A 55,128-nucleotide genomic window follows, 5' to 3' on the forward strand; every position below is an offset into this window, starting at 1 on the left:
CAAACGCACGCGTCAGGGACGCCTTGCGACAGCAAAATCAAATTGCGCCCATCCCGGCATAAACTGACTTGGTGAGGAGGCGAGGGAGGCACCCAGCAGCGGCCTCGAAGGGCGCGGCGCGCGCCAGTCATCTGCCACAAACTGGGGAGATTGTTGACCCAATCCGAACGATTCATTCGTTTCCCTTTTGTACTCTTCCCCTCTTCCCTTTCGCGCTGACTCTCTCCATATTCGCGCCATGGCCAAATCTCCGAAGAAATCCCCCGCCCCGAATGGCTTCGAGGAAGCCCCGCAGTCGTCCTTCGAAGGCGCTCCCCTCTCCGGCTCCGTCGCCGATTGGGTGAAGCAGCTGGAGGCGGATGCCGAAGCGGCGGGCGTCGAAAGCCAGCGCGAAATTGCCTCGAAAGCCGGCAAGCACCGCAAGAAGGTGGAGAACGAGGCGCGCAAGCATTCGGAAGCCGTCAGCGTCAACAAGAAGGCGACGGTGAGCAAAACAGCGCGCGGCGTTTCGATCGGCGGCTCCTCCGATCCGAAGACGCGCGCCGCCGCCGGCCTGAATCCGGTGGCGGGTCTCGATATTTCGCTCGAGGATGCCGGCAGGCTTGCGCCCGGCGGCGTCACCGCCACGGTCGAGGCGCTGTCGAAGCTGATCGAGAGCGGCAATCCGCTGCACAAGAACGGCAAGATCTGGACGCCGCACCGCCCTGCCCGCCCGGACAAATCCGAAGGCGGCATCACCATCCGCATGGATTCCGAATACAAGCCGGCCGGCGACCAGCCGACCGCCATTCGCGATCTCGTCGAGGGGCTGGAGAATGGCGACCGCAGCCAGGTGCTGCTCGGCGTCACCGGTTCGGGCAAGACCTTCACCATGGCCAAGGTGATCGAGGAAACCCAGCGCCCGGCCGTCATCCTGGCGCCGAACAAGACGCTGGCCGCCCAGCTCTATTCCGAATTCAAGAATTTCTTCCCCGACAATGCGGTGGAATATTTCGTTTCCTACTACGATTATTACCAGCCGGAAGCCTATGTGCCGCGCTCCGACACCTATATCGAGAAGGAAAGCTCCATCAACGAGCAGATCGACCGCATGCGCCACTCGGCGACGCGCTCGCTGCTCGAACGCGACGACTGCATCATCGTCGCCTCGGTTTCCTGCATCTACGGTATCGGTTCGGTCGAGACCTATACGGCCATGACCTTCCAGATGAATGTCGGCGACCGGCTGGACCAGCGCCAGCTGCTGGCCGATCTCGTCGCCCAGCAATATAAGCGCCGCGACATGGATTTCACGCGCGGCTCCTTCCGCGTGCGCGGCGATACGATCGAGATCTTCCCTGCCCACCTGGAGGATGCCGCCTGGCGCATCTCCATGTTCGGCGACGAGATCGACGCCATCACCGAGTTCGACCCGCTGACCGGCCAGAAGACCGGCGACCTGAAATCGGTGAAGATCTACGCCAATTCGCACTATGTCACCCCGCGCCCGACGCTGAACGGCGCCATCAAGGCGATCAAGGAGGAGCTGAGGCTGCGCCTGGCCGAACTGGAGAAGGCCGGCCGCCTGCTGGAGGCCCAGCGCCTGGAGCAGCGCACCCGCTATGATATCGAAATGCTCGAAGCCACCGGCTCCTGCCAGGGCATCGAGAACTATTCGCGCTATCTCACCGGTCGCGACCCCGGCGATCCGCCGCCGACGCTGTTCGAATATATCCCCGACAACGCCATCGTCTTCATCGACGAAAGCCATGTCACCGTGCCGCAGATCGGCGGCATGTATCGCGGCGACTTCCGCCGCAAGGCGACGCTGGCCGAATACGGCTTCCGCCTGCCCTCCTGCATGGACAACCGGCCGCTGCGCTTCGAGGAATGGGACGCCATGCGCCCCGACACCATCGCTGTTTCGGCCACCCCCGGCGGCTGGGAAATGGAACAATCCGGCGGCGTCTTCGCCGAACAGGTGATCCGCCCCACCGGCCTGATCGACCCGCCGGTCGAGGTCCGCTCGGCCCGTACCCAGGTCGACGACGTGCTCGGCGAAATCCGCGAAACCGCGGCCAAGGGCTACCGCACGCTCTGCACCGTGCTGACCAAGCGCATGGCCGAAGACCTGACGGAATATCTGCATGAACAGGGCGTGCGCGTGCGCTACATGCACTCCGACATCGACACGCTGGAGCGCATCGAGATCATCCGCGACCTGCGCCTCGGCGCCTTCGACGTGCTCGTCGGTATCAATTTGCTGCGCGAAGGCCTCGACATTCCCGAATGCGGCTTCGTCGCCATCCTCGATGCCGACAAGGAAGGCTTCCTGCGCTCCGAGACCTCGCTGATCCAGACGATCGGCCGCGCCGCACGTAACGTCGACGGCAAGGTCATCCTCTATGCCGACAACGTCACCGGCTCGATGAAGCGGGCGATGGAGGAGACCGGACGCCGCCGCGAAAAGCAGATGGCCTATAACCTCGAAAACGGCATCACCCCGGAATCCGTCAAGGCCAAGATCTCCGACATCCTCGACAGCGTCTACGAACGCGACCACGTCCGCGCCGACATCTCGGGCGTCTCTGGCAAAGGCTTCGCCGATGGCGGCAACCTCGTCGGCAACAACCTGCAGGCCCATCTCAACGCGCTGGAAAAGAGCATGCGCGACGCCGCCGCCGACCTCGACTTCGAAAAAGCCGCCCGCCTCCGCGACGAAATCAAACGCCTCAAGGCCGTGGAACTCGCCGCCATGGACGACCCGATGGCGCGGGAAGAGTCGAAGGCGATGGAAGGTTCAGGCAGAAAGAAGACCGGCGCGGCAACCACAACCGGCCCCCTCCCCCTTGTGGGGAGGGTTGGGGAGGGGAATGCCACAACCTCAGCACCCTCCTACTTCTCCAAACCCACCCTCGACGACATGGGCCCAGGCACCGACACGGCCACCCCCCTCTTCCGCAAGCCGGACCTCGACGAAATGGGCCGCCACGTCGCCACCCCCGCCGACAAGAGCCTCTTCCGCCGCAACACCCTCGACGAAATGACCGTCGGCCGCACGGAAAAGCCGGTGACCGGACATGTGCCGGAGAAGCCGGATGCCGCAAAGAGCACGAAGCGGTTTTCACCATTGCTGGAAGGCCAGCCGGAACAGGATGATGGGGTCAGGCCGGTGGTGCGCGGCAGGGTTGGCGCCGGGAGCTATGAGGAGCCGGGCGAGCAGAAGCGCAAGGGCCGGACGAAGGGGAAGACTGGGCGGCCGGGGCGATAACTATTTAGTAGATAGGAACAAAACATGGGCAGTTCTATACTTGAGAAATTTCTAAGTAGAAATAGCGTTAGCCCAACTAATCATTTGCCACTAGTGCACAGCGCAGAAGCATTCATTCTTAAAAAAAGCCTCAGCGAGGGCGTATTGAAGACAGCAAAATGCAGCGTTTTCAAGAATGAAGATCTACTATATTTTTTTGTGGGAAGGCCTGCCTACAAAAAGGATGCCGTTGAAGAAGGCGAGTATTGGGAGCTTCCTAGCTGCATCGTATTTGAGTTCGGTATTACGGACTCCGTACGAGTATTCCCCTTTGATTCTGGTGCTTTCTCAGCTGGGCGCTATCCCCAGTATATCAATATGATGAGCATTCAAGATTTTGAGATAAACCCTAGTGAGCTAAATATAAAACGAGCGATAGGAGCGTTCTTCAAAACAAATAAGGATTATTATCGCTTAAATCCGATTTCTCCACAATCGTTTGCTAACGTTCACGACGTAGACGCGACCGAAGAAGAGATATTAGCGCTACACAAGCTAATACAAGATCGATCAAAGCGATTTGACGATAGAAGATTCTCGATAGAGATGCAGTTTCCCAGAGAATTCTCGTTTTCGGAACGAAAACCAATATTCGCAATATTTCCTGAAAATTATATTCAAAGCGAAAAGTTTATGTCTTGGATAGATAAACACGATATCATTCTTGAAACATATCCGTACTATCCGTTGCGGCGGGATTATTATTATTCAGCAATATATGAGAAATTAGAAAAATACTATAGGGAAAGCGGGATCTATGAAATTTAAAATCGATATCCTAATAGATTTATGTCCAGGCGCTGCTGGACTGCTGATCCCTGTATTTAAAATAGAAGGATCAAATCTTCCATTTGTTCAAGAAATGGATGAATCTTTTGAAGTCTACGACATGCAACCGTATATTGCCGTAGAAAATTATGAGTATTGCTTGCCGCCTCAAGTAGCCGCGACAGATATCGGCGAAAAGGGTATAATTGCGTTCAGATCGTTTGACGACGCGATATTCGTTGGGGACGTTAGCGATGTCCTAGCATTCCGAGACAGCAACCGACTTGAGCTACCAGAGGTCCCCATGCTCGACCTTCAACTAGCGCGCATTTGTGCCGAGCCAGTAAGCTTGATGCATTCAAAATGGAAAGCTGTCGGCTCGCGGCATCTTGGCGAGTCGAGGACACAGTCATGGAGTGACGGTGAATTTTCACTTTTTCAGAAAAACCGCCTCATTTGGGAAAACATAAATACGATAAGAGATAACCCAAAAGATACATTTATTGAAAATTTGAATTCTCACAGCTTCGAGTATTTATTTCGCTGGTTGGTTGGAAATACATTAAGCCAACATTGGGCTAAAGTATGGATTAGAGCATTTAAATTAAGCCCATTTGACGAAAGGATACACGCGATTGCAGAGCCTTGGCTTCGTAATGAGATGGCTCAAAATTCGTTTATAAAGGATATAAAGCTAATTTTATTTTGCTACCTAGATGATCTCACCAAATACGATCCAGATCGAAATGACTTCAAAGAAATACTAACTGAATATTTAATTAGCAGGTCAGATGATTTACATGAAATATTGCTTCCAAGTTCATTACCTTATCTAATATTTAAAAACATTGATACAGAGCAGGAAGAAAACGATGGTTTCCTTGCGTTTCTTTATTTTTTTCTTAAAGAGAGATTGTCTGGAGACAGACGATACGAACAAACACTTAAAAATATCGAAAGCTATTGGTCGGAATAACATTGCCTGACAACTTATGGCGGCGCGCTGCATGCGAAGCCGCGCTAGCCAAAGCGCGGGGAAGTAACCGCCGCCCACTGGGTCGCACTCGCGCCCCGCGACTTTACCTCCGTCCTCTCTGGCAGCCTCGGTCAATCGACGCGTACCACGACAGCACGCTCGTGGGCTTCGTGAACATTGTAGGGATGGCGGCGCTCATGCCTTTATCGTTGAAATCTGACCTCGGCCCAAGGGCCATTGAAAAAGGCCTTGCCTGCTATACAACCCTCCCCTCCCCAGCCACCAGCGCAAAATAAATCCGCTCCACCCGACAAGCCGCACTCCTCGCGCTCGCCTCATAGCCCGCCGCCGGCCAGCCGCGACGCGGGCTGCCGTCGGCTGATATCAGCCAGTACCAGCGCTCGTCGGAGCCGGTGAAATCGATCTTGAAGATCCGCCCCATGCAGGTTTCGCCGTCGAAGCCGATGAAATCGTCGCCCGGCTTTTCCTTCCAGGCGTGGCGCCATTTGCCCCTAGGCCTCTCGCCGTTGGCGATCACCTCCCAGCTCTTCCAGCCATTATAATCCGATTGCGCCGTCAGCGAGCCGTCATAGGGCTTCCGGTCGAACGCCATGCAGCCTTCGAGACAGACGGCGACGGCCTCGCAGACATCACGCCACGCCTTGTCGTCGCGCCATGTCAGCCTGTAGGCGAGTTCGTCGGACACGTTGCGCAAGGCCTCGGCGACGGCGATAGCGACACCTTCCCTGGTCGCCGGCCGGCCCTTTGTCTTGATGTCGAGATAGGTGCAGAGGAAATCCGCGGCGTCATGCGCGATGACGTTGACGACATGCGGTTGCCGGCGCTTGCCGATCTCATAGCCGCCGAAATCCCGGATCCGGCGCTGCGATTGCTTACGAAAGCTGGTGTTGAGGAACGACCGTAACAGCGTTCCGGCATCGTCTTGCATGCGTGTCCTCTCCTCGTGAGGATGTGTTTGCCGCATGGTTTCGTGAATGGCTCCCGCCCGAGCCGATGACATCAGAGCAATTCCGGACGCGGAACGCCACGTGCTTTGCCGGAACTGTTCTAGATCAGCGTCGGCTCCGGATCGTCCTCGACTTCGTCGAGAATCTCCGGCCCGTCATTCCGCGGCGAGCCGACGCCCTGGCCGATCTTCCACATCGTCATCAGCTCGGCCGGGAACCGCTTCATCAGATCGCCGGGATCGGGTTCGGGCGACAGCCACCTTTCATAATCCTCGCGATGCAGGATGACGGGCATGCGGTCGTGAATCGCAGCCATCATCTCGTTCGGCTCGCAGGTGAGGATCGCGAAGTTGCGGATCGATACGCCGTTCTCGTCCTTCCAGGTCTCCCAGATGCCGGCGAGCGCAAAGGGAGCGCCATCCTTCATAGCGATCGCATAAGGCTGCTTGTTCTTGCCGGTGCCGAGAATATCCTTCCATTCGAAGAAGCCGTTGATCGGCACCAGGCACCGGCGCGAACGATAGGCCGCACGGAACATGCCGTTGGAAGCGACGCTCTCGCAGCGGACATTGACCGGCGGCGGCCGCCCGCCGGGCTTCGCCCAGGAGGGCATCAGCCCCCAGCGGGCAGAGACGAAGATGGGACCTGATGTATCCGGCTCGCGCACGATGTCCCTGACGATAATGGGATAATCCTGCGACGGCGCGCCGTTCCACCGGGGAAAGCGATTTCCAAGTCCGTCGATATCCCCGCCTCTGACGGCAAAGGGGAAATTGCTGATCAGTTCCTCAAGAGACGTCTTGACGAATATGCGTCCGCACATGCCGTTTTCTCCGCCGGCGAATATTAGGTGTTCCCATTATGTTCACGGCCGGAAACGTGTCAACGAAGCCTCAGTTGCGCCCCTGCGGCAATGCCCGCCAACCATCGGCAGAGCGAGGAACCGTCGAGTTTGAGTGTTTTGCTCGGTGATCTGGAGTATGCGGCGACCACCGCGCTTCTTCCCTCCTGTGCTCGTCACAGGAATCCAGCAGCCGCGCGTCTGCGCGGCGAATGACTCATTGCGTTGCCACAACGGGAAGAGTCGGCTCTGCCCTGATCGACCGAAACGCGCCGCCTGCGCTCGCCACGGCCGCCCGCAACTGATCCACGTGGCCAAGCAGCACGGCGTCGATTTTCTCTCCGGCAGGATCGTCGAACGCCACGGCGGCCGGCTCGTTGCCATTGCGGAATGAGCTACGCTGCCGCACGATCGGAAAGCCTCCATCCCGCTGAATGAAGGGAACGCCCATGCCAGAACTCCGGATCGATCCCTTCCCCTCCGCTGCCGAACTCAGCACCCTCTGGTCCGCCGCCTGGGACGCCCCCGCCCCGCGCGACTTCACGCCCATCCTCTCCCGCAGCCTCGCCCATATCGGCGCCTACCACGGCGACAGGCTCGTCGGCTTCGTCAACGTCGCCTGGGATGGCGGCATCCATGCCTTCCTCCTCGATACATCGGTCCATCCCGACATGCGCAGGCAAGGCATCGCCACGCGGCTGGTCCGGGAAGCGACAAGGGTTGCGCAGGAGCGCGGCGCCGAGTGGCTGCATGTCGATTTCGAGCCGCATCTCACCGGCTTCTACCGCGCCTGCGGTTTCAAACCCACGGAAGCGGGCCTCATCAAACTGGCCTAAGCCCCAGGCACGCCCCCGAAAATGCCGCTGCACCTCGGCGCCTGTTTCAGCTATGATTCCTTACTCATCGGAGGAGAGCCGCATGCGTCTGCCCACATTCATTCTCGCCTTTGCCGTCTCGGCGCTCGCAGCCCTGCCCGCATCGGCCGAGACCTACAAGACGCCGAAGGCGCTACTCAAGGCGCTCTACAGTTACAACACCGACAACAGCGATGCCGAGGCGCCCTCGCCCTATTCGATCTTCTTCTCCGACCATCTGAACGAGCTCCTCCAGGCCGATCTCGACAACACGCCGGAGGGCGATGCCGGCGCCATCGATTTCGATCCGGTCATCGCGGGCCAGGACGGCACGGCGAGCGACGTCAGGATCGGCCAGCCGATCCTGCTGGACGACAGGGCCGAGGTGGAGGTGGAGTTCGAAAACGGCGAAGAGGTGACGCTCTTCTACACCCTGGTCAAGGAACATGGCGGCTGGAAGGTCGACGACATCGCCAACCAGAAGGGGGATAATCCGTGGAGCCTCGGCGCCTTGCTGGGGGATGGGCAGTAGGCGGGAAGCCTTGGGCTCGCCCGCGACGAGAACAGGGCGGATACCTGCGCTAGCGGTAGAATAAATGCCGCAGGCGCCAAAAGAGATCCCTCTTGGTGAGGAGGTCCAAGGGCCGTCTCGAACCACGAGGGCGGGAGCGCAAAATCAATGCCCGGCCACCGAATCCGCCCCTCATCCCGTTTCGGCACGGAATCCCGCTATGGCACAGCTATGCAAGGAACCGCTAACTTTTCCTCAAGTATCTGAATCTTCGGCATTTCCTGACATCGATGCAGACATGCCAAAATAATCCCGCTTGCTTTTTGCCCGAAAAGCTGGCACCAATTCGCCTACTCGGGCATTTGCATGCCGGTGACTGGACTGATGTGGTAATCCCTTCCGTTTGGAAGGCGGCGCGGGACTACCCGCCTACGTAGACGTTCTTTCCCCGTACGTGACTTCTCCGACTGACCCTTCGCCCCAATCGATCGGGGCGAAAGCTAAAGCCGTCCGCTTCCTCTCGGGGGCGCGGATACTACACAGACTAAGGGAAAAGGACGATCCCAATGGCCACCAAGGGCACCGTAAAATTCTTCAACCAGGACAAGGGTTTTGGTTTCATCACGCCGGACGGCGGCGCAAAGGACGTTTTCGTCCACATTTCTGCGCTGCAGGCTTCTGGCATCCAGTCGCTGCGCGAAGGCCAGCAGGTTACCTTCGACACCGAGCCGGACCGCATGGGCAAGGGCCCGAAGGCCGTCAACATCTCGGCTTCGTAAGTCAGATTTCCGCTTCGGCGGTATGGACGGCGCTCCGCAAGGGGCGCCGTTTCTGTTTGCGGCTGGAGCGTCATTTGTCGATCGCACCGCCGGATGTTATATGCGCGCTTGATGAATGATCCCGTCGCGTGCGGCAGTGGCTTTGCATTGCGGCGCCCCTTTGTGGCGCCCAGAGAACACGAATAATGGAACGTCGATGACGCAGAAGAGCCCGATTTTTGCGGTCGCCCCGATGATCGACTGGACGGATCGGCATTGCCGCTATTTCCACCGCCAGATCAGCCGGCAGGCGCTGCTCTATACCGAGATGGTGGTGGCCGATGCGATCATCCACGGTCCGCGCGACCGGCTGCTCGGCCATGACGCCGTGGAGCATCCGCTGGCGCTGCAGCTCGGCGGGTCGGACCCGGCAAAGCTTGCCGAGGCGGTGACGATCGCCGAACCCTACGGCTATGACGAGATCAACCTCAATGTCGGCTGCCCCTCCGACCGGGTGCAGTCCGGCACCTTCGGCGCCTGCCTGATGCTGACGCCGGAAACGGTGGCTGAATGCATCGCGGCGATGAAGAGGGTGGCGACCGTGCCGGTGACGGTGAAATGCCGGATCGGCGTCGACGAACAGGAGCCGGAGCAGGCGCTGCCGGAGCTGATCACCCACGTTCTCGATGCCGGCGCCGACGCCATCTGGATCCATGCGCGCAAGGCCTGGCTGAAGGGCCTGAGCCCGAAGGAGAACCGCGAGATCCCGCCACTCGACTACGAGATCGTCTACCGGATGAAACAGCGCTGGCCCGATGTCTTCATCGGCATCAATGGCGGCATCCGCACGCTGGACGAAGCCGCAGCCCATCTCGACTATGTCGACGGCGTCATGCTGGGCCGCGCCGCCTATCAGAATGCCGCGATCCTTGCCGAGGTCGACCAGCGCTTCTTCGGCGCGCCGGCCGCCGAGTCGGACTGGGACGCGCTGCGTGATCGTATGATGGCCTATGCCGAGCGCCACATCGCGGCCGGCGGCCGGCTGCAGCATGTGGCCCGCCACATGGTCGGCCTCTTCACCGGCCTGCCCGGCGCCAGGCGCTACCGCCAGATCCTCTCGACCGACGCGGCGAAAAGCGGCGCCGGGCCGGAGGTGCTGGCCGCAGCCTTTGCGGCTGTGGATTTCTCGGGGACGGAGCAGGAGGCGGTCAGCGCCTGACGGTGCGTGACGTCCTTGTCACGACGTCCGCGCCATTGGCAGCAAATTCTTCTTCTCGATCCGGCCCGCCACCGAAAACACCAGGATTTCCGTCTCCCTGCCGATCCGGCTGCCATCCATCAACCGGACGATATCGTCGACGCCGCCGACCGGGCTGCCGTCGATGGCGAGGATATAATCGCCCTCCTGCAGTCCGCCCTTTGCCGCCGGCCCCTCCGGCTCGACCCGCCGGACGCGAACGGAGGTCGTCTGCACCGTGCCCGCCGCCAGCGCCACCCGGCGCGGCAGCACGATGGTGTCGCCTGCAATGCCGATGAAGGCACGCCTCACCTGCCCGTAGCGGAGAACCTCCGATACCACGAAATTGGCGGTATTCGATGCCACGGCGAAGGCGATGCTCTGCGCGCCCTGGATGACGGCGGTATTGACGCCGATGACCTCGCCGCCTGACGACACCAGCGGCCCGCCTGAATTGCCGGGATTGAGTGCCGCGTCGGTCTGGATGACATCGTCCATCAGCCGGCCGCTGGCTGCCCGCATCGACCGGCCGAGCGCCGAGACGATGCCGGCGGTCACCGTCCATTCGAAACCGAGCGGGTTTCCGATCGCGATGGCGATATGGCCTCTGCGCAGGCGCTGGGAATCGCCGAGCTTCGCCCAGGCGCCGGTGCCGGTATTGGCGCGAATGAGGGCGATATCGGTATCGACATCCCGGCCGAGCACCCGGCCCTCGGTGACGAAGCCATCCGGCGTGGTGATGCGCACGGCCTTGGCGTCGTCGACGACATGGCTGTTGGTGATAATCAGTCCGTCCGGCGAAATAGCAAAGCCCGATCCGTGTCCCTGTCGGCCACCCACCCTCTCGATGCGGCTGACCGCCGGCCCGACGATGTCGACTGCTGCTGCGATCGATTGCGAATAGGCATCGATCAGCGCCCCGTCATTCTGAGGCACTATCTCCTTGTCCATGTAACCCATGATCTGGTCCTCAGGCGGCAAAACGGCCGTCCCGCCGCCGGCGAAGCGGCCGCGGTTGCGACGGTTCGCCATGGTGATGATGTGTAGTGGATTAGATGGTTGGGCGATGAACCGCGTTCAAGGGCGCGCGGCAGCGCCGTCTGCCGCGCGTCCTGTAACGCATCGACCAGGAATGGTCTGGCCTCATTATAAAATTCTGTTATGTCAATTGAATATAAAGACTAGCTTGATGATCACATCTGCATATTCCAGCCTGGCCGCGCGCAGCGGTGCCTATCGCCTTGCCAATTTTGCCGGCAACCGCACAAACTTCTGACCACATTAGCCCAACCCAACCCCCATCGAGGAGCCCAGACATGAGCACAGTCACCACCAAGGACGGCGTCGAGATCTTCTACAAGGATTGGGGGCCGAAGACCGCCCAGCCGATCATGTTCCATCACGGCTGGCCGCTCTGCTCCGATGACTGGGATGCCCAGATGCTGTTCTTTCTCGATAAGGGTTACCGGGTCGTCGCCCATGACCGGCGCGGCCACGGCCGCTCCACACAGGTGGGCGATGGCCACGATATGGATCATTACGCCGCCGATGCCGCAGCCGTCGTCGAGCATCTCGATCTCAGGAACGCCGTCCATATCGGCCATTCCACCGGCGGCGGCGAAGCGACCCATTATGTCGCCCGCCACGGCCAGCCGCAGGGTCGCGTCGCCAAGCTCGTCATCATCGGCGCCGTGCCGCCCATCATGGTGAAAACGGATGCCAATCCCGGCGGCCTGCCGATCGAGGTCTTCGACGACCTGCGCAGACAGCTCGCCGCCAACCGCGCGCAATTCTACCATGACCTTCCGGCCGGCCCGTTCTACAGCTTCAACCGGCCGGGTGCGAAAGTATCGGAGCCGGTCATCAACAATTGGTGGCGCCAGGGCATGATCGGCGGCGCCAAGGCGCATTACGACGGCATCAAGGCCTTTTCGGAAACCGATTTCACCGAAGATCTGAAGATCATCACCGTGCCGACCTTCGTCATGCACGGCGACGACGACCAGATCGTGCCGATCGCCGACTCCGCCCTGCTCTCGTCCAAGCTGCTGCAGAACGCCACGCTGAAGGTCTACGAGAAATTCCCGCACGGCATGTGCACCACCCATGCCGACATCATCAATCCCGACATCCTCGCCTTCATCAAGGGGTGATCCGTGATGTTGCCGGGCGCCCACGAGGGGCGCCCGGCTGTCGATCGAGCCAGTTACGCATTTTCCCATGAAACCGTTTTCGCCGATTTGCGTTTAGCGGCCATGACAAGAGAACGTGAACCCTCATCAAAGGCTTATCGGCAGGATCGTTTCGAAAACACCGAGCGTGCCGCCAAGGAAACCATCGAGGCGGAGCAGCGGGCTCGCCGGGAGAAAACCAAGCGGCTGAAAGAGCTGCGACTGTCGCAGCAAAGCGGCAAGGACCCCGCAACGAAGTAGATCTCCAGTTCCCGCTTTCTGGCCCGCAGCTTCCCGCGTGTCACGAATTGTTTTTGTAATTCGGACTTTCGCCCATCTTGCAGCGCCAGGATCGCGAAATTATCTTTTTTTACGATAGCGATTCACGGCATCGAAAAAGGGCAGATGCGATGTCAGACAAGCTGGTCAGCACGCGTGACGAACCGCTCACATCCGAAGACCTCGATGTGTGCCGGCGTGTCCATGAAGCCCTCTGCAGCGGGCTCAATATCGACAGATCGGGCGCGGAAGCCAACCGCCTTGGCGCCCTGATCATCGAGCTTTACCGGCAAGGCGTGCATGACGAGAGCCAGCTTCGATTGCTGGCCGGCGGAAAATGAGGTTGTCAGCGCGCCATCCGGCTGCGCTCAAATTCGACATTTGCTCCAATCCCCCGCAGCGACGCGGCCCCGCATCGCACCCGGTGGAGATGCTCCACCTCACCCCGATACGTTAGTCGATACGCACATACATCGGCCCTCCCATCCCAAAATGAACCGATTGCCTTTCCCTGCGTTATCCCTTCGATACATCCGTTTACCCAAGGTGAGTGAAATGAACAGATTCGCAATCATTGCCCTGTCGATCGCGACGGCCTTTTCCGGGATGCCGGCGTCGGCAGGTCCGGCTTTCGTACCAAGTCCGGCGCAATCGGCGGCACAGCCGGCCCTCGGAGGCGGTGATGCCCGGATCATCACGGTCGGCTGCAACAACTTCACCAATTGCCCGGGCCAGTTCCGCAGCAATGATGACGACTGGTATCGCAAACGCCACCATTATCGTGATCGCAGCTACTACCGGGACCGCGACTACCGAGACGATCGTTATGGCTGGGATCGTCGCTATGGCCGCCGGTATCACCACCATGACAATACCGGCGCCATCATTGGCGGCCTGGCCGCCGGCGCCCTCCTCGGCGGCATCATCGCCTCGCAGCAGAACGCCTATTCTTCACGTGGCTACGGCTCGCATGCCGACTATTGCTACAGCCGCTATCGGTCCTATCGCGCCTATGACAATACCTACCAGCCGAACTACGGCCCACGCCGACAGTGCCGTTGAACCGATCCGCCTCTGCGCACAAGCCTCGCATCAAGATGCGGGGCTTTTTTGATGCCGCGCGGGCAATGCCTGCATAAGCCCATGCCCCCAAACAACCGGCTTCGCTTCCCACGCGGTCGCAATCCAGCCGCGGGGAACCTCTTACTGAATTGCCCCGGCCGGCACTTCAGGAGGCCTCGTTGTCTTCAGTGCAATGGCCGAGAAGGCCTGAAGATAGGCCCGCACTTTGGAACGGTTCTCTGCCATCTCGACGGCCTGAACCACCTCGGCCGGCTCCAGTTTCATCAGAGGAAGCCGGAGGAAGATATCGCCGGCGAACCGGTCGGTGATCGTGGCAAGGACGGTGCGAAGACCAGCCAGCATGTCATCGCCGCGATGCGATGCGTGCAGCAGAGCGATCGGCTTATGGACGATCTCATCTCCCGAGACGAGCCAGTCGATCGCATTCTTGAGGCCGCCGGGGATGGATCGCACATATTCCGGACTGGCAATGATCACCCCGTCGCTGCGAGCGATCAGAGCGATGAAATCCCGCACCGCCTCCGGCAGAGATTCCCCTTCGAGATCCGGCGAGAAAACCGGCAAACTTCCCACGCCGTCGAAGACCGCAATCTCGATTTCATCTGATGCAACGGCGCTGACGGCCCGCAGCATTGCTGTATTGGTGGAATTGCGCCGGGCGCTGCCGGAGATTGCGAGAATCTTCATGGCTCTAACAGCGATCGATTGGCCATGGCTGTCAACGCCAAAGGCCGCGGCGCCGCGCATCTTTTCGATGCGAAAAGCACGCTGTCGCAGTTTGAATTGCGCGATTGAGTGACGACCGAAAGCGACTTTTGCTTGCACCGGCCGAGCCCGGCGTTAGCCTGCGTTTCAATCCCCACAACTGCCGAATCGGCGGGAATACATATGACGGCTTTGATCGAGGCACGGAGCGTCAGCAAACGCTTCCGGCAGCACAAGAGATTTCCGGGTTTTCTGGGCGCTCTGAAGACGCTGGTGACGAGCGAATACACGGAAGTTCAGGCGGTTTCCGACATCGATTTCGACATCGCGGCCGGCGAAGCCGTCGGTTATCTCGGCCCCAATGGCGCCGGCAAGTCGACGATGATCAAGATGATGACCGGCATCCTGGTGCCGAGCGCCGGCGCGCTGACGGTGCTCGGCCGGACGCCGCATCTTAAGCGGATGGACAATGCGCGCGAGATCGGTGTTGTATTCGGCCAGCGCAGCCAGCTCTGGTGGGACCTGCCGCTGGTCGACAGCTTCACCTTGCACCAGCGCATCTATGACATCCCCGTTGCCCGTTATGCAGACAATCTGCGGCGCTTCAGCGAGCTGCTCGATCTCGCGCCCTTTCTCGACCGCGCGGTGCGTCAGCTCAGCCTCGGCCAGCGCATGCGCGCCGAGATCGTCATGTCGCTGCTGCACGACCCGAAGATCCTGTTTCTCGACGAACCCACGATCGGGCTCGACGTGGTCGCCAAGGATGCGGTGCGGCGCTTTCTTGCCGAAATCAACCGCGAACGCGGCGTCACCATCATCCTCACCACCCACGACCTGCAGGACATCGAGACCATCTGCCCGAGGCTGATCATGGTCGATCACTCGAGGCTGATCTTCGACGGCGAATTGAGGAGCCTGCGGGCGGCATTGGGCTCGGCCCGGCGGCTGACGCTGGAATTTGCCAGCGACCCCGGGCCTTTGCCGCTGAGCACGGCCTCGCTCGTCAGCGACGAGGGCTTGCGCAAGAACTATCTGATCGAGCGCGAGGACGTATCGCTGGTCAAAATCTTGTCGGAGGTCGGCAGCGGGCGCGATCTCAAGGACGTGGCACTGCACGAGCCCGACATCGAAGAGGTCATCCGTACCTTCTATCAGCGTCGCAACGCCGACCAGCGCCGCAATGCCGAGGCTCGAGCCTCATGAGCGCCTATTTCGCCTTTGCGCGCAGCGCCTTCCACTCGCAACTCGCCTACCGCAACGAAGTCTGGGCCAACATCTTCGGCAAACTGGTGCAGGTCTTTGCGCGCGTCGCCATCTGGCAGGCGGCCTATGCCGGTGTCGGCGCGCTCGTTGTCGACGGGGTCTCGCTGCAGCAGATGGTGACCTATGCTCTGCTCGGCGGCGCGGTGATGGGCGCGACCCGCCCTGAAAGGATCATCGGCGAGATCGGCCGGTCGCTGAAATCAGGCGATGTCGCGATCTGGCTGCTCAAGCCCCTGTCCTATCCGCTCTATCTCTTTGCCAACGAATGCGGCAGCTTTTTCTATCGCCTGGCAAGCCAGGTCATTCCGACCGTCGCCTTCACCGCCTTGTTCTACGGCATGCTGCCGCCGGCGAGCCTGTTTCATGGCCTGATGTTCATCGCCTTCTGGGCGCTGTCCTTCACGCTGCTGTTCCTGATGTCGGCGCTCCTCGGCCTGGTGGCCTTCTGGTTGATGACCAGCTTCTCGCTGGACTGGATCCTGGGCGCCCTGCTGCAATTATTCTCGGGCCTTTTGGTGCCCTTCTGGTTTTTCCCCGAATCTCTGGCGACGATTGCCCGCCACCTGCCCTTTGCCTGGATCGTCTATTACCCCAATGCCGTCTATCTCGGCAGGCTTTCCATGGTGGAGATCTGGCTCCATCTCGGCCTCGGCCTCGGCTGGGCCGCCCTGTTCCTGGCCGGCGTCCTTCTTCTGTGGCGCTGCGCCTCCGGCCGCATCACCGTGCAGGGAGGCTGATCGTGCTCATTCATCATCTGCGGGTCCTGCCGCTGCTGGTCAGGATGTATATCCGCTCACAGATGGAATATCGCGGCGCTTTCTGGCTCGATCGTTTTGCGCAGATCCTCTCCTATGGCAGCGTCTTCGCCACCATCGGCATCCTGCTTGCCCGCTTCGACACGCTCGGCGGCTGGACTTGGCCCGAGCTCGCGCTCTTGTTCAGCTTCCAGCTGCTGGCCTATTCGCTCGGCGCAGCGATGAGCTTCGTGCAACTGCGCGATCTGGAAGAACTGGTGCGGCTCGGCACCTTCGATACGCTGCTGGTCAAACCATTCAGCCCCTGGGCCTATCTGATCTTTTCCGGCCTGAATATCAGCTATACCGGTCACGTCATCCTGGCCGTGGCGCTGATGGGCTGGGCCGTCCTTTCCGTCGACTTCGCCTGGTCGGTCTGGTCCGTGTCGTTCCTCACGGCCACACTCATCAGCGCGGCGCTGCTGACGGGTGCGCTCATCACCATGATCGGCGCCACGGCGCTGATCTGGGTGCGTTCCAACCACCTGTTCTCGATCTTCTTCGGCTTTTGGGAATTGAACCGCTACCCCCTCAACATCTTCCCCGGCGGCATTCAGATCACCCTCATCACCGCGGTTCCGCTGGCCCTGACCAGCTCGGTGCCGGTCGGCGCCCTGCTCGGCAAACCCATCCTGATCCTCGGGGACTGGGCCGGGCCTGTAGCTCTCGCCGCCGGCCCGATCTGGCTACTGATCGCCATGGCTTATTGGCGATACGCCACCGGCAAATATCAGGGCGCCGGCGGCTGATCGGGCAAACCGGTCAGGATACCTGCGACGACGATCTGGCGCGAACCTCCAGGAACGCCGCCGTCAGCTTTGCCAGCACCGCCGATGTGCACGTCCCGTTGGCTCCGCCGATCGGATCGACGATATGGATCTGCCGAAGGTCCTCCATGAATTCGTCCCAGAGCGGCGGCCCGCCCTCTTCGAGAAGTTCGGCGCGGATGCTGAGCTCCTCGCTGACAGGCAGATGGCGCCGGCCCCAGGCGCCGATCATCGCGAAGACCGGAACGAGCTGGATCGCCGGCTCCGTCAGGCTGTAGATGGCTTTCTGGCTGTGGCTCGGATCATCGCGTTTGCTGATGAACCCCAGCGAGAGCAGGCGCTTCAGCCTGGCGGCCAGAATATTGGAGGCGATCCCCTCCTCCGAATGGGTCAGAAGCTCACGGAAATGGCGGCGGTTGCCGAACATGATGTCCCGGATGATGATGAGGCTCCACCTGTCGCCCATCACCTCCATCGTCAGGTTGATCGGGCAGCCCGACCGCAGTTCAATGTCCACGAATTCTCTCCAATAAAAACTAGTTGCAATATAGGATCACTTATGCGACAACGCAACTAGTTTCAAAATGAAATCAGATGGAGGAAAGCATGTCCAAGGTGCGTGTTGCAGCGTTTTCCCTTTCCGTGGATGGCTTCGGCGCCGGGCCGGAGCAGAGCATGAACGATCCGCTGGGAAAGCGGGGGCCGGAAATGTTCCAATGGTTCTTCCACACCCGCACCTTCCGGGCAATGATGGGAAAGGACGACGGCTCGTCAGGTGTCGACGAGGATTACGCCGCCCGCGGCATGGCCAATTTCGGCGCCTTCATCCTCGGACGGAACATGTTCGGTCCTATCCGCGGCGACTGGCCCGACGAGAACTGGAAGGGCTGGTGGGGGCCGAACCCGCCCTATCACGCGCCGACGTTCATCCTCACGCACTACCCGCGCGAACCGATCGTCATGGAAGGTGGCACGACCTTCCACTTCGTCACCGGCGGCATTCATGAGGCGCTGGACAAGGCGAAGGCGGCCGCAGGCGACAAAGACGTCAAGATCGGCGGCGGCGTCAGCACCGTCCGCCAATATCTGCAGGCCGGCCTGATCGACGAATTGCATTTCGCCATCTCGCCCGTCGTGCTCGGCAAGGGCGAAGCGATGTTTGCAGGCATCGACTTGCCGGCCCTCGGCTTCCGCGTCGTCGAACATGTGGCGACAGAACACGCCACGCATATCGTGCTGGCGAAATAACCGGCCGCCGATCGGGATCGCCATTCACGCCAGCGCATGCTCCCGTCCGAGCAGGTTGACATTGTGTTGGCTCAATGCCGATCGGCAAGTGCAGACCGCCAAGGATTTGGTGCCTGGAGGCCGGCCATCCCCGGACATCGGGCGGCGCAAACCGTGTCAAAATAGCTGTAGCGTTGGCAAGGAATGAGCGTAGAGTGAGCCCATCGGTATCGGCACGACCGCTTGAGAGACCATAGGTGCTCTTGCCGCTTCACGGGGGACGCCGTGCTCTTATCGCTCATCTCACTCAACGACGATGAAATAGCAATCGTCACCAATGCCGTGCGGCAATGGTGCTGCGAGAAGAAGCGCGACATCGACAGCGTCGAAGGGCGCCGCGCCATCACCATTGCTGTCGACCTCATCCAGATGAACACGGAACACGACAAGCTTTTTGCCGAGCTATCGAAGCAGTTGGACCACCAGTAGAACGCCGCCCGCGACCTGTTTCTCGATGACGAGGGGCGCCGGCTGACGCTTGCCATAGGGATCCAGCGCGGCGCGTCGGCGCCGTGAATGGCTCTGGCCAAGCCAAGGAAATCACCCTGCTCGAGGCGACAGACACCCACCCAATCGACGTCGGCTGCGCAAAGCCGCCTGCCCTGTTTAAAGGCGTTTTCGAAGAAGGTGTCCGGGTACGGATCGTCGTTGAACCGCTCGATCTCGTTCCAGCCGGTTCCGCGATAAAGCTTGTGCGCCTCGGCCAGCGCGCTCTTCGTATCCAGGCGCAGGAGCTTGACGGATAGTTCGCGGGCGATGTCTTCGGCGGCCGTCATCAGGCGTTTGGCGAGCCCGAGGCCGCGAGCGGATGGGGCGACCCACAGTCTTTTGATCTCCGCAACCTCGCCTCGGCGCGCCGGCCACCTTGCGCATCCCCGCTCCCTCACCTATGGCAATGCAACTTACCTCGCGCAAGGTTATCCGATGCTCGGCATTATCCTCCACGCCCTGATCGTCGTCATCCTGACGCTGCTCACCCAGATCGGCGGCCTCGCTTATCTCGTTGCGCTGGCGGCGTCGCGCGCCTGGGGCATCCGGCGCTTTCTGGCGAAGCTCACGATCTTCCTGCTTTGTTATGTCGGCGCGTCGTTGGCAGCAGGCCTCGCCGCACCAAAGTTCGGGCGGGTTCCTCTCTCCTGCATGGCGAGCACGACAGACAGGCTCGTGGTCCGCTCCCCGATCTATTGCCTGTTGAACCGCAATTACGTTAGGCCCGAGGTGCGCGACCTGGCAAAGGCGCTTGCCGCCCACATGGACGAGGAATTTCCCGGAACCGTCACCACCGCTCTGGACGCGAATTTTCCCTTCGTAAACGGCTTTCCGCTGCTGCCGCATCTGTCGCATGCCGATGGCAAGAAGCTCGACTTCGCCTATTATTACAAGGATGCGGACGGCACCTTCCTGAATGGCGTCACCCGCTCCCCGATCGGCTATTTCGCCTTCGAGGAGCCGGCGCCCGGCGATGAATTGCCATGCCAAGGGCGCCACGACTGGCTCACCACCCGCTGGGATTTCGATGCGCTGCAGCCCTTGTTCCCCGCCTATCGGATCGAAGAGCAGCGGACGTCGGCTGCGGTTCGCTGGCTGACCAGCGAAGGCGTCGCGCGCTTCGGCCTGGAGAAGATCTTCATCGAGCCGCATCTGAAGAATGCGCTTGGAATCACCGACAGCCATGTCCGCTTCCAAGGCTGCCGCGCCGCCCGTCACGACGACCATATTCATATCCAGGTCGAGTAGCCCGACCCCACCAGAAACGACGCGGCGGCGGCCGATAGAGGTGCGTTGCACCGCGAGAAAATATTTGCGATGTCCTGAGAGTCTATAGCCTTCCAGAGAACCTTCGAATGGAAACGGGCATGATCTGGCTTACGCTCTTGCTGTTTGCAGCGATCTTCATCGCCACCCTGATGATGGGGCAAGGCAGGCGGCTATGGATATCGATTGCGATCACCAGCTCCGCATTGGTCGTTGGAGCGCTGTGCCTGTACGAAATTGTCGTAAGAGCCTCTTGTGAAATTGACGAGAGCGAGTGTCTGGGCGCGACTGCCACGGCTTGGCTCATCGCCTTCGTATGGAGTGCTCCAACCATTGGATTTACCCTCAAACTTGCGGCTCACATTCGTTCTCACGGCAGAGGCAAAACTATCGAATGACATGGGTTAAGTTCGACGGATACCAAACGAGGAATTACGCCCGTCGAGTGCCCCTTACCGATAGCACGGCAACCACCCTCAAACGGAATGGGCCTCATCATAGGCGCGCTGCGCCGTAAAAATCGCATCCATATTCGTCTCCGCCCAGTGGGCAAGGGCGGAAACGGTATCCGTCAGGGTGCGCCCCAGCGGCATCAGCGCATATTCAACGGTCACCGGCACGGTTGGGAAGATCGTGCGCGAGATCAACCCGTCGCGCTCCAGCTTCCGCAGGGTCTGAGCAAGAACTTTCTGTGATATGCCCTTGATATCGCGGCGGATGTGATTGAAACGCACCGGCCCGCCTTCCAGCCGATCGAGAATAAGCAGCGCCCATTTATCCGCCAGCCGGTCCAGCACCAGCCGCGTCGGGCAGCGGTCCTCGTAGACGTTGTAGGCCTGTTGCATCACCGTCATCTGTTTCCCCTCGCCGGTTTCCTTGACGAAACCATGTTACGAAAAAGTGCTCTCTTTTCTAATCCTGATTTGCCTGTATCTATCTCATTGCTAGATAGTTTCCAATAGATACCAAGGAGAGCGATATGAGCAACAAGATTCTGGTCCTCGGCGCGACGGGCACCGTCGGCAGGCATGTGGTGGATGGGCTGCTGGCGAAGGGCGAGACCGTCAAGGCCGCCTCCCGCTCGGGCAAGCCCGTGGCGGGCGCCGATGGCGTCGTCTTCGACCACGGCAAGCCGGAAACCCATGGCCCGGCCTTTGAGGGTGTCGACCGTGCCCATGTGCTGCTGCCATCCGGCTATGTCGATGCCAAGGGCCTGCTGCTGCCGGTCGTCGAGGCAGCCGCCGCGCGCAAGGTGAAGGTCGTATTCCAGAGCGTCCTCGGCGTCGATGCCGACGACTCCATCCCCTATCGCCAGGTCGAGATTGCGCTGGAAAAATCAGGCACACCCTACGTCATCCTGCGTCCGAACTGGTTCGCCGACAATTTTCACACCTTCTGGAAACCCGGCATCGATCACGGCCAGATCGCCCTTCCGGCCGCAGACGGCCAGTCGAGCTTCATCGACGCCCGCGATATCGCGGCCAGCGCCGTGGCAGCCCTCACCACCTCTGCTTTCGACGGCAAGGCCTTCAACCTGACCGGGCCGGAAGCGCTATCCTATACGCAAGCCGCGGCGATCCTTTCCGAGGTCATCGGCAAGCCGATCGCCTATAACGCCATTACCGATGAGGCCTTCATCGGCATTCTCACCGGCGCCGGCGTGCCTGCCGACTATGCTGGCTTTCTCGCCTCGATCTTCTATCCGGTTCGCCAAGGTTGGACCGCTGCCGTCACCGGCGATGTCGAGGCGCTGACCGGCAGGGCGCCGCGGTCGCTGAAGACCTATGCGGCCGATTATGCCGCGGCGCTGAAGGCTTGATCGCGAAAACAAACCGCTGACGGTGGACATCCGCCGTCTGTTCTACTCTTTCCCAGCCCGTCCTGAGGCGCCCTGCGGGGCCTCGAAGGGCGGGCTGGCCACCACCGGCACGCTGTATGGCTGGGAAAGCCCGATACAAAAGCGACGCCTATCGCAACGGCAGTTCATAGCTGCGCTTCAGCGTTTCCATCGGCACGTCGGTCTTGACGCTGAGGACGCTCGGAATGCGCGTCAGGTGGTCGGCCTGAAAACGCCAGTAGCTGTGCAGATCGGCGGTGACGATCCGAAGCACGGCGTCGCATTCCCCCGTCGTCAGGTAACATTCCATCACCTCGGGAAACCGCCTGACGGCTTCGGCGAACCGCAGCGTGACCTCGGCATCCTGGGTCTTGAACCACACGCGGGCGAAAACCGTCAGCCCAGCGCCGACCTTTGCCGGATCCAGCACGGCGACGTAACGATCGATGATCCCGGCCTCTTCCAAAAGGCGCACGCGGCGCAGGCAGGGCGAAGGCGACAGCCCCACCTCTTTTGCCAGCTCGACATTCGAAATACGCCCGTCGCGCTGAAGCACCCGCAGGATATGCCGATCGATCGGGTCCAAAGTGATTGGCATTTCATAGCTCCAGCTTATCTTGGAACGGCATAATATGCCAAATCTTCGCAATTCTAAGGAAGCTTCGCAAGCTCATTGCTTATGAGTTGGCCTATTGTTCCATTGGTCAAATCGGAGACGGACTGGTGGCGAAAAAGATAGAGAAAATCGTGCTCGCTTATTCGGGCGGACTGGATACCTCGATCATCCTCAAATGGTTGCAGGAGACTTACGGATGCGAGGTCGTGACCTTCACCGCCGATCTCGGTCAGGACGAGGAACTCGAGCCGGCGCGGGCGAAGGCGGCGATATCAGGGGTCAAGGACATCCGCATCGTCGACCTGCGGGAGGAATTCGTCCGCGACTTCGTCTTTCCGATGCTGCGGGCCAACACGCTCTATGAGGGACAGTATCTCCTCGGCAGTTCGATTGCCCGGCCGCTGATTGCCAAACATCTTGTCGCCATAGCCCGGCAGGTCGGCGCGGATGCCGTTGCCCATGGCGCGACAGGCAAGGGCAACGACCAGGTCCGGTTCGAGCTGGCGGTCAATGCGCTCGATCCGTCGATCGAGGTCATTGCTCCCTGGCGCCAATGGAACATCCGCTCCCGCACGCAGCTTCTGGACTATGCCGAAAAGCATGGAATCCCGGTGCCGAGCGACAAGCGCGGCGAGGCGCCGTTCTCGACCGACGCCAACCTGCTGCACACCTCGACCGAAGGCAAGATCCTCGAAGATCCGGCGGCGATTGCGCCCGATTATATCTATCAGCGCACGGTCGATCCGCTCGACGCCCCCGATACCCCGGAGACCATCACAATCGGTTTCGAAGGCGGCGACCCGGTTTCCCTGAACGGCCAGGCGATGACGCCGGCAACACTGCTCACCGAACTCAATGGCCTCGGCGGCCGGCATGGCATCGGGCGGCTCGATCTGGTGGAAAACCGCTTTGTCGGCATGAAGTCGAGGGGCGTCTACGAGACGCCGGGAGGCACGATCCTGCTTGCGGCGCATCGCGGCATTGAATCGATTACACTCGATCGCGCCGCCGCACATCTGAAGGATGAGATCATGCCCCGCTACGCCGAGCTGATCTACAACGGCTTCTGGTTCGCGCCCGAGCGGGACATGCTGCAGGCGCTGATCGACCGAAGCCAGGCCTTCGTCAGCGGCGAAGTCACGGTCAGGCTCTACAAGGGAAGCGCCTCGGTCATTTCCCGCACCTCGCCCTGCTCACTCTATTGCGCCGACCTCGTCACCTTCGAGGAAAGTTCCATCGCCTATGATCATCACGATGCCGAAGGCTTCATCAGGCTGAATGGCCTGCGGCTGAGGAGCTGGGCAGCCCGCAACGGACGATGATCGCCAGCCGCCGGCACTGGCTGCGCCTCCATCAATGCCATCGTTTCCAGCACTTCGGCTCCGCTCCCGGCGGAGTCGTACTCAGGATTTTCCCGCCCGCCCAAGGCAGCTCGCGTTCCCCTGGAAATGACAAGGCCAATTTCAAACGATTTTAAAAGTTTCCACCTCCGAGTTAATCGATTTTAATTTTATTATTAAAATTTTCTTGTTGCAGCGCAAAAGAATTTAAACATTACTTCTGCAGATGGTCGGTCTGTTCGTTGGAGGAACTCGCATGACGATGACATTTCCGCTCACCGAAAAGCGCGACGCCGAGGCGTTGCTGAAGCACTTGACGCTGTACAAACTGAGCTGTCCCGGAAACTGCGTCGTGTCGCTCAAGGAGTACGTCGCCCACGTCTCGTCCTCTCACACGACAGCCCTCGGCACCGCCCGTACCGCCTGGTAGGGATCGGGCGGCATTCTCCACCCCCCTCGTCCCGAGGTTCGATCCGCAGGATCGCCTCGAACGATATGCGCAGCGCTGATTCTTACATGTCGGACGCCTGCTGTCAGCCGTTGAAGACGATGGCAATCTTGTTCCCAGCCGGGTCACGCATATAAGCGGAATACCAGTTCGGCCCGTAATGCGGACGTAGACCAGGTGCGCCTTCATCCGTTCCCCCGTTGGTCATCGCAACTTCATAGAAAGCCTCCACCTCGGCGCGGGATTTGGCCATGAAACCGATCATCGAGCCGTTTCCGGCGCTTGCCGGCTCACCGTCAAAAGGCTCGCAGATCCACAGAATGAAACCTTCGCCTTTTCCACGTTCGGAATAGGCCCGCCATCCGGGAAATTCCTTATGTTTGCTCCATCCAATCGTTGCCAGAGCGGCATCGTAGAAGGCGTTCGATTTGGCGAAATCGACTGCGCCGAGAGTTGCGTAAACGCTCATGAACTTCCCTCACCTGTTGCAGGATTACGCAGAATTCATATCGCGCCATCATGAACATAACAAGAACAATTACTGATAGCTTCGCGAAAATCATTGCATAGAGACGGTTATTGCCGCGTCTGCAAAAATTCCTATTCTGCGCATTGCCGACGGCGATGAAACCTCACCTATTCCAGTGACTGCGACGCGAAATTTGGATCACATCATGACGACTCTCAGCCGCCCTGATCTCAGCGACATCCACCATGGCGACTGGGTGGATCGCCGGTTGCCGGCCGCATGGCGGCCATACACGCGGCTGGCGCGGCTGGATCGCCCGGTCGGAATATGGCTGACGCTTTTCCCATGCTGGGCCGCCCTGATTCAGACATCGCACGGTCTGCCGGACCTCGGTCAACTGGCGGTCTTCTCTCTCGGCGCTCTGCTGATGAGAAGCGCCGGCTCCACCGTCAACGACATCGCGGATCGGAAATTTGACGGCCACGTGGAGCGGACTCGTTTCCGGCCGCTGGCCAGCGGAGAGCTCCGCGCGCAGCAGGCCTTTGTCTTTCTGGCCGTTGAACTCATGGCTGCAGCCTCGCTTCTGTACTTCCTGACACCCTACACGCGTGTGGTCGCGGTATCGGTTCTGCCGCTCGTCTTCGTCTATCCGCTCTGCAAGCGTTTCACCCACTGGCCGCAGGCCGTGCTGGGTGCGGCGTTCAATTGGGGGATGCTGATGGCATGGGCCGAGGTTCAAGGTCATATTCCCACCGGCGCCGTGCTGATGTGGGCCGGGGCCATCGCCTGGCAGATCGGCTATGATACTGTCTATGCCTATGTCGATCTGAGCGACGACGCCCGCCTCGGACTGAAGTCGACGGCAATCCTGTTCGGCCGACGCGGCAAAATGTGGATCGGCCTGTTCTATGCTTTGGCGGTCGGGGCGTGGTCGCTCGGGGGCTGGCTGTTGCAGATGTCGCCGCCTTATGCGGTCGGAATGCTGGTGATCGCCCTTCATCTTGCCTGGCAGACCCGGCGGATCGACCTTGCCCGCCCGGATCTGAATTACCGCCTGTTCCTCGCCAATATCCTGACCGGCGTGCTGCTCGCCGGCGCGGCTTTGTCGGGCACATGGTGAGCCGTTCGAGGACGTGATACCAATGATCGATCTCAAACACGGCGTGCTCGCCGCGGCCATGATGCTGGCAGCAACGGTGGCATCCGGGCCTCAAGCCCATGCCGAACCATGCGAACCGGAAATTTTCGAAGAGGCGAAATACGTCGTCTGCACGCTGGAAGCGGGAAAAGCCGACCTGCGCCTGTTCTGGAAGGGCGCCGACGGCCAGCCGTACCGTGCTTTTTCAAACCTTGCCGAGGCCGTTCGCGCCGAGGGAAAAACGCTGGCTTTGGCCGTCAATGCCGGAATGTACCGGGCGGATTTTTCGCCGATGGGACTTTATGTCGAAAACGCCAGGGAATTGAAACCCGCCAATACCGCAGGGGCCGGCGGCACCCCCGGTCAGGTCCCGAATTTCTACAGGAAGCCGAACGGCGTGTTCTTTCTCGGTGAAGCGGGCGCCGGCATCCTTCCGACCGACGAATTTCTGAAGCGTGCCCCCAAGGTGCGGTTCGCCACACAGTCCGGCCCGATGCTCGTCATCGCCGGCAAGCTCAACCCGATCTTCATCCCCGGCTCGACGGACCGAACCCGCCGAAGCGGGGTCGGCGTCTGCGCGGACGGCGTGGTTCGCTTCGCTATCAGCGAAGACGGCGTCAATTTCCACGATTTCGCACGGCTCTTCCGCGACCAGCTGCAATGCCCCGACGCCTTGTTTCTCGATGGCGGACGAGGTGTCGGGCTTTACTATCCGGCATTAGACCGCAACGACTGGTCCTGGCATGGCGGCTATGGCCCGATCTTCGGGCTTGTGGAATAGGCACCAGGAGTTCAGCCTCCATCGGGGCCTATAGTGCCGTCAGCCGGCCACCCGAAAAGGGAAATCGATTGTCTGAAATCGTCTGCTCAGCTCACGGCAAAGGACGAGCGAACGGCCGACCCTCTGGCATGAGCGGTAATTTTTTTCGTCACCGCCAGTCCGTCATACCTTTGACCAGCCCTTTCAAAAACCACCTGCCTCTTATAGCCTCCCGGCAACAACCTTGGGAAAGCCGGATGGAATATCTCGATTCACTCGTATTGCTCGTCAGCGTCTACGTCGTCTCCCTCGTCAGCCCCGGACCGAATTTCATCATCGTCACCAACACCAGCATGACGGTGTCGCGTGCGGCCGGGCTCTTTGCGGGTCTTGGACTTGCGATCGCATCCCTGACCTGGGCGGTCATGGCAATGGCGGGCCTCGGCTTTCTGCTGACCCATTTCGATTGGCTGCATACGACGTTGCAGGTGGTCGGCGCCCTTTATCTGATCTGGCTGGGCCTGAAGATGATCCGCGGCGCGGCCAAGCCCTTGAAGACGACCGGACCGACAGAGGTCACATGGCGCTCCGCCATGCGCCGCGCCTACGTCGTCAGCATGACCAATCCGAAATCGAAGGCTTTCTTCGGCAGTATCTTTGCGCTTGTCATCCCCACCCATGCGCCTGTCTGGCTCTATTGCGTCATCGCCCTGACCTGCTTCCTGCTTTCTGCTCTCTGGTATTGTGGCCTGGCCTTTTTCTTCTCGAACCGGCGCGTTTCCGCCGGCTTCCTGCGGTTCAAGGCCGGCATCGAGCGCGTGATGGGCGCCGCCCTCATCCTCATCGGTGGCCGCCTGCTCTGGGCTCGCTGACGTCATTCCGATGCATAATAAGCCCGTAGTGGACCCGATCGCGTCTCCTACCCTCCCTCATTCCTGTGCTCGTCACAGGAATCCAGTGCGCCCAAGTCCTTGGGCGCGAGAGACTTTTTCAACCGTCGTATAGAGTCATTCACCGCGCGGACGCGCGGTGGCTGGATTCCTGTGACGAGCACAGGAATGAGGGAGGGATATGGCAGCGCTCGCCGCCGCACAGGCGCGCTTGTAGCACCGTCGCCTCGCCGTCCGCAACGTCAGGACTTCGATACAGGGCAGAGGTGTTCCGAGGAGAGGCCACGCGTCACCGTCACCAGCCGCTTGGTCAGGTCGCAATCAAAAGTTCGTCGATCTCTTCGGGAATGAAGCCGCCGGTCTGGCGAGAGGCATTCCCGGATCACCCAATTGCGGTCATCGCGCCATTGAGGCAGGATGCCGGAACAAGAAGCAGGATTGAACGACGCTCATGCTGACGGGCTCATGTCATTGCGGCAAGGCGAGCTGGACGCTTGAAGGCGATCCCGGTTCGATCACCGCCTGCAACTGTACGCTCTGCCGGCGCTACGGCACGCTGTGGGCCTATGATTACGAAGGAGAGCGGATCGCGCTCACCGGCGAGACCGCCTCCTACACCCGCTCCGGCCGGGAGACCTCATCCCTCGAAATATTGTTCTGCCCATCCTGCGCCTGCGTCTTGAGCTGGCGCGGGCTGCGGCTTCAGAAGGATGGCCGCCGGCGCATGGCGGTCAATATGCGGCTTGCGCCGCCGGATCTGGTCGCCGATCTGCCCATCGATCATTTCGACGGCCTTGATACGTTCGAAGACCTTCCCTCCAAAGGGCGTTGCGTACGCGATCTCTGGTTCTGACGCCTCCCTGCTTCAACAGGCGACGGCCCCTCAGCCGCGCCGCGCCGCCTCGATCGCCGCAACGTCGATCTTCCTCATGGTCATCATCGCATCGAAAGCGCGTTTTGCCTGACCGCCGCCGGCCGCAAGCGCTTCGGAGAGGACGCGCGGCGTAATTTGCCACGACACACCCCATCTGTCCTTGCACCAGCCGCACTCGCTTTCCTGGCCGCCATTGCCGACGATGGCGTTCCAGTAACGGTCGGTTTCCTCCTGCGTGTCGGTTGCGATCTGAAACGAGAAGGCTTCGCTGTGTTTGAACGCGGGACCGCCGTTCAGGCCGATGCAGGCAACGCCCGCTACCGTAAATTCGACAACCAGCACGTCTCCCTGCTTCCCGTCGGGATAATCTCCCGGAGCACGAATGACGGCGCCCACCGCGCTGTCGGGAAAGGTCGCGGCATAAAACCGGGCGGCCGCCTCGGCGTCCTTGTCGTACCATACGCAGATCGTGTTCTTCGCCATTGCGCGTTCCTTTCGCTCCTCGTTTCGCATTCCGTTCTGAAACTAAGAGGCAAACCGTCTTTCTCCAGCCCATGGAAGCAATTTCACGGCAGCGAGTGCCGAGCGCTGCCGAGTGATCGCAAAGATCAGCTCGCCCGGATCGCGCCCGATTGCAGTTATCATCGATCTGTAGCACGACTGAGCTAAACCGCTCTTTCGGTTCAGTAGCCCCTCTCATTGTCGCATTGGCTTGGAACAACGCTGATGATTTACCTGCTTCGCCATGGCGAGACCGTTTGGAACAGCCTGGGCCGCTTCCAAGGCCAGAAAGATTCATCGCTGACGGAGCGCGGTATCGAACAAGCTGAGCAGGCCGCGAGGCTTCTGAAAAAGGAAGTCGCAGGCAGCGAGCGATCTTTCCAACTCTGCGTCAGCCCGCTCGGGCGAACGCAGGAGACTGCGGCTCACGTGAAACGGATATTGCCACTGGCAACCCACCTGGAACCGCGGCTGATGGAGGTGACCACCGGCTCTTGGGACGGCATGACGAAGTTCGAGATCGACAACGAGTTTCCAAGAATGCTGGACGGGTCCGACGCTTTCGATTGGTATTTCAAATCTCCCGACGGGGAAAGCTTTGATGCTGCCTGTGCGCGGGCGAAGGACTGGATCTCAGGCATAGGTAGGCCGACGATCGCGATTTCTCACGGACTGTTCGGCAGATTGATACGCGGTATATATTCCGGCCTTTCAAAACGGGAAATGTTGGAACTGCCCGTTCCCCAAGACGGATTCTACCGCCTTTGCGATCAAGAATTCAGCCTGGTAAACGCTTCGTCCGATCCAATCGGCCTGAGCGCATGATAAGAGGTTTATCTGCGCCAACCACCCGGACCGCGACCGTCACGTGATTCAAATTCCAAGCAACGCGCTTTTTGTGTCCTCGACACAAAACTCGTGTCAGACTGTGCGTGCTGCGCATACGCCTGCGCGCCGATCGAGAGGCTGAAGCCATGCACAAGTTCACCGTCACCATCACCCGTGAAATCGAGGCGGACACCGCCGAGGAGGCCGCCCTGCTCCTGTATCAGGAACTCTCGAGGGGACCGGTCCCCGACCACTACTCTGTCACCGACGAGACAAGCGTAACCACCGAGGTAAAGCTGGATCGGGGAAAGGCAGATGAATTCGCCAGCATCGATCATACCGCCGACCCCGGCAATTGGTAACGTCAGTCAGCCTCTGGCCGACATCCGCTCGATAGCAACCTCTGAGCCGCCTGATGGATTACGATCCGCATTACCCGACAATCCTGCCCGAATTCCTTGCGCTTTCGCTCGTCTTTGTTTTGAACACCCTAATCCCGTGTCGGCGATCTTCATCGCGCGAATGCTCACGCGACGTCGTTGGCTGCCGCACATAACCGCGTTTTTATGGGTATTTTTCTCGCCAATGACGCTTGTCGTATTGGCAACACCGACGATGGCGCCGGGAGAAGAACCCGGCCCCGGCGACGGGTTCATCGTGTTTCCCATCTTGTCGGAAATACCGGTTGTACTTGTTGTTTACGCCGTCGCTCTGCTTTATTTCCGCCTAACGCGACAACCCCCCTCCGCCTCCCACTCGTCCCCCTGAGTTAGGAAAAGCCGTGACCTCACCTGTCAAAATAGCCGTCGCCGGCGCGAACGGCCGCATGGGCCGCACCATCGTGCCGCTTCTGGCCGACGATCCGGCTTTTGTCTTCGTCGGCGGCATCGGGCGTGAGGGCTCTGCAGGCGCCGGGCTGATTGACCGATCGGCTGCGATCGCCGAGACGGATGTGATCCTGGATTTTACGACAGGACATGCCGCTGCCGAACTTGCCGGCCTCTGCGCGTCGGCGGGCGGACCGGCCCTGGTGATCGGGGCGACCGGCTTCGAGCCGGATGAGCTCGAACGGATAGCAGAAGCGGCCCGCACCATTCCGATCCTGCGCTCCGGCAACTTCTCCATTGGCCTGAACATGCTGCTCGGCCTCGTCGCCCAGGCCGCGCGCGCCCTTCCCGCTGAAGGTTGGGATATCGAAATCCTCGAAGCCCATCACAACAGGAAGATCGACGCGCCGTCCGGCACGGCGCTGATGCTTGGTGAAGCGGCGGCCGAGGGCCGCGGCGTTTCCCTGGCATCCGTCGAGCGGCGCGGGCGCGACGGCATCACCGGCGAGCGGCCGCCCGGCGAAATCGGCTTCGCCGTCCTGCGGGCCGGCGGGCTCGTCGGAGAACACAGCGTGCTGTTTGCCGCCGCCGAGGAAGTCGTCACACTTTCACATTCGGCTCTCGACCGCGGCATGTTCGCCCGCGGCGCCCTTGCCGCCGCCCGCTGGATTGCAGGGCGCGCACCCGGCGAATACGGCATGCGGGATGTCCTGGGTTTGGCATGAGAAGGGCGAACAGGCAGAGTGACCAGAGGCTTGAACGGCGTCGTTGAATCAAATTCTAGGCGCGTCTCTGACGCCTCCAAGAGAGCCTCATCCCTGAATCAGCGCCTACGACGGCACAGCCATCATATCGAGGATGGCCGAGGCGACGACGACTTCGGTTCCGGCGAGGCCGACGGAGCAGAACAGCGTTATCTCCTCGGACGATCCCCGCCCGGCCGCTTTCCCCGCAATGATGTCGGCGAGGTCGGCCATGCGATGCTCGCTGCTGGAGCCGGCCAGAAAAAAGGGCGACGCGTAGGCGCGCGCCTGTTCGGGCGAATCCGTCGCGATCACGGCTGCGGCAGCCGCTATATCCAACCCGAGTTCATGTCCGTCACGCGTTTTCGGCCCGACGGTGTTGATATGCACGCCGGGCTTTAAATCCCGTGCATGGATAACCGCCGTTTGGCTCGTCGTCGCGCAGATGACAATGTCGGCCTCGGCAACGGCTTCCTGAGCGCTGCCGGCAGGCTCGATATCAAGCCCCAAGGCGTTCTGCATCTCGCTTGCGAAGGCGGCGCGATTCTTCTCGTCGCGGCTATAGACGCGGGCGCGATCCAGATTTCGAACGGCGGCGGCCGCAGCAAGCTGGGTTCGCGCTTGCGCTCCGCTGCCGAGGATTCCGATGGTCCTGGCATCGGGCGGGCTGAGATGCCGGATGGCGAGACCTCCAATCGCACCGGTTCTGAGGTTGCCGAGGCGCTCTCCGAGAACGATGCCCTTCAACCTGGCGTCGTCGGCCGACCACACCGCGACGATCTGCGAATGCTCCGCCCCCTCGAATGTTTCATAAACCCGGAAGCCCGCGAGCGGCTTCTCGCCGAGAATGCCGCCGACGGTGAAGACGAGATCGCCGCGATCGGGAAACGAGACATGATGCCGAGGCGGAGAGATTAGCCGTTTGCCCGCTCTCGCTCGAAAAGCCGTCTCGAGTGCATCGATCGCGACCGCCATCAGGTGGCTGCCGACAAGATCTTCGTCCTTCAGGATTTTCGTCACGAACAAACCTCCAGCCTATCCCGGCATCCTGCAACCCCAACTCCGCTTGAGGTCAAGAGGCCTGGAAACGATACGCTGATATGTCTGCTCAGGAAATTAGCCGACCAGGCGCCGCGCCATCATGACGTCATCGATCTCCCTGCCCTCCTCCAGAACCCCGCCCGGGATTCGGCCGATCTCGGCAAAGCCCTGCCGCTGATAGAACCTTATCGCCACCGGGTTCTCCGCGCTGACGAAGAGCTCCAGCTGCCGGATGCCGATATCGCTCGCGTGATCGGAAACCGCCTCCAGCAGCTTCCCGGCAAGACCCGACCCACGCAGGTGGGCGCTGACATAGACCATGACGATCGTGGCGCGATGGGCCATTTTACTCGGCCGCTGCCGAAACAGTCCCATAATACCGACCGGGGTTCCGTCCTGGAAGGCAATGAACACCGGCTCGTCCAGACGTTTGACCCACTCCTCGTCGGTCAAAACCTCCCAATCTTCATAGCGGCTCGCAAAAGAGGATGGCTCGGCGCGCAGCGCTTCCAGACGGATCTGCCGGAAAGCGTCTACCTCGTCCGCCCGGATAAGCCTGATCGTCACGCTGCCTGGATCCATCGGATAGCTCCTGGGATATCTCAGGCTTTGTCATGACAGCAGGCTCCTGCCAATGCAATCGGAGACGATGACGTCGACGGCATTTCCACTGCGCCGCCCCAGGCAATCGCCCAAGAGAGCCTCATCCTGAAGTGCCCCGAAGGGGGCTAGAAGGACAAGGCGGGGGCTCTGCAACTACTGTGCCGGAGTCCCCACCCGGCCACCCTTGCGGACGCCCGATTGATCTGGCGGCTGGGCCGCCGGTTGGTTTGTTGGCCGCAGGTCCCATTGATCGGGCGGCTGGACGCCCGGTTGCTTGCTCGCCGGTTCGCGCGTCGACCGCACGACCAGATTATCCGGCTGATCGGTTGACCCGGTCGCCGTTTGATCGGCTGATCCGGCCGTCGGTTCATCTGCAGATTGATCGGTCGTTTGATCGCTCGGCCTGTCCATTCTGAAGGGTGCAACCTGATGGATGACGACGAGAAGAACTATCCCGACAACAGAGCACACCAACGCGTAGAGAACGAAATACTTCAGTGCATATCCCTCGCTGATTGGCAGAGCGGCTTGAGCGGCGATGCGAATGATATTTCGGAAATATTGAATGATACTTAGAAAAAACGCAATAGTTTTTAAGTGAATGTTAAGAATTTTGGAAAATTGCGCCAGATAGAAGGGAACGTTATTGATGGAAATAAGGAAACAACTCCCGTATTGATCGATTTATATTGGATCTCCCGGTAAAGGCGAAACGCGCCGATGATGGTTGTCGTCGCACCAACGCCATTGGCAGGAGGCTCGGCCAAGACAGCGCCGGCGATATAGGCTAGATTGCAGTGCGCAGACGGCCAGCTTCAAGGGGAGCGAGCTCTCCAGGATCGGCGGCAGCGAGGGGGGCGGATGTCGGCAATTGCATCTCTGTTTCAGGAGGCTGCCCGGCTTGCGGCGGGGTTTCGGCAGGCAGCACCTCCCCGGCACGTCCCCACGCACGACTATGCTACCTCGCTTGGCTGTTTCGATGAGCCGCTGCCGGCGACCGGTTCCGATATGCTTGACGTTATCAGGCGGTTGGCGAAAGACGCCGAACCGGGGTTGCATGCAACCACCGGCCCGCGTTTTTTCGGCTGGGTCATCGGCGGCTCCCATCCGGTCGGCGTCGCGGCCGATTTCCTCACCAGCGCCTGGGGCCAGAATGCCGGCAACCATGTCGCCGCCCCGGCCGCGGCCGCCGTCGAGACCGTTGCGGCGAGATGGCTGCTCGATCTCCTGCAACTGCCGGCCGAAAGCTCGGTCGGCTTCGTGACGGGCGCGACGGTGGCGAACTTCACCTGCCTTGCCGCCGCGCGCGGCGAGGTGCTGCGACAGGTGGGCTGGGATGCCGATGCCAACGGCCTGTTCGGCGCACCCGAAATCACCGTGCTGATCGGTGACGACGCTCACACCACGGTGTTCTCCGCGCTGCAATTCCTGGGCCTCGGGCACGATCGCGCGCTGCGCCTGCGTACCGATCCGGTAGGGCGGATAGACCCGGCCGCGCTGGCTGGCACGCTGGATACGGTCTCCGGGCCCGTCATCGCCATTCTCCAGGCCGGGCAGATCAATACCGGCGCCTTCGACGATTTCGCCGCCATCATTCCGCTCTTGAAGGCAAAGCGTGCCTGGGTGCATGTCGACGGTGCCTTCGGCCTCTGGGCGCAGGCATCGGTAAGGACCAGCCAACTCAGCCGCGGCATCGAAGCCGCCGACAGCTGGGCGACCGACGGCCATAAATGGCTGCAGACGCCCTATGATTGCGGCTACGCTATCGTCCGCAACGAACTCGCTCATCGCCGCGCCATGACGATCGCCGCAAGCTACCTGCCGCTCGCCGGCGAAGGCGAACGCGATCCCTCCCACTACGTGCCGGAGCTATCCAGAAGGGCTCGCGGCTTTGCCACCTGGGCGATGCTGAAACATTTCGGGCGCCAGGGTATCGCCGCCCTCATCGACCAGTGCTGCGCCTCGGCGCGTGAGGTGGCCGATCTGCTCGCCCGCGAGCCCGGCATCGCCATTCTGAACGAGGTGACGCTGAACCAGCTGATCATCCGCTTCGGAACCGGCCTGCCCGCCGAAGACGGCGATGCCCTGACCCGAAAGACCATCGAAAGGATCCAGGCGGACGGCGCGATCTTTGCCGGCGGCGCCAAATGGCACGGCCGCGACGTGCTGCGCCTCTCCGTCACCAATTTCCAAACGACATCCGATCAGGCGCAACTCGCTGCCCACAGCATCATCGCCGCGTTCAAGAGTGTCAGCTGAGGGTGATCCGGTTCGAGTGGCTTATTGCAGCATATCCGGTCCTTTGCGTACGACGAGGGCGGGGTGGGCGTTCTTGCTCCAATCTTCCGTAAATGCATGTTACGACCTACCCTCGCCGACCCTCTCACTCCAAAAGAGATCCAAACGTGAAAAACGTCCTGTTCGTCTGCAGTCAGAACAAGCTTCGTAGCCCGACGGCGGAACAGGTTTTCGCGAGCTGGCCTGATATCGAAGTCTCCTCAGCCGGCACGAACAATGATGCCGAAAATCCGCTGTCGAGCGAGCTGATCGAATGGGCCGATATCGTCTTCGTCATGGAGAAGGCTCACCGTGCGAAAGTCCAAGGCAAGCATAGATCGGCCCTCAAGGGCAAGCGATTGATATGCCTTCATATTCCTGATGACTACGATTTCATGGACCCGTCGCTGGTGCAACTGCTAAAGGCAAAGGTGCCTCGGCATCTCTAAACAGTCATCCGGCGTCGACCAGCCTGCGGAACGAAGCGACGATCGGCAATTTCAGACGAACGGTTACCGAGCGCAACGCGCAGCAGACAGCATCATCACGGCGTGGACAGCGCCTGCTCCGGCCGCGCATCGCAAATGAAACTGTCCGCGAGAAGCCCCGGCCATTAACGCAAATGTGGAATATTTCCTGTCGCAAGAATGAAGGTCATGACAGGCTTCGCGGGGTCCAGTATTTGGCGTGCTCTTCAGGCGCGCTGACGCACCCGGCGTTACCGCAGACGAACCGGCATCATCGTCGCACTGCGACAACCGAGCTGGCGCGATACCTCGACAGTTGCACCCGGTTGGATTGATTGCCGCCGAACAGGTAGACGTACTGCCGGCGCTGGTCGATGTGATCGAAAAGGCTCACATGAAAGCGTCTTCCGGTGCGGATCACCACAACATCCCCTCGCCTGGCGGCGCCGAAGAACACCGGCTTGCCGAACTTCTTCCAGGACACCGCCATGTTGGGATTGGGCGGCGGTTCCCGCGAAGATCGCTTGGCGACGAAAGCCAGAAACGCTCCGCACCACGATACCCTGCGGGGGTTGATACTGAGGAAGGAGATGGAGCGTTCGTGCATGCTCTTATACTTGGATGCCGTGCCCAGCATGTCCGCCTCACAGGGCACGGCAAGCGCCGTGAGGACGATGACGAGAATAACCTTCATAGTTACCCACCATTGCTTGGTATAATGTTGAATTACAGAAATGTGGCCAAGAATAAAACAAGCGCGGCAACGTAAATGCCAATTATGGCGTGATTTAGAAACAACTGATACTGGCATCTTGGTGGCGGGAATCTGGCCAAAAGGAGGCGCGAACGACATCAGGAGGAGCTTCACTTGCCGCCGGAAACGACCCATCGCAAACCCCGCAAAAGACAGGCTTTGCAGGCACGAAAGGCTGGAGCTTCATAATCCGCTCCAGCTTCGCTGAGAGGAGATGGAGCGCGCCCGCAAGTGCTTGAGCGGCAAGACCATTCGCCAGGCGTTGACGTCAGTGCGCGATCCCGGGCCGTCACCTGTACGAGCTATATTTCAGAAGGCCGAAAATAATACTTAGGCGCAGCAGGAAATACACTGCGATCGCCGCATTCGCCAGCGACGACGACGGGGATCACCCCTGTCGCTTGTGGACGTAACCGCAGGCAACGCCCAGGGCGGCACCGCAACCGTGCGGTTGTACCGGTTGGGCTGGCTTGTGACCGGACATGATCAGCGGCACGCACCCTGCGACCGGAAGTGCTGCGGCGAAAACAGGAGCGTCGAGCAGTTCGCAATGCCATCCTCGCGCTCACCGCGCATGTTTCCCCTCTCCAAAAAAATCGCGCCCGCATTAATTTACTTGCCGTTCTGCAATGCGGCATATGTTTGTGTTCATGGCCAAGTGGCATGAGCGGGGAACCATGACGTCAAAACATGCAGACAACAGGGGTGAAGGTGCCGGCCGAAAGGGCTTTATCGGACTGGTCGTCGGCGCGATCGGCGTCGTCTACGGCGATATCGGCACCAGCCCGCTCTATGCCTTTCGCGAGGCGCTGAGACCCTTTGCCGCCGATGGCGTACACGAGGCCGAGATCATCGGTCTCATTGCGCTGATGGTGTGGACGCTGACGATCATCGTGACCTTCAAATATGTGCTGTTCCTGCTGCGGGCAGACAATGACGGCGAAGGCGGCGCGCTTTCGCTTCTCGCCCTCCTGATGAAGAAGATGGGGCGAAATGTGCCGGTGCTGTTCTTCGCCGGCCTGATCGGCGCAGCCCTCTTCATCGGCGATGCGATGATCACGCCTGCCCTGTCCGTCATGTCGGCGCTCGAAGGCCTGAAATTGGTGACGCCCGCCTTTGCCGAATACGTCCCGCTTGCGTCGGCGGCGATCATGATCGTTCTGTTTGCGGTCCAGTCGAGGGGAACTGCCGCCGTCTCGATGTTTTTCGGGCCGATCACGGTGTTGTGGTTTCTGGCCATGGCGGCGGGCGGTCTGATCCATATCGGCGATGACTGGAGGATTCTGGCCGCTCTCAATCCGATCAATGCGTTCCTGTTCCTGACCCATGCCGGCAGCGTCGGCCTCATCGTGCTCGGCGCCGTCTTTCTGACTGTCACCGGCTGCGAAGCGCTCTATGCCGACCTCGGGCATTTCGGCCGCCGCCCGATCCAGACGGCATGGTTCGTGCTCGTCTTTCCGGCGCTGCTCTTGAACTACCTTGGGCAAGGGGCGCTCGTTCTCGCCCACCCCGAAACGGCCGGCAACCCGTTCTTCCTGATGTATCCCGACTGGGCCCTGCTGCCGGTGGTTCTCCTGGCGACGATGGCAACGATCATCGCCAGCCAGGCAGTGATAACCGGCGCATTTTCGCTATCCCGCTCGGCGGTTCACCTCGGCTTCCTGCCGCGGCTCAGGATCAAGTTCACCTCGGAGACCAACACCGGCCAGATCTACGTGCCGGCCGTCAATCTTCTCCTGCTGGTCGGCGTCTTGATGCTGATCTTTTCCTTCGGCGACTCCGAGTCGCTGGCGACCGCCTACGGCATCTCGGTGACCGGAACCATGGTCATCTCGACGATGCTGGTCTTCCAGTTCCTTCGGGTCGTCTGGGGCTACTCCCTGGTGCTCGCCGCCGCCTGGCTATTGCCGCTCTTTACCATCGAAGTCATGTTCCTGGCGGCCAATCTCTTGAAGATCTACGATGGCGGCTGGGTTCCGGTCGCCCTTGCGCTGGCGATCATGATGCTGATGTGGACGTGGACCCGAGGGCAGGCCTATCTGAAGAGGGTGCGGGCCAACAACGAGATCCCGCTCGATTCCTTCATCAGGTCGATCGAACGAAAATCGGACCATTCGCCGGTCACCGTTCCGGGAACGGCAGTCTTCCTGACGAGCGTCCCGGATCGGACGCCGAGTGTTCTGCTTCACAATCTCAAGCACAACCACGTGCTCCACGAACAGAACATCATCCTGACTGTCTGGACCGAAGACGAACCTTACGTCCCCGATATCAGGCGCATCAGGATCAGCCAGCTTTCGCCGCGCTTCGTGCGCCTTGATATCAGCTTCGGCTTCATGGACGACCCTGATGTCACCAAGGCTCTGGCTCTCTGCAGAGAAGGAGGCTTCAAGTTCGAGATTATGAGGACCTCCTTCTATCTCGGCCGCAGAAATCTCGTCAGGACGCCGAACACCGGGCTGCCCGGCTGGCAGGAGCGCATATTCATGGGGTTGGAAGGGCTTGCAATCGATCCTTCCGATTACTTCAACCTGCCGTCAAACCGCGTCGTCGAACTCGGTGAACAGATTGCCATTTGAAGCATGACGGCGCTGCCCCTCAGGCCTTGGCCGAGATCGCGCTCAGTTCCTCCAGATCGAGATCCCGTTCCAGTTCGTCCAACGTCTCGTCGTCGATGTCGCCGGCGCGGTGGAGGCGGATGAGTTCCCGGCGCCCTGATGCGACCGCTTCGAGAACGACGTCGAAATGCGCATGCAGGATCGGCACATAGTGCTCGGTTCTCTCGGCATAGTCGACAATCGCGGTCGCCCGGCGCTGGTAGCGCTCCAGCAATTGCGGGTGGATGAGCTTTCCCTCCGCGTCATAGGCCAGGTTTTGGACGATCCCGAACTGCACCTGTGCCATGGCGGCTTCGGCCTGGCTCATGCTGAGGCGCGCTTTTTCCGTCTCCGGCGCCAGCCGCGCCCAGGCGATCACCCGCCCCAATGTCGTGCCCTGCACCAGCACGGTTCCAAGAATGACGGCAAAGGAAGTGACGAGGATGAAGTCACGGCCCGGAAATCCTTCGGGCAGGCTGAGCGCCAGCGCCAGCGTGACCACGCCGCGCACGCCCGCCCAGCTGAGCACGGTCGCACCGCCGGCGCCAAGCGGCTGGGCGCGGGTGCCCCCCAAGGCAGCACAGAACCGGATGGCGAGATCGGAGGCGAAGATCCAGGCAAAACGCGCGACCACCAGCGTGATGAGGATCGCCAGCATCGGCAGTCCCATGGTCGCGATCACGGTGGTAAGGCCGCCGCCGCGTTCGACGACATCCCGGAGCGACAGGCCGATCAATGTGAAGACCGCAGCCTCCATCAGGAAGATCATCACCGTCCAGAACGACGTGCCTCGCATGCGTGTTGCGGCTGAAAATACGGTGTGCTGGTGCCAGGAGGCGATCAAACCCGTGGTCACGGTGGCGATGACGCCGGAAACATGCAGCAGCTCGCCGAGCAGATAGGAAATCCAGCCGAGCAATACGGTGGCTGCGATGATGAGATAGTCGTCGCCGAGATGCCGGATGAGTTTGACCCACGCCGCTCCGACAATGATACCGACGATGGCGCCGCCCAGCGCCAGCACGAAGAAATTGCCAACCGCTTCCCCCGCGCTGAAGGCGCCTGTTGCAGCGGCGGCAACGGCAAAACGGAAGAGAACCAGGCCGCTCGCATCATTGAGCAGGCTCTCGCCTTCCAGCAGAATCTGCAGCCGCCGTGGCAGCCTGACGCGCTCCAGCACGGCGCGCGCCGAAACCGCGTCCGGCGGCGCAACGATCGCGCCCAGCGCCGCGCAGGCGGCCCAGGGGAGCGACGGAAAGATAAGATGGGCGACAACGGCCACGACGGCGCAGGTGAACAACACCGCGCCGACGGCGAGCGAGGCGATGCCGATCATGTGGCGTCTCAAGCGCGCCAGCGCGATGGACCAGGCGCCATCCATCAACAGCGGCGGCAGGAAGATGACCAGCACCAGCTCGGGATCGACGGATATTGCCGGCAGTCCCGGCACAAACGCCAGCAAGGCGCCGCCGGTCAGCAACGCGACGGACGGCGGCAGCCCAAGCCTGTGGGCGGCATAATGCAGCGCGATGATCGCGAGAAACATCGCGATGACAAGCTCGAATAAATGGGTTGGTTCCATGTGCCCTGCCCCGGCTCAGCAAACGAATGTCGGACGCCTGCTGCAAAGAATTACCGCGACCTTGCGCATCTGAAAAGACGCGTCGCGCTTTCGAGTTCTCGCCGGATCGAGACCCCGGTTCTCGCTGCCATCGATCATTACCTGGATTTAATTGGAGTTTCCTGCGCATCTTCCTTACATCAGGCGCCTTGAGGCAAAGGAAGACCCATGAAAAGGCGAACCCTCGTGCTCGGAGGTGCGGCGATCGTCGCGTCAACCGTGGCTGCGGTGGCGATCTGGCCGCGGCGGCATATCACCGTAGCCGCCAGGACCTTCGACTGGAAGGCAACGGATTTCCTCAGCGGCGGCACGAAATCGGTCGCATTGGAAAAGCTGCCCGCACCACTCTTTCGCAGCCGCCCGAATTGCGTCGTCACATCAGCCCAGACCCTTGGCCCCTGCCATGTCAACGCTATTCCGGTCCGTCAGGACGTCTCGGAAGGTAAGGCCGGGCTGCCCTTGCGGCTGGCCGTTCGCATCGTCCATGCAGCCGATTGCCGGCCGGTCGAACGTGCCGACATCGAAATCTGGCATACCGATCATCGCGGCATCTATTCCGGCCGGGAGGCGGCGAACATGTGTACGCTCGGCGATGCCGAAGCAATCAGCGGGCTCGCCTTTCGCGGACGCCAGCTGACGGATGCAGAGGGGCAGGCAAGCTTCCTCACGGCCTATCCCGGATGGTACAAGGGCCGCACGCCGCATGTTCACTGCCGTATCCTCGCCGACGGCAAGGAGCTTCTCGTCAGCCAAATCTATTTCGACGATGCGTTGAGCGACATCATCTATGGCGAGCATCCGGACTATCTGGGACGCCCCGCCCGCGATACGCGCAATGACGAAGACGGCATCATCCCGGAGGATGCCGCCGACCACATCTTCGATTTCGAGAAGCTCGACGGCGGCGCGCTTTCCGCCACCATCACGATCGGCCTCTCTTCCTGAGCGGAAACGGCCGACAATCGCCGACGCCGGCCTTGCCGGACCGTCCCGGCCGTGGAGGTTGGAAGACGGTTTTCAACGAGACGCGCGTCAGCGCGCGCCAATCCTGCATCCGGCATGAAACCAGATGGCGCATTTCTGCGTACTACTCTCGGCGACAGACCACAGACAGCGAGGACGGTATGGTCAGGAAAGAAGGCGTAGCACACATCCCCCGGCTGGCCGCCGAACAGGGAATGGCCAGGCTGATGATGAGGCTGCCTGCGACGAGGGCAACGATCCGGGCGACCGCGGTGAGCCGGCCCCATCTTTACGAACTGTGCGGAGCCTATGGCGAGGCTTGCGCCGCCCTTGATCGCATGCGCAAGGATATGTCGGCCGATCCCGCGATCATCACCGAATATGAGATCATCTGCGCCGAGATCGAAATCGACGTCATCAGAATCCTGTTCGACGAACGGTGAGGCATCTGCCCTCGCCCTCCACTGCCGCGCGCCCCGAACGAGGCGAGGCGCCGCTTGCCACCCGCATCCCGCTCAGATCAGCAGGTCATCCACGTGGATGGAGATGCTCAGCGTATCCGTGTCGAAATGATGCGCAGCCCCATCCGAGATCTTGTACTGGAAGGTCTCGCTCACATCGCCGCTAAGCCCGGCGAGCTTCGCCGCGTCGACCGTGTAGCTATAGTCGCCGTGATCGTCGACATGGATGGTGCCGTATTGGCCGGTCAGGGTTAAGCCGTTCTTGCCGACCACCTCGTCTGCGAAGCGGCGAAGCAGCAGGATTCCATTGGCCGAACTGTCATTGTCGAGGAGGTTGCCATGATGGGCTTCATCGGTGTCGCCGGAGATCTTCAGGCTGTCATGGACTGCGACGATCGTCGGGCCTGCGTCCACATGTGTATCTCCCGCAACGTGACTGTCGAGGATCGCAAGCTGGGCTTCGTCAAGCGTCGTGTTGTTGCTGACGGGAAAGGTGTTCGCGGCGATGATTGCCGGGGATATGCTGTAGGGCGTGACATCGCTGGCGATGATATTGTCGTGAAAAGACCCGGATGCGGCTCTGTCGACCTTCAGTGCTGCCTGCGACAGGTCGTCGAAGACATTTTCGTGGATATCGATGTTTTCGCGAACGTAACTCGGGGTGCCGACGGCGCTGATCACGACGCCCCAGACGCCGTCATGAATGTAATTGCCTGATATATCGTAGTCGCGCGTATCGCCCTGGTCGCCGAGACCGATGGCATAGGACCAGCTGTAGCCGCCATAGCCTGAAATATCGTTGTCATGGATAGCGACGTTGGTGCCGGCTTGTGCGCCGATCCCGAAGCCGCCGCCGACGATCGTGTTGTCCTCGACCACGGCATCGACCGGCCGAACGAGCGCGATGACGCCCTTCGGCGTAGCGGCGCCCGTCTGATCGAGGTAATTGCCGCTGATCACGATATTGCTGCTGTCGTTCATCTGCACGGCATCTGCCGCGCTGCCATGGGCGTTGGTGACGCTATTGTTGAGAAAATTGACGCCGTTGACTTTTTCGATCCAGACACCGTCGCCATTCACGTCGTTGATTGTGCTGTTTTCGATGGTGATGTTCGAGCCGGTCCGGAAGGTGACCGACCCTGCCTTGCCCGCCAACCCGGTGTGATCGACTTCGACATTGCGCACGGTCCAGTTCGAAACACTGCCGGCATAGATGGCCGCCCCGCCGGTGTCGGAAATTTTGATATTCTCGATGACGATGTTCGATGCATAGAGGCTGTGGATGCCGTCGCCCGGGCTATGGATGACAGGCGCATCGCCGACGCCATAGCTGCCGATGGTGATCGGTGCAGCGACGGTGCCGGAATATTTCAGGTCGAGCTGATCGTTGTAGACGCTTCCGGCGGCCAGCAACACGCTGTCGCCCGGCTGTAGCTTCAAGTTCTCCACCGCCCAGAAGGTCGCAAAAGGCGCGTCCGCGCTGGTGCCGGCGTTGCTGTTGGAGCCTGTCGCCGAATTCACATAATAGATTGTCATCTCGCCTGTTCTCGCATGGTCGCTGAGCCGTCTGGAACGGCTGCAACGCGTGGATCGGATGCGGTCGGGAGGTGAAGGCCATGCTCAAAATGGCGTTCGATGCCGTGACGGCGGTCAGCAGGCCTTATCGGCCTGCCGTGCTCCCGAGAAGCCTGGCGGAGGCTGCATCCTTAACCATACAACTTATGGGAAAAAATCCAGAAAATATCGACCGAAAGGTGAATAAACGGTAACCTATGATGCTGCGGGAATAATCGAGGCTCATCGAGTGGCCGTCCTCGTTCTTCGAGGTTGCGGCCCGGGATCAGGGCGGAGAGAGGAGCCAGACAATAGCTCATAGTCACAAGGGACGGGGGCCATGCCCCCGCCCCCAACTGTCAGCTCACCAAACCATCCATATGGATGTACACCGTCAGCGTATCCCCGTCGCTATGGTGCGAGTTTCCGTCGTCGACGCCGTAGCTGAAGGACTCGCTCACATGTCCGTCATGGCTGGGGAGCTTGGTTTCATCGAGCGTATAGGCATAGTTGCCTTCCCGGTCGACGTGGATGACGCCGTAGTCACCGGTCAGCGTCAGGCCGTGTTTGCCGACGCTTTCGTCGCCGAAGCGGCGCAGCACCAGGGTGTCATTGTCGGAGGTGTCGTTTTCGAGAAGATTGCCGCGGTGGGCCTCGCCGTTATCGGTGAAGATCTTCAGATTGTCATGGACGGCGACGACCGCAGCGTCGGCGGCAACCTCCGTCGTCGTCGTTGCGGCGGCAACCTTGGTGTCGGCGCTGGCAAGCGTCGTCTCCACATTGGCGACCGTATGGTTGCCGCTGACGGTAAAGGTGTGCGCGTCGGTAATGGAAGGCGAGATGCTGGTGGCCGTGGTGCCGCTCTCGATGGTGTTGTTATAGAAGGAGCCGGAGGCCGGCCTGTCGACCTTCAGCGCCGCCTGTGAGAGGTCGTCGAAGGTGTTGTCGTGCACCTTGATATTGGTGCGGGTATAGCTGGCGCCGATAGGGCCGCTGACGGCCACGCCCCATGCGCCGTCATGGATATGGTTGCCCGAGATGTCATAGTCCCGCGCATTGCCCTGATCGCCGAGGCCGACGGCGAAGGACCAGCTGTAGCCATGAAATCCCGATATGTCGTTGTCACGGATGGCGACGGTCTTGCCCGCCTGCGCGCTGATGCCGAAGCCGCCGCCGGTCAGCACATTGTCCTCGACCACGGCATTGGTCGGCCTGACAAGTGCGATCACGCCCTTCGGGCTGCTCGCATCGGTCTGATCGAGGTGATTGCCCTTGATCAGAATATTGCTGCTGTCGTTCATCTGCACGGCATCGGCCGTCGAGCCGTTGGCGCTGGTGACGGTGTTGTTGAGAAGCTTGACGCCGGCCACCTTCTCGATCCAGAAGCCGTCACCCTTGACATCCGATATCTTGCTGCTTTCGACTGTGACGTTCGTGCTGCTGCGGAAGGTGACGGCGCCGGCGCTTTCCGACATGCCCGTCTTGGCGATGTCGACATTGCGCACCGTCCAGTTGGTAACGCTGCCGCCATAAATGCCCGCGCCCCCGATGTTCGAGATCTTCAGGTTCTCGATGACGATATTGGAGGCGTAGAGGCTGTGAATGCCGTCGCCGTTGCTGTGGATGACCGGGGTCGAGCCCGTCCCGTAACTGCCGATCTTGATCGGCGCGCTCTCGGTGCCGGAATATTTGATATCGAATTGCTCGTTGAACACGCTCCCTTTGGCCAGCAGCACGCTGTCGCCTGGTTTCAGCTTGAGGGATTCCACTTTGGACAAAGTCGCAAAAGCCGATGTCTGGTTCGTTCCGTTGTTGCCGTCGGAGCCAGTCGTTGAGTTCACATAGTAGATTGTCATATCGCCAATGTTGCCCTGTTCGTCGGATCGCTACATCGCCACTGGAATCGACCGGGACCGGCCGTCCGAATGCGGCGGGGGCAACCGTCCATGGCAAGAAGGCGACAAGATGTTGTCAATGCGGCAGCGGGCCGGTTTGCCGTTCTATTCAACAATGAAAGGCCTGAGCGCCGGAAAACTGCAACTTTGACCTGGAAAACAGTGACTTTGAGGTGAATAAATCGAGGAATCGGGGCTGGGAACGTACCTCATCTTCAGGCTGCAGGGCAGGTGATTCGGCCCTTTGCTTGCGTTCACCAAAGCCAAGCAATGAAAGATCTATCGTGTAGCCCCCTCATCTGCCTGCCGGCATCTTCTCCCCGGTGGCGAGAAGGGACCAAGCCGCGAGGCCGTCGCCCCCCACAGCCGAAGTGTCAGAGGGAACAAGGCGCTGCGGCGATTCCCCTTCTCCCCAGCGGGGGTCCGAACGACGGGTCGAGACCCGTGGCTCGACCCCGGTCGATGCCGGCAGGCAGATGAGGGGACCACACGGCACGCCCTCCAAGGCGTTGCTCCTCACCAAGACGAGAAACCTACCCCCTCGCCCGCAAGGCCGCGCTCAGCGGCAACCGCGCCGCCGCCAGCGCCGGCAACGCCCCACCGATCACGCCGACCGCCAGCCCCAGCAAACCCGCCGTCAAAATCACATCCGCCGTCACATCGAGCTGGAAGGCCATCTTTGTATTGTTTGCCCCCATCGTGCTCGCCTGCCAGCCGTCAAAGGCGAGACGGGAGGCAAGGATGCCGACAACCGCCCCCGCCACCGACAGCAGCACCGCCTCAACCCAGGTCGCAACAAAGACCGGCAAGCGGGCAAAGCCCAAGAGCCGCAGCGTGGCGATTTCGATGGCGCGGTCTGAGACCGAACTCGTCATCGTATTCAGCGCTCCTGCCGTGGCACCCACGGCCATCAGCAGCGCGATCGGCCAGCCGAACAGGCGGATCAGGCTTTCGGTCCGCTCGGCCTCAGCGGCATAGAGATCGGCCTCGGAGACTGCGGTAAGCGGCGTCCCCGATAGATCGGACAGGCGCTGGCGCAGCACTGCCAGCGCTGTTGCCGGGTCGCCGGCAAGCTGCACGCGCAGGCTCTGCACCTGCCCCTGGCGGTCGAAGGCCGATTGCACCGCCTCCAGATCCGCCCAGATCTCGGATTCGAAAGCGCTGCCGCCGGCGGTGAAATGACCGGCGACAGTCCAGTCGACCGCCCCGAAGCGCACCGTCTGGCCGACGGCAAAGCCGGGGAAAGCGTCCGCGATGCGGGCGCCGACGACGATCTCGCGGGCGCCTGATGCAAACATCCGCCCCTGGGAAAGCCGGGCGCGGCTGCGCAGATCGAGCCCGGCCGGGTCCATGCCCCTGAGCGTGAGCGTCTGCTCGGCACCGTCGCTCCCCCTGACATCGACCGGCACGATGGTCTCACGCGACAGCACCGGCCCGCCCGCCCCATCGCCGGCACCATCGCGCGCAATCCCGGGGTTGCGAGCAATCCCCATATCGCCGCGGATTGCGGCAAGGCTGCGGATCGCATCGGCCGGCACGTCCGAGCCGCTTTCCTGATTGGTGCCGCCGCCGAGGATGACGGCGATACCGGGTGAGCCGGCCCCGGCAAGGGCGGCCTCGAAGCCGCGCGCCATCGCCAGAAAGCCCGAGAGCACCGCTACCACGAGGGCAACCGACAGCACCATCGACAGCGAGATCGCGAGCCGCCTGGGCAGGCTGCCGAGGTTAACTCTGATCATGAGAAAACTCTGATTGAGCGCTGATGACATTGGATTATCTCGCTCTGAAGGCGTTGACGATGGGCAGCCGCATGGCGTTCACGGCCGGCAGCAACCCGGTCAGCAGGCCAAGCCCCGCAATGATCACGGCGGACTTCGCCAGCACCTCACCGCCGAAGACGAGGCCGAATTCCGGCCCGATCGAGAGCGTCGCGAGCTTGGCCAGAATGAGCCCGCCCACACCGCCGACGGCGTAGACAAACAGCGTCTCGCCGAGAATGAGCGCCACGATCCGCCCGCGGGAAAAGCCCAGCACCTTCATCACGCCGATCTCGAAACGGCACTCCCTGATGGCGAAGAGCATGGTGTTGACCGATATCATCAGGATCGTCACGAAGGCGGCGCCGACGACGAGGCTGACGATCAGCCCGACATCGGCGAACTGCCGGAGAAAGGCTTCGAGGAACTGCTTTTCCGATTGCGTCCTGGTCTCAGCCGCCGAATTGGCAAAGAGTGCATCGATGCGCGCCGCCAACACGCCTGAGGCGACGCCGTCGCGCGGGCGCACCACGAAGACGTCGACCGTGTCCCTGTCCCGCGCCCGGGCTGCATTGACCATGTCGTAGCGCGCGAGCATGAAATAGGTGTCGGTGCCGGCATCGGCGCCATCGAAGATGCCCGATATGGTGAAACTCCAGTTCCGGCTACCGTCGGCCTTGATGATCTGGCTGGTGACGCCGATGCGCTGGCCGATCGACCAGCCCTGCGCCTCGGCCAGTGCCCTGCCGACGAGCACCCGGTCGCCGCCCTCTTCCAGAGCCGCGATCAGCTCCGGCGTCAGCCCGAGTTCGGCGCCGTTGGCGGCGGCAATCGCCCGCGGATCGACCGCGCTGACGGCCACGACATTCTTCTCGACCTCGACGAATCCCCGCATGCGCGCGGTATAGGCGACGGCCGCGACATCGCCTTCGGCCGCGATCCGGTTGAGATAGGCAAGCGGCAGCGGCAGCCCGCGGCCCGATTTGTTGAAGACGCCGAGCAGGTCGTCACTGGCGCCGGCCGCCCCCTGGCTGCCGCTGACGAAACTCGCCGTCAGCCCGTAGATCAGGAAGGCGATGCCGACCGAACACATCAGCAAGACGGCCCGCAGCCGCTTGCGCCAGGCATTGCGCCGCATGAGCTCGAAGAAGGTCATTGGTTTTCCCCCTCGACGAATGCACCCTTGTTGAGATGCAGCGTGCGCCGGGCAAAGGCGGCGGCCTCCGGATCATGGGTGACCATGATGATGGTCTTCCGAAGCTCGCGATTGAGGAAGCCCAGCATCTCCAGGACGTCATTGGCCGATTTCCGGTCGAGATCACCGGTCGGCTCGTCGCAGAGAATAAGGTCGGGATCGGCGACAATGGCGCGGGCAATGCCGACGCGCTGCTGCTGCCCGCCCGACATGCTCGACGGAAACTGCCGCTGCCGCCCGGCGAGCCCCACCAGATCCATCACCGTATCGACGCGCGCCCGCCGCTCCTTGCGGCCGAGCGGCTTCAAGAGCAGCGGCAGCTCGATATTCTCCGCCGCATTCAGCATCGGCAGCAGATTGTAGAACTGGAAGACGATGCCCATGCTGTGTGCCCGCCAAGCGGCTCTGGCACCTTCGCCCATCTGCTCGAGATGGCTGCGCCCGATGCGGATCTCGCCCCCATCCGGGCTGTCGATGCCGCCGAGCATATTGAGCAGCGTCGACTTCCCCGAACCGGACGGCCCCATGACCGCGACGAAATCGCCGCGCGGTACGGAAAGGTCGAGCCCGGAAAAGATCGGAATCGTCTCCGCCCCGATCCTGAATGCCTTCCTGACGCCGGCAAGGGCGATATAGGGTTCATGAATGTCGGTCATTGCTTTGCTCCTTGGTGGTTTATTGATCTGTAGCCGGCAACGGGTGGCCGCCCTCGTCCTTCGAGGCCCCTCGGGCACCTCAGGATGAGGTCGGAGAGAAGCCGCGGTCTGCGGCAAGCCAAACCGCACGGCACACGATCAGCCCGCCGGCCACACGGCATCCCGATCAGCCCTCATCCTGAGGTGCGCAGGCCGGAGGCCGGAGCCTCGAAGGACGAGGGCGGGTGATGAGCACCCACACCCGCCTCACCCACCAAAAGCCGGATGCGCGCCGCCATGGCAGGCCGCATGCCGGAAGGCGGCGAAGACAGCGACAGGCGAAGCGTCACCGTCCCCTTTTCCCGCGAAATGACCGGCGCGATCTTCGACACTTCGACCGCAAAAGGCTGATCTGGAAAGCCGTCAAGCACCGCCTCGCCGGATAGGCCTGGCCGTATCTGCGCGATATTGGTCTCGGCCACATCGGCATCGATGACCATGTTTGCCGTGTCGGCGATGACAAGCAGGCTTTCATTCTCCCGCACGCTGTCCTCGCGCGACAGCACGGTGTCGCCGATATGCGCGTTAAGCCGCGTGACGATGCCGGAGATCGGCGCACGCACGGTCAGCGCTTCCACCTGCTCGCGCGCTTTGTCGATATCGAGTTCCGCCTTGGCGACATCCTGGCGTGCCTGCAGGGCGGCATTCTCGGCCCTGTCGGCGGCCGTTTTCGCCTCCTCCAGCGCCTGCGCCGACATGGCATCGCGTCCGGCCAGCCGCTCGGTGCGCATCAGGGAAGACCGCGCTTGCGCGAGCTCGATGTTTTTTGCCGCTAACGTCAACTCCGCCGATTGCCGGACAATCTCCGCCCCCTGAAGCGCGAAGCGCGCGCCGGCATCGTCGAGCCGCACCAGCACCTGCCCCGCCGCCACCCTGTCCCCCGCCTCCACTTCGACGGCGACGATCCGGCCCTCATATTTCGAAAAGACGATGGCGATATCGGGTGCGACGACGTAGCCGGAGCCGGTGATTTCCCGGGTCGACCAGGCCGCAACAGGTGCCCGCACCTGCTCGGAAGCCGCATCCTCGGCAGGCGCCTTCGCTCCGCCCGTCGATGTCGTCGCCCCCTGCCGGCCCGCGAAGCCCGCAAGCACGGTTTCGATGCGCTCCGGCATCTCGGGCCTCGAGAAAAGAACCACAGCGAGCGACGCCGTCGCGGCAAGCCCAAGCATAGCCAACGGCATCACGCGCCGCCGGGCTTGACGCTCCGGCGGCTCTGTCTTGAAGGCCGCGGGCTCGATCGAAAGCGATCTCAGCTTGGCGGCAAGGTTTCGGTCATGTTCTGATGTCGTGTTCATGCCGACAGAATGCCCGACCGTAGCAAAACCGCGACCTCGAACGCGTTTCTGGCCGTCCTCGATCGTGATTGAGTACTGGTGCCATATTAGTGTGGAACCGGTTGTCTTTACCGAACGACGAACGCAGATGGCGAGGACCGGCGCTATCCACGCGTGCTGACAGAAAGTTCTGCGAGGACGCAACCTACCCTCATTCCTTCCTCGGGCTTGACCCGAGGGACGTCACAGGAATCCAGTGCGCCCAAGTCCTTGGGCGCGGGAAACCTCTGTCTTTACCGAGTCATTCACCGCGCGGACGCGCGGTGGCTGGATTCCTGTGACGAGCACAGGAATGAAGGAGGAGAGGTAGCGGCTCGCAGGCAAGATCTACGCCGGAGCCCCGAAGGGCGACGGCGGGTGAGGAGTGAACGACCGGGTTGATGGTCGACACTCAGCCCTCACCCCTTCCTCTGCCGCCACGCCAGCGGCGTCATATCCGTCACCCGGCGGAATTCGCGGTTGAAGTTGGACTTGGTCTGGAAGCCGACCTCGAACATCACCTCGGTCACCGGCTTCTGGGTCGCGGCAAGCAGCCGGCAGGCCTCGCCGATCCTGTAATCATTGACATATTGCGAGACGTTCTTGTCCATGGCCCGGTTGATCGCCGCCGAGATCTGGCGGGCGGGAATGCCGGCCTTGCGGGCCAGACGGTCGAGATTGAGATTGGCGTCGCGATAGAGTTGGCGGGTCTCCATCAGCGCGTCGATCGTGGCGATCGTCTGCTTGTCTTCGCTCGTCTCCAACCGCGGGCCTACCTCCACCATCTCGGCCGGCGCCCGGCTCCGGCTGGCGGCGGCTGCCGCAATGCCGAGGACGACGAGCGCGGCAAGGTTGCTGACACTGATCAGCGTCAGCGCATGCTCGCCATGCGCCCAGGTGAAATCGAGAAAGACGAAAGTATCGACTGCGGCCGAGAGACACAGGGCGGCGGCCGCAAAGATGATCGCCCGATAGGCCGGCACCACCCCTTCGAAGGGCGCCAGCCGCAGCGCATCGGCGCCCGGGCGCATCAGAAGCAGGATCGCCAGGGCATAGCCGACAAAGATCAGCACCAGCGCGATATCAATCGCATCGCGCCAGAGCGCCATCAACGAAAGGATAAGGGCGGTGGGAACGGCATGCAGGGCGATCCGTAGCGGCAGCGGCCTTCGGCTCGTCCGCACCAGCCTGGAGACCCCGGCATAGGCAAGGGGCGGCACCATCGCCGCAATCACCGGCATGATCACGCCGATTGTCTGCACCCCATAGCCCCAGCGCAGGCCGGAGAGGACGGATTGCAGCGCGGTGAGCAGGATGAGCACCAGAAACGGCCGATTGGGCTCAACCTCTTCGTCACGTCTGAGCACGACGACGAAGAGGATGAGCAGCAGAAGGGCGACGACGAAGGGAAGCGGAATGAAGATCATGGCCTGGTGGGATCGGAGTGACGAATAGGTGACCATCATCGCCGAGATCGCCACCCGGCGCGACCTCCATCATGTTTTAGGACACGTTTTAAGCTCGGATTTTTGGATTGTCGTCCCCGGATCAGCCGGGGACGCCGGATCGGCCAAGGCCGATCCGGGATTACCGCCGACATCCGGCCCATCAGCCGCCGTTCAACCGCTCGAACATCGCCTCGCCGTGCTGACGCGTGTGGACGGAGGTGCCGACCAGCAACTCGTCCTGGCCGTTCTCCAACTGGGCAAGCGCTTCCGCGGCGAATTCCTCCGGCGACATCATGTATTGCCGCTCGGCACCCCCGGCACGCACGCCGCCGCCGAGGTTCGTGTCGACCATCGGCGGAACCATCTCGACCACCCGCACCCCCGTCGCTTTCAGCTGGTGGCGCAGCGACAGCGTGAAGGAATGGAGGGCCGCCTTGGTTGCGCAATAGACCGGGATGTCGGCCTTCGGCGTAAATGCCAGTCCCGAGGTGACATTGACGATGACGGCGCTGGGCTGCCGCTTCAGCATCGGCAGCAACTCGCCGATCAGCTGGATCGGCGCGGCAAGGTTGACGGCGATTTCCTGATCGAGATCGGCCACAGCATGATCACCGTCGAAATGCCTGATGTGCTGCACCCCGGCATTGTTGATCAGCATGTTGAGGTCGGGATGGTTGTTTTCCAGCCAGCCCGACAGGCTGTCGCGATCGTCGAGATCGGTGACGTCGCAGACCCGCGTGATCAGCGCAGGCACGGCCGCCTGCGCCCTGTCCAGCGCGTCACGGCTTCTGCCGCAGATGATGACGCGATTTCCCCGTGCGGAAAGTTGCTGTGCGAGCGCCAGCCCGATGCCGCTTGCGCCGCCGGTGATGAGAATGGTGTTGTCTGTCAGTTTCAAGTCGAACGTCCTTCTATGTTGACATGAAGGTGCGCCGACGAAGATGTCAGAGTTCCCGGCGGACACACCTACGAGACCGGCAAGCCGGCTGCGGTGTCGCGGTTACCCTGAAAGGAGGAGTTGCCGCCCGACGGGCAGCGGTCGGGCTACCATCCGACCAGCACTCTTTCGACGGGATTTTTATAAGGCAAATATTGCGGCGATGGCAAGGGCAGCGGCGGCGAACTTTGCGTCTCTCCGGCGCCATCTCCTCCTGCTTCGTGGCTCCAGCTCTAACGACGGCAAGCCGATCGCTGGCATCGATCAAACGCGATCCAGAAACGCGAGCACGCGGGCAGTGAGGAGTGCTGCCGCATCCGCGTCATAGGATGGGAGCGAGCTGTCGGCGAAATAGTGCTGATCGCCGGGATAGAGGAAAAGCTCCGCGCCCTCGACCGTCTCCACGATCTCGCGGGCGGCGTCGATATCGCCCTCGCCAGCGAAAATCGGATCGTTGTCCATGCCGTGGATCTGGACCGGGACGCCATCCGGCCAGGGTCCGAAGGCCCACTTTCCGCTGATCGGCAGGCAGGAATAGAAGAGCAGAGCCCCACGGGCCGCTGGCCGTGTCTGCGCCAGCTTCTGCGCCGGCAGCACACCGAACGAGAAGCCGGCATAGACGAGTTCTGCAGAAAGGTCGTCGGCGAGGCGGACGCCGCGCTCCCTGATATCGTCGAATCCGATCCCGCCGATATAGGCGAGCCCCTCCTCGATGCTTGGGAATGTGCGTCCGTCGAAGAGATCGGGCGTGTGCACGATGTGGCCGGCTGCCCGCAAGGCGTCGGCGAATGCACGCACGCCCGGGGTCAGCCCCTGAGCGTGATGAAACAACAAGACCTCAGCCATACGGACCCTTCTCCCGATGATCGGCGTCTACGGCGTAGCACCAAAGAAGGCAAGCCGGGTGAAGATGGTATAGTCCGCTTCCGAGACCATCAGCGCCACGAAGACCAGCACCAGCACCGGCGGCAGCAGGATGGCGTAGACGAGGGCCAGGCGTTCCCAGGCCATGTGCATGAAAACGGCGACGATCAACCCGGCCTTCAGCATCATGAACAGGAGGATCAGCGTCCATCGGAGATAGCCGTGGATGCCGAGGTAATCGACCATGTAGGAAAAGGCGCTGAGCACGAAAAGCAGGCCCCAGACGAAGAAGTAGAGCCCGATCGGGTGCTGTTGTCCGGTATGTGCCTGTGCGTGCGTTGTTTGGACTTCTGCATGCGCCGTTGTCTCGCTCATGACGACCTCACCACAGATAAAAGAATGCGAAAATGAAGACCCAGACCAGGTCGACGAAGTGCCAGTAGAGTCCCATGATCTCGACGGCCTCGTAGCGGCCCTTCCGGCTGGTGAAGAAGCCGCGCCGTTCGACGTCGAAATCGCCCCGCCAGACCTTGCGGGCGACGATGAGGAGGAAGATGACGCCGATCGTCACATGGGTACCGTGAAAGCCGGTGATCATGAAGAAGGTCGATCCGAACTGGGCTGCCCCCCATGGGTTCTCCCAGGGACGTACGCCTTCGGTGATCAGCTTCGTCCATTCGAAAGCCTGCATGCTGACGAAGGTTGCGCCGAGAAGTGCCGTCAGCAGCATCAGGATCGCGGTTACCCGGCGGTCGCGGCGATAGCCGAAATTGACCGCCATCGCCATGGTGCCGCTGCTGGAGATCAGCACGAAGGTCATGATGGCGATCAGGATCAGTGGCACATCCTGGCCGCCGATATGAAGCGCGAAGACCTCGCTCGGATTGGGCCACGGCACCGGCGTCGACATGCGGGCGGTCATATAGGCGATCAGGAAGCAGCCGAAGACGAAGGTGTCGCTCAGGAGGAAGATCCACATCATCGCCTTGCCCCAGGAGGCGGTCTTGAAGGCGCGCTGATCCGAGCTGAAATCGGCGGCGACGCCGCGAAGGCCCGCCGGCCTGAGGTCAGCCCCGCCATGTGTCTCGATAGTCTGTGCCATCTGC

General features: G+C 61.2%; 59 protein-coding genes and 1 pseudogene. 33 read left to right on the top strand and 27 right to left on the bottom strand.

Annotated elements, in window-relative coordinates; translation table 11 throughout:
* The first annotated feature begins 238 nt into the window (after positions 1-238).
* The 3 genes from uvrB to CO666_RS27680 are packed head-to-tail and all read left to right on the top strand — an operon-like array spanning position 239 to position 5,033.
* Positions 239-3,250, top strand: a complete 3,012-nt coding sequence (gene uvrB / locus CO666_RS27670) for an excinuclease ABC subunit UvrB (protein ID WP_097615221.1) — start codon at positions 239-241, stop codon at positions 3,248-3,250.
* Positions 3,251-3,274: 24 nt separating this feature from the next.
* Positions 3,275-4,057 (top strand): hypothetical protein, encoded by a 783-nt coding sequence (locus CO666_RS27675; protein WP_097615222.1) that lies wholly within the window; start codon positions 3,275-3,277, stop codon positions 4,055-4,057.
* Positions 4,047-5,033 (top strand): hypothetical protein, encoded by a 987-nt coding sequence (locus tag CO666_RS27680; protein WP_097615223.1) that lies wholly within the window; start codon positions 4,047-4,049, stop codon positions 5,031-5,033. The genes CO666_RS27675 and CO666_RS27680 overlap by 11 nt, the downstream gene beginning before the upstream one ends.
* A gap of 256 nt (positions 5,034-5,289) precedes the next feature.
* On the opposite strand, the gene CO666_RS27685 is transcribed toward CO666_RS27680, so the two are convergent.
* From CO666_RS27685 to CO666_RS27695, 3 genes are all read right to left on the bottom strand, one after another.
* Positions 5,290-5,982, bottom strand: a complete 693-nt coding sequence (locus tag CO666_RS27685; protein ID WP_097615224.1) for a hypothetical protein — start codon at positions 5,980-5,982, stop codon at positions 5,290-5,292.
* A 119-nt stretch (positions 5,983-6,101) separates the two neighbouring features.
* Positions 6,102-6,824 (bottom strand): SOS response-associated peptidase, encoded by a 723-nt coding sequence (locus CO666_RS27690; RefSeq protein ID WP_097615225.1) that lies wholly within the window; start codon positions 6,822-6,824, stop codon positions 6,102-6,104.
* 235 nt (positions 6,825-7,059) lie between these two features.
* Positions 7,060-7,293, bottom strand: a complete 234-nt coding sequence (locus CO666_RS27695) for a hypothetical protein (RefSeq protein WP_097615226.1) — start codon at positions 7,291-7,293, stop codon at positions 7,060-7,062.
* Here CO666_RS27695 and CO666_RS27700 point away from each other — a divergent pair.
* The 4 genes from CO666_RS27700 (at position 7,292) to dusA (ending at position 10,184) form a co-directional block, all read left to right on the top strand.
* A complete protein-coding gene (locus CO666_RS27700; protein ID WP_097615227.1) occupies positions 7,292-7,678 on the top strand; it encodes a GNAT family N-acetyltransferase in 387 nt (128 codons plus the stop codon). The genes CO666_RS27695 and CO666_RS27700 overlap by 2 nt on opposite strands.
* A gap of 82 nt (positions 7,679-7,760) precedes the next feature.
* On the top strand, positions 7,761-8,228 hold the full coding sequence (locus CO666_RS27705) for a DUF3828 domain-containing protein (RefSeq protein ID WP_097615228.1): 468 nt from the start codon (positions 7,761-7,763) through the stop codon (positions 8,226-8,228).
* Between the two features lie 545 nt (positions 8,229-8,773).
* Positions 8,774-8,986: a cold-shock protein gene (locus CO666_RS27710; protein WP_003540801.1), complete on the top strand. Its 213-nt coding sequence runs from the start codon at positions 8,774-8,776 to the stop codon at positions 8,984-8,986.
* Positions 8,987-9,182: 196 nt separating this feature from the next.
* The gene (dusA, locus tag CO666_RS27715; protein WP_097615229.1) at positions 9,183-10,184 is read left to right on the top strand and encodes a tRNA dihydrouridine(20/20a) synthase DusA; all 1,002 of its coding nucleotides are present in this window, start codon (positions 9,183-9,185) and stop codon (positions 10,182-10,184) included.
* An 18-nt stretch (positions 10,185-10,202) separates the two neighbouring features.
* Here the strand turns inward: dusA and CO666_RS27720 are convergent, their stop codons facing one another.
* On the bottom strand, positions 10,203-11,162 hold the full coding sequence (locus CO666_RS27720; protein WP_097615298.1) for a S1C family serine protease: 960 nt from the start codon (positions 11,160-11,162) through the stop codon (positions 10,203-10,205).
* A gap of 356 nt (positions 11,163-11,518) precedes the next feature.
* Between CO666_RS27720 and CO666_RS27725 the strand changes: the two genes are divergently transcribed.
* From CO666_RS27725 to CO666_RS27740, 4 genes are all read left to right on the top strand, one after another.
* Positions 11,519-12,355, top strand: a complete 837-nt coding sequence (locus CO666_RS27725; RefSeq protein WP_097615230.1) for an alpha/beta fold hydrolase — start codon at positions 11,519-11,521, stop codon at positions 12,353-12,355.
* Positions 12,356-12,361: 6 nt separating this feature from the next.
* Positions 12,362-12,634: a hypothetical protein gene (locus CO666_RS27730; RefSeq protein WP_097615231.1), complete on the top strand. Its 273-nt coding sequence runs from the start codon at positions 12,362-12,364 to the stop codon at positions 12,632-12,634.
* Positions 12,635-12,783: 149 nt separating this feature from the next.
* Complete coding sequence (locus CO666_RS27735) at positions 12,784-12,993, top strand: hypothetical protein (protein WP_097615232.1); 210 nt, start codon at positions 12,784-12,786, stop codon at positions 12,991-12,993.
* Positions 12,994-13,207: 214 nt separating this feature from the next.
* Positions 13,208-13,714: a BA14K family protein gene (locus tag CO666_RS27740; RefSeq protein WP_097615233.1), complete on the top strand. Its 507-nt coding sequence runs from the start codon at positions 13,208-13,210 to the stop codon at positions 13,712-13,714.
* Between the two features lie 141 nt (positions 13,715-13,855).
* Here the strand turns inward: CO666_RS27740 and CO666_RS27745 are convergent, their stop codons facing one another.
* Positions 13,856-14,422, bottom strand: coding sequence for an NADPH-dependent FMN reductase (locus tag CO666_RS27745; RefSeq protein ID WP_097615234.1), 567 nt, complete (start codon positions 14,420-14,422; stop codon positions 13,856-13,858).
* A 201-nt stretch (positions 14,423-14,623) separates the two neighbouring features.
* On the opposite strand from CO666_RS27745, the gene CO666_RS27750 reads away from it, so the two are divergent.
* The 3 genes from CO666_RS27750 to CO666_RS27760 are packed head-to-tail and all read left to right on the top strand — an operon-like array spanning position 14,624 to position 17,246.
* Positions 14,624-15,643, top strand: coding sequence for an ABC transporter ATP-binding protein (locus CO666_RS27750; RefSeq protein ID WP_097615235.1), 1,020 nt, complete (start codon positions 14,624-14,626; stop codon positions 15,641-15,643).
* Entirely contained in the window at positions 15,640-16,440 is an 801-nt protein-coding gene (locus tag CO666_RS27755) for an ABC transporter permease (RefSeq protein ID WP_097615236.1), read from the top strand. Before CO666_RS27750 ends, CO666_RS27755 begins: the two co-directional genes overlap by 4 nt.
* 2 nt (positions 16,441-16,442) lie before the next feature.
* Positions 16,443-17,246 (top strand): ABC transporter permease, encoded by an 804-nt coding sequence (locus CO666_RS27760; RefSeq protein ID WP_097615237.1) that lies wholly within the window; start codon positions 16,443-16,445, stop codon positions 17,244-17,246.
* Between the two features lie 13 nt (positions 17,247-17,259).
* Here the strand turns inward: CO666_RS27760 and CO666_RS27765 are convergent, their stop codons facing one another.
* Positions 17,260-17,781 carry a winged helix-turn-helix transcriptional regulator gene (locus tag CO666_RS27765; protein ID WP_097615238.1) on the bottom strand — a complete coding sequence of 174 codons (522 nt, stop codon included), beginning with the start codon at positions 17,779-17,781 and terminating at the stop codon, positions 17,260-17,262.
* An 89-nt stretch (positions 17,782-17,870) separates the two neighbouring features.
* Here CO666_RS27765 and CO666_RS27770 point away from each other — a divergent pair, with 89 nt between their 5' ends.
* Both CO666_RS27770 and CO666_RS27775 read left to right on the top strand, forming a co-directional pair.
* Positions 17,871-18,512, top strand: a complete 642-nt coding sequence (locus tag CO666_RS27770) for a dihydrofolate reductase family protein (RefSeq protein ID WP_097615299.1) — start codon at positions 17,871-17,873, stop codon at positions 18,510-18,512.
* Positions 18,513-18,776: 264 nt separating this feature from the next.
* Positions 18,777-18,980, top strand: coding sequence for a hypothetical protein (locus CO666_RS27775; protein ID WP_097615239.1), 204 nt, complete (start codon positions 18,777-18,779; stop codon positions 18,978-18,980).
* A 188-nt stretch (positions 18,981-19,168) separates the two neighbouring features.
* On the opposite strand, the pseudogene CO666_RS27780 reads toward CO666_RS27775, so the two are convergent.
* Positions 19,169-19,402 (bottom strand): annotated as a pseudogene (locus tag CO666_RS27780) (GNAT family N-acetyltransferase); the annotation flags it as partial.
* A gap of 73 nt (positions 19,403-19,475) precedes the next feature.
* Between CO666_RS27780 and CO666_RS27785 the strand changes: the two are divergent.
* Complete coding sequence (locus tag CO666_RS27785; protein ID WP_097615300.1) at positions 19,476-20,288, top strand: hypothetical protein; 813 nt, start codon at positions 19,476-19,478, stop codon at positions 20,286-20,288.
* Between the two features lie 119 nt (positions 20,289-20,407).
* Positions 20,408-20,704: a hypothetical protein gene (locus tag CO666_RS27790; protein ID WP_097615240.1), complete on the top strand. Its 297-nt coding sequence runs from the start codon at positions 20,408-20,410 to the stop codon at positions 20,702-20,704.
* 78 nt (positions 20,705-20,782) lie between these two features.
* Here the strand turns inward: CO666_RS27790 and CO666_RS27795 are convergent, their stop codons facing one another.
* Positions 20,783-21,160, bottom strand: coding sequence for a winged helix-turn-helix transcriptional regulator (locus CO666_RS27795; protein ID WP_179869773.1), 378 nt, complete (start codon positions 21,158-21,160; stop codon positions 20,783-20,785).
* 125 nt (positions 21,161-21,285) lie between these two features.
* Between CO666_RS27795 and CO666_RS27800 the strand changes: the two genes are divergently transcribed.
* Positions 21,286-22,125 carry an SDR family oxidoreductase gene (locus CO666_RS27800; protein ID WP_097615241.1) on the top strand — a complete coding sequence of 280 codons (840 nt, stop codon included), beginning with the start codon at positions 21,286-21,288 and terminating at the stop codon, positions 22,123-22,125.
* 148 nt (positions 22,126-22,273) lie between these two features.
* Here the strand turns inward: CO666_RS27800 and CO666_RS27805 are convergent, their stop codons facing one another.
* Complete coding sequence (locus tag CO666_RS27805; RefSeq protein ID WP_097615242.1) at positions 22,274-22,741, bottom strand: Lrp/AsnC family transcriptional regulator; 468 nt, start codon at positions 22,739-22,741, stop codon at positions 22,274-22,276.
* A 125-nt stretch (positions 22,742-22,866) separates the two neighbouring features.
* On the opposite strand from CO666_RS27805, the gene CO666_RS27810 reads away from it, so the two are divergent.
* Both CO666_RS27810 and CO666_RS34305 read left to right on the top strand, forming a co-directional pair.
* Complete coding sequence (locus CO666_RS27810) at positions 22,867-24,081, top strand: argininosuccinate synthase (protein ID WP_097615243.1); 1,215 nt, start codon at positions 22,867-22,869, stop codon at positions 24,079-24,081.
* A 274-nt stretch (positions 24,082-24,355) separates the two neighbouring features.
* Positions 24,356-24,529, top strand: a complete 174-nt coding sequence (locus tag CO666_RS34305) for a hypothetical protein (protein ID WP_164517687.1) — start codon at positions 24,356-24,358, stop codon at positions 24,527-24,529.
* A gap of 103 nt (positions 24,530-24,632) precedes the next feature.
* Here the strand turns inward: CO666_RS34305 and CO666_RS27815 are convergent, their stop codons facing one another.
* Positions 24,633-25,016 carry a VOC family protein gene (locus CO666_RS27815; RefSeq protein WP_097615244.1) on the bottom strand — a complete coding sequence of 128 codons (384 nt, stop codon included), beginning with the start codon at positions 25,014-25,016 and terminating at the stop codon, positions 24,633-24,635.
* Positions 25,017-25,221: 205 nt separating this feature from the next.
* Between CO666_RS27815 and ubiA the strand changes: the two genes are divergently transcribed.
* The 4 genes from ubiA (at position 25,222) to CO666_RS27835 (ending at position 28,657) form a co-directional block, all read left to right on the top strand.
* Complete coding sequence (gene ubiA / locus CO666_RS27820) at positions 25,222-26,136, top strand: 4-hydroxybenzoate octaprenyltransferase (protein ID WP_097615245.1); 915 nt, start codon at positions 25,222-25,224, stop codon at positions 26,134-26,136.
* Positions 26,137-26,158: 22 nt separating this feature from the next.
* Positions 26,159-26,935: a phosphodiester glycosidase family protein gene (locus tag CO666_RS27825; RefSeq protein ID WP_097615246.1), complete on the top strand. Its 777-nt coding sequence runs from the start codon at positions 26,159-26,161 to the stop codon at positions 26,933-26,935.
* 236 nt (positions 26,936-27,171) lie between these two features.
* Positions 27,172-27,786, top strand: coding sequence for a LysE family translocator (locus CO666_RS27830; RefSeq protein WP_097615247.1), 615 nt, complete (start codon positions 27,172-27,174; stop codon positions 27,784-27,786).
* A 469-nt stretch (positions 27,787-28,255) separates the two neighbouring features.
* A complete protein-coding gene (locus tag CO666_RS27835; protein WP_097615248.1) occupies positions 28,256-28,657 on the top strand; it encodes a GFA family protein in 402 nt (133 codons plus the stop codon).
* A gap of 30 nt (positions 28,658-28,687) precedes the next feature.
* Here CO666_RS27835 and CO666_RS27840 read toward each other — a convergent pair whose 3' ends face one another.
* Positions 28,688-29,161, bottom strand: a complete 474-nt coding sequence (locus CO666_RS27840) for a VOC family protein (RefSeq protein WP_097615302.1) — start codon at positions 29,159-29,161, stop codon at positions 28,688-28,690.
* A gap of 243 nt (positions 29,162-29,404) precedes the next feature.
* Between CO666_RS27840 and CO666_RS27845 the strand changes: the two genes are divergently transcribed.
* Positions 29,405-30,004 (top strand): histidine phosphatase family protein, encoded by a 600-nt coding sequence (locus CO666_RS27845; RefSeq protein WP_097615249.1) that lies wholly within the window; start codon positions 29,405-29,407, stop codon positions 30,002-30,004.
* Between the two features lie 149 nt (positions 30,005-30,153).
* Entirely contained in the window at positions 30,154-30,369 is a 216-nt protein-coding gene (locus tag CO666_RS27850) for a hypothetical protein (protein ID WP_097615250.1), read from the top strand.
* A 6-nt stretch (positions 30,370-30,375) separates the two neighbouring features.
* On the opposite strand, the gene CO666_RS34310 is transcribed toward CO666_RS27850, so the two are convergent.
* Positions 30,376-30,663: a hypothetical protein gene (locus CO666_RS34310; RefSeq protein WP_179869774.1), complete on the bottom strand. Its 288-nt coding sequence runs from the start codon at positions 30,661-30,663 to the stop codon at positions 30,376-30,378.
* A gap of 125 nt (positions 30,664-30,788) precedes the next feature.
* On the opposite strand from CO666_RS34310, the gene dapB reads away from it, so the two are divergent.
* Complete coding sequence (dapB, locus tag CO666_RS27860; RefSeq protein ID WP_097615251.1) at positions 30,789-31,559, top strand: 4-hydroxy-tetrahydrodipicolinate reductase; 771 nt, start codon at positions 30,789-30,791, stop codon at positions 31,557-31,559.
* 105 nt (positions 31,560-31,664) lie between these two features.
* On the opposite strand, the gene CO666_RS27865 is transcribed toward dapB, so the two are convergent.
* Positions 31,665-32,597: an ornithine cyclodeaminase family protein gene (locus CO666_RS27865; RefSeq protein ID WP_097615303.1), complete on the bottom strand. Its 933-nt coding sequence runs from the start codon at positions 32,595-32,597 to the stop codon at positions 31,665-31,667.
* Between the two features lie 96 nt (positions 32,598-32,693).
* Positions 32,694-33,200, bottom strand: coding sequence for a GNAT family N-acetyltransferase (locus CO666_RS27870; protein WP_097615252.1), 507 nt, complete (start codon positions 33,198-33,200; stop codon positions 32,694-32,696).
* Positions 33,201-34,082: 882 nt separating this feature from the next.
* On the opposite strand from CO666_RS27870, the gene CO666_RS27880 reads away from it, so the two are divergent.
* Entirely contained in the window at positions 34,083-35,480 is a 1,398-nt protein-coding gene (locus CO666_RS27880) for a pyridoxal phosphate-dependent decarboxylase family protein (RefSeq protein ID WP_097615254.1), read from the top strand.
* A 146-nt stretch (positions 35,481-35,626) separates the two neighbouring features.
* Entirely contained in the window at positions 35,627-35,947 is a 321-nt protein-coding gene (locus CO666_RS27885; protein WP_097615255.1) for a low molecular weight protein tyrosine phosphatase family protein, read from the top strand.
* A 289-nt stretch (positions 35,948-36,236) separates the two neighbouring features.
* On the opposite strand, the gene CO666_RS27890 is transcribed toward CO666_RS27885, so the two are convergent.
* Entirely contained in the window at positions 36,237-36,659 is a 423-nt protein-coding gene (locus CO666_RS27890; RefSeq protein WP_097615256.1) for a TIGR02594 family protein, read from the bottom strand.
* A 737-nt stretch (positions 36,660-37,396) separates the two neighbouring features.
* On the opposite strand from CO666_RS27890, the gene CO666_RS27895 reads away from it, so the two are divergent.
* The gene (locus CO666_RS27895; RefSeq protein ID WP_097615304.1) at positions 37,397-39,298 is read left to right on the top strand and encodes a potassium transporter Kup; all 1,902 of its coding nucleotides are present in this window, start codon (positions 37,397-37,399) and stop codon (positions 39,296-39,298) included.
* Between the two features lie 19 nt (positions 39,299-39,317).
* Here the strand turns inward: CO666_RS27895 and CO666_RS27900 are convergent, their stop codons facing one another.
* Complete coding sequence (locus CO666_RS27900) at positions 39,318-40,898, bottom strand: Na+/H+ antiporter (RefSeq protein WP_097615257.1); 1,581 nt, start codon at positions 40,896-40,898, stop codon at positions 39,318-39,320.
* A 207-nt stretch (positions 40,899-41,105) separates the two neighbouring features.
* Here CO666_RS27900 and CO666_RS27905 point away from each other — a divergent pair, with 207 nt between their 5' ends.
* Both CO666_RS27905 and CO666_RS27910 read left to right on the top strand, forming a co-directional pair.
* Positions 41,106-41,882: a dioxygenase family protein gene (locus CO666_RS27905; RefSeq protein WP_097615258.1), complete on the top strand. Its 777-nt coding sequence runs from the start codon at positions 41,106-41,108 to the stop codon at positions 41,880-41,882.
* 179 nt (positions 41,883-42,061) lie between these two features.
* Entirely contained in the window at positions 42,062-42,343 is a 282-nt protein-coding gene (locus CO666_RS27910) for a nodulation protein (protein ID WP_097615259.1), read from the top strand.
* Positions 42,344-42,415: 72 nt separating this feature from the next.
* On the opposite strand, the gene CO666_RS27915 is transcribed toward CO666_RS27910, so the two are convergent.
* The 11 genes from CO666_RS27915 to CO666_RS27965 all read right to left on the bottom strand — a co-directional run bounded on the left by CO666_RS27915 (position 42,416) and on the right by CO666_RS27965 (position 55,124).
* Positions 42,416-43,897 (bottom strand): right-handed parallel beta-helix repeat-containing protein, encoded by a 1,482-nt coding sequence (locus tag CO666_RS27915; protein ID WP_097615260.1) that lies wholly within the window; start codon positions 43,895-43,897, stop codon positions 42,416-42,418.
* A gap of 377 nt (positions 43,898-44,274) precedes the next feature.
* Complete coding sequence (locus tag CO666_RS27920) at positions 44,275-45,771, bottom strand: right-handed parallel beta-helix repeat-containing protein (RefSeq protein WP_097615261.1); 1,497 nt, start codon at positions 45,769-45,771, stop codon at positions 44,275-44,277.
* A gap of 572 nt (positions 45,772-46,343) precedes the next feature.
* Positions 46,344-47,579, bottom strand: a complete 1,236-nt coding sequence (locus CO666_RS27925) for an ABC transporter permease (RefSeq protein ID WP_097615262.1) — start codon at positions 47,577-47,579, stop codon at positions 46,344-46,346.
* A 4-nt stretch (positions 47,580-47,583) separates the two neighbouring features.
* Positions 47,584-48,723, bottom strand: a complete 1,140-nt coding sequence (locus CO666_RS27930; RefSeq protein WP_097615263.1) for an ABC transporter permease — start codon at positions 48,721-48,723, stop codon at positions 47,584-47,586.
* The gene (locus CO666_RS27935) at positions 48,720-49,418 is read right to left on the bottom strand and encodes an ABC transporter ATP-binding protein (protein ID WP_097615264.1); all 699 of its coding nucleotides are present in this window, start codon (positions 49,416-49,418) and stop codon (positions 48,720-48,722) included. The genes CO666_RS27930 and CO666_RS27935 overlap by 4 nt, the downstream gene beginning before the upstream one ends.
* A 173-nt stretch (positions 49,419-49,591) precedes the next feature.
* Positions 49,592-50,755, bottom strand: a complete 1,164-nt coding sequence (locus tag CO666_RS27940; RefSeq protein WP_245436877.1) for an efflux RND transporter periplasmic adaptor subunit — start codon at positions 50,753-50,755, stop codon at positions 49,592-49,594.
* Positions 50,756-51,192: 437 nt separating this feature from the next.
* A complete protein-coding gene (locus CO666_RS27945) occupies positions 51,193-52,239 on the bottom strand; it encodes a helix-turn-helix domain-containing protein (protein ID WP_097615306.1) in 1,047 nt (348 codons plus the stop codon).
* Positions 52,240-52,381: 142 nt separating this feature from the next.
* The gene (locus CO666_RS27950) at positions 52,382-53,119 is read right to left on the bottom strand and encodes an SDR family oxidoreductase (RefSeq protein ID WP_097615265.1); all 738 of its coding nucleotides are present in this window, start codon (positions 53,117-53,119) and stop codon (positions 52,382-52,384) included.
* 303 nt (positions 53,120-53,422) lie between these two features.
* Positions 53,423-54,004, bottom strand: a complete 582-nt coding sequence (locus CO666_RS27955; RefSeq protein ID WP_097615266.1) for a dienelactone hydrolase family protein — start codon at positions 54,002-54,004, stop codon at positions 53,423-53,425.
* Between the two features lie 27 nt (positions 54,005-54,031).
* A complete protein-coding gene (locus CO666_RS27960; protein ID WP_097615267.1) occupies positions 54,032-54,397 on the bottom strand; it encodes a cytochrome C oxidase subunit IV family protein in 366 nt (121 codons plus the stop codon).
* 7 nt (positions 54,398-54,404) lie between these two features.
* The gene (locus CO666_RS27965; protein ID WP_097615268.1) at positions 54,405-55,124 is read right to left on the bottom strand and encodes a heme-copper oxidase subunit III family protein; all 720 of its coding nucleotides are present in this window, start codon (positions 55,122-55,124) and stop codon (positions 54,405-54,407) included.
* Between the last annotated feature and the right edge of the window lie 4 nt (positions 55,125-55,128).

It is taken from the genome of Rhizobium chutanense, from assembly GCF_002531935.1.
Lineage (GTDB): Bacteria > Pseudomonadota > Alphaproteobacteria > Rhizobiales > Rhizobiaceae > Rhizobium > Rhizobium chutanense.

Bases quoted from the DNA above. Each gene is read 5' to 3' on its own strand.
- uvrB (WP_097615221.1), top strand. From the start codon at position 239: ATGGCCAAATCTCCGAAGAAATCCCCCGCCCCGAATGGCTTCGAGGAA.
- CO666_RS27675 (WP_097615222.1), top strand. From the start codon at position 3,275: ATGGGCAGTTCTATACTTGAGAAATTTCTAAGTAGAAATAGCGTTAGC.
- CO666_RS27680 (WP_097615223.1), top strand. From the start codon at position 4,047: ATGAAATTTAAAATCGATATCCTAATAGATTTATGTCCAGGCGCTGCT.
- CO666_RS27685 (WP_097615224.1), bottom strand. From the start codon at position 5,982: ATGCAAGACGATGCCGGAACGCTGTTACGGTCGTTCCTCAACACCAGC.
- CO666_RS27690 (WP_097615225.1), bottom strand. From the start codon at position 6,824: ATGTGCGGACGCATATTCGTCAAGACGTCTCTTGAGGAACTGATCAGC.
- CO666_RS27700 (WP_097615227.1), top strand. From the start codon at position 7,292: ATGCCAGAACTCCGGATCGATCCCTTCCCCTCCGCTGCCGAACTCAGC.
- CO666_RS27695 (WP_097615226.1), bottom strand. From the start codon at position 7,293: ATGGGCGTTCCCTTCATTCAGCGGGATGGAGGCTTTCCGATCGTGCGG.
- CO666_RS27705 (WP_097615228.1), top strand. From the start codon at position 7,761: ATGCGTCTGCCCACATTCATTCTCGCCTTTGCCGTCTCGGCGCTCGCA.
- CO666_RS27710 (WP_003540801.1), top strand. From the start codon at position 8,774: ATGGCCACCAAGGGCACCGTAAAATTCTTCAACCAGGACAAGGGTTTT.
- dusA (WP_097615229.1), top strand. From the start codon at position 9,183: ATGACGCAGAAGAGCCCGATTTTTGCGGTCGCCCCGATGATCGACTGG.
- CO666_RS27720 (WP_097615298.1), bottom strand. From the start codon at position 11,162: ATGGGTTACATGGACAAGGAGATAGTGCCTCAGAATGACGGGGCGCTG.
- CO666_RS27725 (WP_097615230.1), top strand. From the start codon at position 11,519: ATGAGCACAGTCACCACCAAGGACGGCGTCGAGATCTTCTACAAGGAT.
- CO666_RS27730 (WP_097615231.1), top strand. From the start codon at position 12,362: ATGTTGCCGGGCGCCCACGAGGGGCGCCCGGCTGTCGATCGAGCCAGT.
- CO666_RS27735 (WP_097615232.1), top strand. From the start codon at position 12,784: ATGTCAGACAAGCTGGTCAGCACGCGTGACGAACCGCTCACATCCGAA.
- CO666_RS27740 (WP_097615233.1), top strand. From the start codon at position 13,208: ATGAACAGATTCGCAATCATTGCCCTGTCGATCGCGACGGCCTTTTCC.
- CO666_RS27745 (WP_097615234.1), bottom strand. From the start codon at position 14,422: ATGAAGATTCTCGCAATCTCCGGCAGCGCCCGGCGCAATTCCACCAAT.
- CO666_RS27750 (WP_097615235.1), top strand. From the start codon at position 14,624: ATGACGGCTTTGATCGAGGCACGGAGCGTCAGCAAACGCTTCCGGCAG.
- CO666_RS27755 (WP_097615236.1), top strand. From the start codon at position 15,640: ATGAGCGCCTATTTCGCCTTTGCGCGCAGCGCCTTCCACTCGCAACTC.
- CO666_RS27770 (WP_097615299.1), top strand. From the start codon at position 17,871: ATGTCCAAGGTGCGTGTTGCAGCGTTTTCCCTTTCCGTGGATGGCTTC.
- CO666_RS27785 (WP_097615300.1), top strand. From the start codon at position 19,476: ATGCTCGGCATTATCCTCCACGCCCTGATCGTCGTCATCCTGACGCTG.
- CO666_RS27790 (WP_097615240.1), top strand. From the start codon at position 20,408: ATGATCTGGCTTACGCTCTTGCTGTTTGCAGCGATCTTCATCGCCACC.
- CO666_RS27795 (WP_179869773.1), bottom strand. From the start codon at position 21,160: ATGACGGTGATGCAACAGGCCTACAACGTCTACGAGGACCGCTGCCCG.
- CO666_RS27800 (WP_097615241.1), top strand. From the start codon at position 21,286: ATGAGCAACAAGATTCTGGTCCTCGGCGCGACGGGCACCGTCGGCAGG.
- CO666_RS27805 (WP_097615242.1), bottom strand. From the start codon at position 22,741: ATGCCAATCACTTTGGACCCGATCGATCGGCATATCCTGCGGGTGCTT.
- CO666_RS34305 (WP_164517687.1), top strand. From the start codon at position 24,356: ATGACGATGACATTTCCGCTCACCGAAAAGCGCGACGCCGAGGCGTTG.
- CO666_RS27815 (WP_097615244.1), bottom strand. From the start codon at position 25,016: ATGAGCGTTTACGCAACTCTCGGCGCAGTCGATTTCGCCAAATCGAAC.
- ubiA (WP_097615245.1), top strand. From the start codon at position 25,222: ATGACGACTCTCAGCCGCCCTGATCTCAGCGACATCCACCATGGCGAC.
- CO666_RS27825 (WP_097615246.1), top strand. From the start codon at position 26,159: ATGATCGATCTCAAACACGGCGTGCTCGCCGCGGCCATGATGCTGGCA.
- CO666_RS27830 (WP_097615247.1), top strand. From the start codon at position 27,172: ATGGAATATCTCGATTCACTCGTATTGCTCGTCAGCGTCTACGTCGTC.
- CO666_RS27835 (WP_097615248.1), top strand. From the start codon at position 28,256: ATGCTGACGGGCTCATGTCATTGCGGCAAGGCGAGCTGGACGCTTGAA.
- CO666_RS27840 (WP_097615302.1), bottom strand. From the start codon at position 29,161: ATGGCGAAGAACACGATCTGCGTATGGTACGACAAGGACGCCGAGGCG.
- CO666_RS27845 (WP_097615249.1), top strand. From the start codon at position 29,405: ATGATTTACCTGCTTCGCCATGGCGAGACCGTTTGGAACAGCCTGGGC.
- CO666_RS27850 (WP_097615250.1), top strand. From the start codon at position 30,154: ATGCACAAGTTCACCGTCACCATCACCCGTGAAATCGAGGCGGACACC.
- CO666_RS34310 (WP_179869774.1), bottom strand. From the start codon at position 30,663: ATGAACCCGTCGCCGGGGCCGGGTTCTTCTCCCGGCGCCATCGTCGGT.
- CO666_RS27870 (WP_097615252.1), bottom strand. From the start codon at position 33,200: ATGGATCCAGGCAGCGTGACGATCAGGCTTATCCGGGCGGACGAGGTA.
- CO666_RS27880 (WP_097615254.1), top strand. From the start codon at position 34,083: ATGTCGGCAATTGCATCTCTGTTTCAGGAGGCTGCCCGGCTTGCGGCG.
- CO666_RS27890 (WP_097615256.1), bottom strand. From the start codon at position 36,659: ATGAAGGTTATTCTCGTCATCGTCCTCACGGCGCTTGCCGTGCCCTGT.
- CO666_RS27895 (WP_097615304.1), top strand. From the start codon at position 37,397: ATGACGTCAAAACATGCAGACAACAGGGGTGAAGGTGCCGGCCGAAAG.
- CO666_RS27900 (WP_097615257.1), bottom strand. From the start codon at position 40,898: ATGGAACCAACCCATTTATTCGAGCTTGTCATCGCGATGTTTCTCGCG.
- CO666_RS27905 (WP_097615258.1), top strand. From the start codon at position 41,106: ATGAAAAGGCGAACCCTCGTGCTCGGAGGTGCGGCGATCGTCGCGTCA.
- CO666_RS27910 (WP_097615259.1), top strand. From the start codon at position 42,062: ATGGTCAGGAAAGAAGGCGTAGCACACATCCCCCGGCTGGCCGCCGAA.
- CO666_RS27915 (WP_097615260.1), bottom strand. From the start codon at position 43,897: ATGACAATCTATTATGTGAATTCGGCGACAGGCTCCAACAGCAACGCC.
- CO666_RS27920 (WP_097615261.1), bottom strand. From the start codon at position 45,771: ATGACAATCTACTATGTGAACTCAACGACTGGCTCCGACGGCAACAAC.
- CO666_RS27925 (WP_097615262.1), bottom strand. From the start codon at position 47,579: ATGTCATCAGCGCTCAATCAGAGTTTTCTCATGATCAGAGTTAACCTC.
- CO666_RS27930 (WP_097615263.1), bottom strand. From the start codon at position 48,723: ATGACCTTCTTCGAGCTCATGCGGCGCAATGCCTGGCGCAAGCGGCTG.
- CO666_RS27935 (WP_097615264.1), bottom strand. From the start codon at position 49,418: ATGACCGACATTCATGAACCCTATATCGCCCTTGCCGGCGTCAGGAAG.
- CO666_RS27940 (WP_245436877.1), bottom strand. From the start codon at position 50,755: ATGAACACGACATCAGAACATGACCGAAACCTTGCCGCCAAGCTGAGA.
- CO666_RS27945 (WP_097615306.1), bottom strand. From the start codon at position 52,239: ATGATGGTCACCTATTCGTCACTCCGATCCCACCAGGCCATGATCTTC.
- CO666_RS27955 (WP_097615266.1), bottom strand. From the start codon at position 54,004: ATGGCTGAGGTCTTGTTGTTTCATCACGCTCAGGGGCTGACCCCGGGC.
- CO666_RS27960 (WP_097615267.1), bottom strand. From the start codon at position 54,397: ATGAGCGAGACAACGGCGCATGCAGAAGTCCAAACAACGCACGCACAG.
- CO666_RS27965 (WP_097615268.1), bottom strand. From the start codon at position 55,124: ATGGCACAGACTATCGAGACACATGGCGGGGCTGACCTCAGGCCGGCG.